Genomic DNA, 54,861 nt, shown 5'->3' on the forward strand with positions numbered 1-54,861 from the left:
CAAAGGGCCGAAACTGATGGCTGAACACCGGAATCGTGCTAATCGGCCAGTTGGTGGCCGCGACAAAATTTACAGGAATCAGGCGGTGGGAACAGCTCGAAATCGGGTTTTTCTACAGCCTCGTTAGCTATAATAGGCGACTCTATGCTAATTTTTCTAGATATCGCTACCCGCTTGTTGATGAGTATTGTTCTTTTGCCGCTGACCGCGGACAAGGTTGTCTTGGGACGGGTAATTAAATCTGAAACGCCTAGACTGGCAGGCGAAAAATACAACACGCTGGTGAAGAAGGCTTTTTGGCATCCTGTTGCATTTGATTTATCAGCCATTGTTTTGATGGCATTAATTGCCGCGATCACACCGTCTAGCGAGCACCCGAAAACCCTTATGATGCTTCTCGCTTTTTTGTTATTCGTTTACTCAAGCATAGCTGGGCATAACAATACCTTCAGGCGAACATACATTAACTCGAAAATTCGTCTATTTTCCGTCACGTTCACAAACTATATCTTTCCCTATTGGTTATTTCCATTGCTTTCGTTTCTAACGGCTCTTATGGTTGGACCAGATCGCATGAATGATATCCTGCAAGATTTCAATGCCAGGATCATATTGGTGATTACCTGCTATTCGGGCGTGGCCACCTTATCTTGCTATTGCTACTTGATAAAACTTTTCAACTCCTATTTCATGGAAGCGAATAAGGTGGAGAAGATTGACTTGACACTCGTGGACGCTTTTCGCAAAGACCGTATGGAGTACATGGGTCCAGAACTTCGGGTTCTTCTGCGAGCATGCAATTTCTTTTCTATCCGAAATATATTCTATTTTTGGACAGTTTATTTTTTTCTCGTTCTAAATTTGTCCGTTTTTATGTCGCTGCTATCACACTGGATGAGCGCGCCTTTCACAAATGCAAATGATTTTCTCGCCGCACTCGGGCTCGTCTTCGTGAATATACTAGAGACCTTGGCGGGATTTTCCTTTGTGATCGACGAGGTTGGCGGGTTGCGATGGACTTCGGGTCATGAGCTTGCAAGAACGATTCTTGCGATTGTTTTTGTGGCTTATCCCATTGCATGTTTGCTTGAGCTGAGCTTTCTTCGAAAGAAGCTAGAGACAATAAAATGCAAGTATTGGGAGAAAGCATGAATGAAAGCGCGGCTAACAATCACAGGCACGGCGACGGCTACTACATTTCGGCTTCGCCTTCATTCCGCAGCCGCGCGTGCTGCGGGCGTTATGTAAAACCAAGCCTATGAGCTCATCTCGTCATGCATTGATCGGTTTATTTATTCTGTTGATGGTGCTTGCCAATGTTCTTGCGGCTGATGCGACGCTAGGCCAAAGAGTATTAACCGTTATCGTCGCCGCAATGGGGTTCCACTTTTTTTACGGCTTTTTGTTCGATGCAGATATCCATATGACCGGTTATACCGTCCCAAAAGGTGAGCGGCCGTTGCTCAGGTTTATGCTTGGTGTTACAGGTCTAGGTATCGTCGTAGGAGTTGTCGGTGCGCTTATTTAGTTTCAGTATTTTTGGGGGAATACCATTCCGGCCTTAGGCCTACACCGGACGCCCCTGTCGGGGGCGCGGCTAAGCTAAGCGTTAAAGTCCTCACCAACCTATTGCCTGCCTTTCATCGGGGATATATGATTCATATACATATCGTATATCAAGGGCTTGCTATGGGAATTGTTAAGATTGACGACGAACTACATGCGGAGATTCGTAAGGCGAGCTCAGTTATGGTCCGCTCTATCAATGCTCAGGCGGAGTATTGGATAAAAGTTGGCATGCTCGCCGAGGCGAACCCCAATATGTCTTTTTCTGACATCATGCGCGACCAAATGAAGCGAGCCAACGTAGATCTAAGGAAGGCTGTCGGTGGGTAGTGTAAAACTGAAAAGCGCTGAAGAATTGAGTGTAATGCGGGAGTCTGGTCGGCTTTTGGCAATGGTTTTTGATTACCTCGATAGCGTTATCAAGATTGGGGTCTCAACGATGGATATCAACGATTTGACGGAGAGGTATATAACCGATCAACTGCGCGCTCGACCAGCGAGTAAAGGTCAGTATGGATATCAGTATGTTCTGAACAGTTCTGTAAACCGCGTCGTATGCCACGGCGTTCCTTCAGCCACTCAGAAGCTGAAATCTGGTGATATCGTGAACGTTGACATTACACTGGAGCAGGGCGGGTTTATCGCTGACTCCAGCAAAATGTACATGATTGGCGATGTGTCTCCGGTCGCTAGTCGGTTGGTTGGCAAAACCTATGAGGCCATGTGGGAGGGGATACGAAGTGTAAAACCTGGCGCGACTCTTGGTGATGTTGGTTATGCCATTCAAAGCCACGCCCAGAAGCATGGCTATTCTGTTGTTCGCGAATATTGCGGCCATGGAATTGGGCGAGAAATGCATGAAGAGCCACAGGTCCTGCATTATGGTCAAGCAGGTAAAGGCTTAGTTCTCCAGGAAGGGATGGTTTTTACCATCGAGCCAATGATCAACCAAGGTAAGGCCAAGGTTAAGTTGAAGAAGGATGGGTGGACTGTTGTCACCAGCGATAAGAAATTATCTGCTCAGTGGGAGCATACAATCGCTGTTACCTCCGATGGTTACGAGGTGCTGACGCTCCGGACCGAAGAGCTAATTTAACAATGGAAGGGATTCTGGCGACTGATTATTCCGGTTCTTGTCTGTGCGGCACCGTGAGTTTTGAGATAAAGGGTGACTTCGATAGCTTTTACCTGTGCCATTGCCAGCATTGCCAAAAAGATACGGGTTCGGCCCATGCGGCAAATCTATTCTCACAGTCAGCTAAATTGGTCTGGCGGTCGGGTGCAGATGCTGTGACGTCCTTTACGCTTACAGGTACTCGCCATAATAAAAGCTTTTGTAAGTTGTGTGGCTCAGCATTGCCAAGCACTCAGATCGCAGGTTTGCTCGTTGTTCCCGCTGGGTGCTTGGACACTGAAATATCGATGGCGCCAACAGCGCACATCTTTTCATCCAGCAAAGCTGCCTGGGATGGGGAGTTAGGGGAAGTGCCAGAGTTCGAGGGGCTGCCAGATTGAGCTACCATCACATAATCAGTACCGGCCAGGCAGGGGTTAAAGATCGAGACCGTTTAATATACACCACCTGATATGGACTGCTTATGGAAACGTTTCAAATTCTGATTCTGGTAGTTGCATCCGGATTAATACTTTTTGGGTATTTTCGTTTGCTTTCTGATGAAAACGGACATGTGGATTTGAACGGCTACAGGTTCACAGGCGGTTTAGGGCGCGTTATTAGCGGGGTAATTGAGGGTACTTGGGATATATTTTCACGCCAAATGACTTCCAACAGTTATTCAGCCTTGGCCATATATACCGGGGCATTACTGTTCTATATTTTCTTTAAGCAATAAGCCCCGCATATTCACTCCATGTTTGAAAATCGCGCGGTGAGCGGCACTGAGCGCGCCGTACAGGCTTGGAGCTCGACCAGGTTTCGAGGAGTCTTTGAAAGCATGAACCAACCTATTGCCGGGTTCCACAAGGATGAACTCAACGATTGGGTAGCGGAACTGGCGTGTGGCCATTTTCAACACGTCAGGCATAACCCACCCTGGCAAAATCGACCCTGGGTGGAATCAGCCGAGGGTCGGGACAGCATGTTGGGGCATCGTCTCGTTTGCAAAAAATGTACGTCGGGCGCTCCCGCTGATGTACGGGCCTAATTATCTGGCTAACGGGCTGTTTTGGCCCCGGAATACGAAGCTTCCCTGGCGTATTTTTTCATGGCCCACAACACTCCCGACACCAACAAGGTGATTGCCACTGCCTCTACTGGCCGTGGCAGACGACCGGCATAGACAAAACCGTACAGCAACGCAAACACGGGTTCGAACACGAACACCTGCCCCGTCAAAAACAGAGGCAAGCGCCGCGATGCACCATTCCACAACATGTTGGCAATGAGCGAGCCAACCACTCCGATTCCAAGGCTGATGGCCCAAAACAGACGCCAGTCTTTGCCATCCGGCACGGCATCAGCTGACAGCGCGAGCGAGCTTGGCAACCACAGAACGGCGGCTAGCCCAAGAGCCCAGACACCCGCACTCACGCCCGTCATATAAGCCCACAAACCACACGAAATATCGGTTCGGCGCTTCAATGCCTGCGCATTCAAAACCGTATAGAGGCTCCAGCTGATGAGAGCACCGAACGCCATCAGCAGGCCCTTCACGGACTGGCTGATCGGCTGCGACTGCTCGTCCCACATTTGCAAAGCGTCGGCGTTGATAAACAGAATCCCGAGGACAATGAATAACAGTGGTCCGATAAGGGCCGAGAGTGACAGGGTGTCTTTATCAGACTGGCCGAGCAGGGTGACCACAACCGGAGCCATACCCACTACCAGTGACGCAGGGCCAATGCCCACATCTTGAATCGACCCGGCCAGCAAGGCGAAAAAAAGGACATTTCCCAAAGCGCCGAGCACCATGAGAACCCCGACATCTGAGAGCGATAGCCGTTGCCATAGAGTCGAAAACGATGGTGCAATCAGTAACAGTGACACCCCGCCGTACACCAGAAACCGGCCGGTGGCGATCTCCAGCGCCGAGAACGATGTCAGCACCAGCGGACTAAGGAAAACCAGCCCCCAGAACGCGCCAGCGGCAGCGCCGAGTAACACCCCCGTACGAATCATAAAACGCCCCTTCGGCACATCAACATTGAGGCACGCACTCTAGGGCAATCGTGGCTGCTCCAGTAGAGACATATCCGACTTGAGGCATGCCAATACGGCATGGCTATTAATTCCTGGAAGGTTTGCGCAAAATGACCTTCAAACAGCCCCTGACTCAGACATCAGAACCTATGAACAAACTGAAACGGCTTCCCCCCATTCATGCGATTTCTGCTTTTGAGTCTGTTGCACGGCTCGGGAGTTTTACGGCCGCCGCTGGTGAACTTGATTTGGGGCAAAGCGCAATCAGCAAGCAGATCAAGACTCTCGAAGAGCAAACCGGAACCCCACTCTTTATGCGGCATGCTCGTGGTGTGGAGCTAACGGATGCCGGGAAGGAATTACTCAATACTGTTCAGCCAGCGTTGCATCAGCTATCGGCCGGTATCGAGCAAGTCCGTCAGCGTCACGATGCCGACATTGTCACCGTTATCGCAACTCATGCTGTCGCTCATTACTGGCTGTTTCCTCGAGTGATCGAGTTCAATCGGATACATCCGGAGATTACTGTCAGTATCCGCTCAGACAACGCTATTGATGCATCAAAGGTGACGGAATACGATTTTGGCATTCTGTACGGTGAGGGCCGCTGGCCCTTCCTCGACAAGGCATCGCTGTTTGCAGAATCGGTGTATCCGGTTTGCCATCCAGCACTGGACCTGAAAGAGCCTCAACAGCCCGAGGATCTGGCACACCTGCCGCTGATAGAACTGGATTCCACCGAGTGGGACTGTATCGGCTGGGGTGATTGGTTCCGTAGCTTCGATTTGGAGCACCAACCGGCAGAGAATTCGCCGACCTTCAATCAGGTCACCCTTGCTTACGAAGCCGCTCGTCAGGGCCTGGGAGTTGCTCTTGGCTGGCACTTCATGGTCGCTGAAGACCTTCGATCCAACACGCTGAAGCGTGTGGGTTCATTTACGTTTGAATCTGGCAAACAGGACTATTTGGTTCACAGCACCCTTTCGTCCTTGAAGCCGTCGGCGTCTACCTTCAGGGATTGGCTCCTTCAGTCTTTATAAACCCGGAACCGATGGGACTATGGCAGGATTAATTGAGTTTGAGACCGAGCGGCTACAATTGCGGCAATGGCAAGAAAGCGATTTCGAGTCGTTCGCTGCCCTGAACGCAGACCCACGGGTTATGGAGTTTTTTCCGGAACCGCTGAGTTGCCAGGCGAGCAATGAGATGGCGGAGAAAATTCGTTCGCTCATCAAGCAGCGCGGTTGGGGTTTCTGGGCGGTAGAGATTAAGGGTGCCGAATCCTGTATTGGCTTTTGCGGGCTACACGTTCCCATTGCGACGCTGCCTTTTTCTCCGTGTGTGGAGATTGGTTGGCGGTTATCGTTCGCCCACTGGGGGAATGGCTATGCGTCAGAAGCTGCTCGCGGCGCCTTACGTGTCGGGTTTGAACAGCTGGGTTTTTCTGAAATTGTCTCCTTTGCCACCGTTGGTAATCAGCGATCGCACCGTGTCATGGAGCGAATCGGCATGACGTACAGTGGCGAGTTTGAACATCCCGGTTTGCCCGAGAATAGCCTGTTGCGGCCACATGTACTTTACCGGTTGCAACGAGAGCAGTGGGAAGTAGAACAACGCAACAATTAGCCCCAGTTTGTACTGGGCTCACCCTGGAGCACGCCATGTCAGAAATCGCCAACACCCCCACTCCCCCCTACTACGCCGTCATCTTCAGTAGCCACCGCACCGAGGACGACAAGGGCTACGACGAAATGGCCGCGCGAATGGCGGAATTAGCGGCACAACAACCCGGCTACCTGGGTATGGAATCCGCCCGGGAGGGTCTGGGTATTACGGTGTCCTACTGGGAGAGTCTTGAGGCCATTCGCAACTGGAAGCAGAACGCGGAGCACCAGGAGGCCCAACGGCTTGGCCATCAGCAATGGTATTCGAGCTTTCGGGTGCGGATTGCGAAGGTGGAGCGGGAATACGGGATTTAACCCGACCGTACCGTAGGAGCGGCTTTTTGATAGACTGCCAAATACGACACCGTTGGAAATGCGCCCCGGAGGCTGAACGATGGACAGAAAGCGAGCTCTTGAATTGCTCACTCGCAGTAAACCTGAGCTGGAGACCCGTTTTGGCGTAACCCAGTTGGCGTTATTTGGCTCCACTGCCCGCGATACTGCAACTAGCAGCAGCGATATTGATGTCCTGGTGGCTTTCGACGGCCCGGCCACCTCCAAGCGTTATTTTGGCGTGCAATTTTATCTGGAAGATCTGCTTGGCAGCCCCGTCGACCTGGTTACCGAGAAAGCCTTACGCCCAGAGCTACGTCCGCATGTTGAAAGGGAGCAAGTACGTGTCTGATGACTTCCAGCGTGAATGGCACTTTTACCTGAACGACATGATCGAGTTTGCCGAAAAGGTGCTGACATACACCAAGGGGCTCGATCAAGCCGGATTCCTGGAAAGTGAACTGACCTATGACGCCACACTTCGAAACCTGGAACTGATCGGAGAAGCTGCCACACACATTCCTGACGAAGTACGGAATGCCCACCCAGAAATCCCATGGCGGATGATTATTGCGACCAGAAGTCGTCTTATCCATGGTTATCTTGGAATAGACGACGACACTCTTTGGAGCATCATCCAGGACGACGTTCCCGCATTACTTCCAGTACTTGAGGCATTGAGAACTGAGGCAGGGAAATCCGGGGCTGATTTGTAGTGTCTGAATGGCCGTCAGGGGTCTAATCCATCTTCCCCGTAGTCGTTAGGCAGCGTCAGATTCATTTTCCTATCAAATCAAAAAATCGCACGACTCTGTCGAAAACCGCGGTGCCCAGTCGACTACCCGATAAGCCTATCAAAGGCTTTTGATGAAACGACAATCGGGAGAAACACCATGAAATACATGCTGCTGGCCTACGGAAACGAAGAAAAATTCAACCAGATGAGCAAAGACGAACTGGCCGAGGTTGGAGAGAAATGCGAGCGCTTCGACGCCGAGATGCAGGCGGCGGGCGAGGTCACCTGGGCCGGAAGCCTGGACTGGAGCTCGAAGTCGATGCGCCTCAAGGATGGCAAACTGATAGTCACCGACGGGCCATTCGCGGAAACCAAGGAGGTTGTGGGCGGCGTGGTGATCATCGAAGCGCCGGACTTCGACGCAGCGGTTAAGCTCGCCTCGCTACACCCGGCAGCGCGTATGGGCGAGGAACTGGGCTGGGGCATCGAGCTCCGCCCGATGGACTACTGCCCCGCGAGGCGGAGGCTGCTGGCGAACACGGGAAACCGCTATGACCGTTGAACTTGACCACATGATCGTTCCAGCCCGGGATAGAAAGGCTGCAGCCGAATTGCTTGCCTTCATTCTGGGGGTGCCTTGGGCAGAGTCGGGAGTGGGCCCGTTTTGTCCAGTCTTTGTAAACGAGGGGTTAACCCTCGACTTTGATCAAGCCGATGGACACTTTCCCGTGCAGCACTACTGTTTTCGTGTGAGCGCGTCCGAGTTCGACGACATCTTAGCGAGAATCAGGGACAAAGGAATCGAGTACAGAAGTACCCCACACGGTCCAGTCGATATGCAGATCAATACACAACACGGCGGTCGTATCGTTTATTGGAACGAACCTGATGGCCACGTATGGGAGATCTTGACGGTCAGCTATGCGCGCCAACCGCAGAACAAACCAACAAGTGCCTAACTAGGCGCACGGAGTCAGGCTGGTTATCCGCCACTCTCAATCGCCACACTAGACCGCATCACGGCCTTGTCCCGCCCCGGTGGCGCGCCAAACAGCTTGCGGTAATCGCGGCTGAACTGGGACGGGCTTTCATAGCCGACTTGGTAGCCAACACTCGCCACGTCCTGATCGCTTAACAGCAGCCGCCGTGCTTCCTGCAGACGCACCAACTTTTGGAACTGCACAGGCGTTAAACGGGTGATGCTTTTGAAATGCCGGTGGAAGGTCGCCGGGCTCATACTCGCCATTGCAGCCAGTTCAGCCACCCGGAAGGGCTGTTGGTAGTTCGCCTGCATCCAGGCCGTTACCCGGCCAATGCGGGCGGTGTCGCTGTCCTTCAGGCCGATCTGCTGCACGGCCGCCCCCAGCGGCGAACGCAATATACGCCAACAGATTTCCCGACGGACAAGCGGCTCCAGAACTTCACAGTCATCCTGTTGATCAAGCAACCGGAGCAGGCGGATGACAGGATCGTACAGTTCATCCGGCATCCCGGCCGTGACCAGTGCCGGTTGTTTTGGGCCCCGATACGCCATTTCCGGATGGGTCACCAGCAGCTCGGAAATCATCGCCGGATCAATCGACAGGCTCAGCGCCAGATACGGCTTATCGGGGGAGGCCTGCACGATCCGGGAGTTCACTGGCACATTGACGGACGCCAGCAGGCACTCGCCCTGGCGATAATGAAAAGCCGACTCCCCAACCGCCGTTACCTTGGCCCCCTGCAATACGATGCAGAACGAGGTCTGGTAAAGGGCCCGGATGGTGCCGCTGGGTTCCAGGGCGTGGGTCAGGCGTAAACCGTCGATCGCGCTCTCCGGGCCATGGGTCTGCCATTGCTGCTCGACAAGATCACGGAGCCGGCTCAGGGATAGGTTGTCCGGTTGCATTGGAATCACGTTGGACTGGGCGGTCATGGTGGTCTCCTGTTCTGATGAGATCATAGACCGTCCGGCGCCGCACTTCAGCAGGAGCCTCACCGGGTTGAGATCAGGTTGCGAGGATTGTGCAATCCTCTGAGAGTTTCCGCCAGCTCGATTGGCCGTGCGTCGCCTAGTATGAACCCACGGCCCTGCTCCGGCAGGTTCATCCATAACGAAAAGGTGATCGGCTATGACAACGCCCAACTTACCCCAATCCACCCATGACGCACCCCTGCGCCTGCGGACGCTGGGCAACTCGGGGCTGTTTGTATCGGAACTGTGCCTGGGCACCATGACCTTCGGCGGCGGGGACGACATGTGGGGGCTGATCGGCCAGTTGCAGCAGGAACAGGCTGATGAGCTGGTGAAGACGGCCCTGGACGCGGGCATCAACTTTATCGATACCGCCAACGTGTACGGTGGTGGTGCCAGTGAACGCATCGTGGGGCAGTCCCTAAAGAATCTGGACGTTCGCCGCGAAGATGTCGTACTGGCCACCAAGGTGCTAGGCCCAATGGGTGAAGGCCCCAACGCCCGTGGTGCCTCCCGTGGCCACATCATGAGCGAGTGCAAGGCCAGCCTTCAGCGACTGCAAACCGACTACATCGACCTGTATCAGATCCACGGCTTCGACCCGGCCACGCCGATAGAGGAGACCCTGGAGGCGCTGAATAATCTGGTGCAGCACGGCCATGTCCGTTACGTCGGCCTGTCGAACTGGGCCGCCTGGCAGGTGATGAAAGCCGTGGGCATTACCCGCGCCCGCAGACTGTGCCCGATTCTGTCACTGCAGGCTTACTACACTCTCGTAGGCCGGGACCTCGAACGGGAAGTGATCCCCATGCTGGAGTCCGAAAACATCGGCTTGATGGTGTGGAGCCCGCTGGCAGGCGGCTACCTATCCGGCAAGTACGAAGGGCCGGACGTCTCCGAGGAGAACCGGCGCGCCAAGTTTGATTTCCCGCCCGTCAACCGGGAGCGTGGCAGTGCTGTCATCGCCGTCATGCGGGAGATCGCCACCGGCAAGAAGGTCGACGGCCAGCCCGTCAGCGTGGCTCAGATTGCGCTTGCCTGGCTTCTGCACCAGAACACTGTGACCAGTGTGATTGTCGGGGCCAAGCGGGTAGACCAGTTGCGGGACAATCTCCTGGCGGCACAGGTCCGGTTCTCAGCCGACGAATTGGCGGCCCTGGATGAGATCAGCCGCCTGCCGGCGGAGTATCCAGGCTGGATGCTGGAGCGACAGGGGGCTTATCGGGCACATATGAAGGCCTGATATTCGACCTGGGAGTATTGGCGGTATTCACTGAACGTGTCCGTGGCAGCTTGTCAGTAGGCCGCCATCATGCTTCACTTTCCGGATTCGTACCTATACCCCAACCGGAGACGACCCTATGCCCACCCCAGTCACTGCCAGTTCAATAATGCCACCCATGTCCCGGCGGCTTTGGCTGGTATTACTCAGTGCGGTGCTGCTGGGCGGTTGCTCCTCGCTGTACTACAACACCATGGAAAAGCTCGGCTTTGAAAAGCGCGACATTCTGGTGGACCGGGTGGAAAATGCCCGAGACAGCCAGAACGATGCCCAGGAGACGTTCCGCTCGTCCCTTGAACGTTTCCAGAGCGTGGTGGACACGCCGGATACCGATCTCAAAGATCGCTACGCCGAGATCAGCGATGCCTATGAAGACAGCAAGTCCAGCGCGGAAGATGTCCGCGACCGCATCAACAAGGTGGAAGACGTTGCAGTAGCCCTCTTCGATGAATGGGAGGACGAACTCGGTGAATACGAAAGTGACTCCCTGCGCCGCAGCAGCGAACAACAGCTTGATGAAACCCGTGCCCAGTACAGCCAGCTGATCAGCCGCATGCATGACGCCGAGGAGCGTATGGACCCGGTACTGGAGGCATTTCAGGATCAGGTGCTGTATCTCAAGCATAACCTGAACGCCCAGGCGATCGGCTCGCTGGAAAATGAGCTGGTGGGTATCCGCCAGGACGTGGATGCGCTGATTCGCAATATGGAACAGTCGATTGAGGAGTCCGAGGCGTTTATTCGGCGTTTTCGTAACGGTGGGTGACGGCGTCCCATGAAAAGCTCACAAGAGTTCTGGGACAAGAGCGCACGCCGCTACGCCAAGAGCCCGGTGCGGGACGAGGAAGCCTACCGTAAGAAACTGGAGATCACTCAAGGGTATTTCCGGCCAGACTGGTCGGTGCTTGAATTTGGCTGCGGAACCGGCAGTACCGCCCTGGCTCATGCGCCCTATGTGAAGGAAATTCTTGCCACCGACATATCCGGCAAGATGCTGGACATCGCCACGCAGAAGGCCCTCGATGCTGGTATTGAAAATGTGCGCTTTCAACAAGGCACGCTGGAAACCCTGGCGCTGGAGGCGGAAAGTTTTGATGCGGTGCTGGGGCTCAACATTCTCCATCTGTTGGAAAACCCCGAAACGGCGATTGCCCGGGTTCATGAACTGCTGAAACCCGGTGGTGTCTTTGTTTCCAGCACCGCTCTGATGGGCGAACTGATGGTGCTCTGGCGGCTGTTGATTCCTGCCATGCAGGCGGTGGGCCTGGCGCCGTTTGTGCATCGCTTTACCCGGCAGTCACTGGTGACGATGCTGGCCAATGCAGGGTTCAGCCTCAATTATGAGTGGCAACCGGATAAAGCATCGGTTTTTCTAATCGCCCGGAAGTAACTCGTTAACTTCAATCATCGCCCAAAGGTAAAATTATAATGTGATGTCGATTTCACATGCTCCGGTTCGACTTAATTAAGAACCCATCGAACAAACGGTGCCCACGCACCGGAGGAGCAGGAAATGCTGAAGTTATATGGAACACCCCCAAGGTGCCAGTGCTGTTCGATTGCAATCTGGTTGTAACCACGTCAGCTGCAATCCAGATTTACCTCGCCGCGAAATTCCGTTCAATTGCCCTCAGGAAGTTCTCTTAGGGTTTATCGGGCGCACCATGCCTAACTTCACTGATCAGCTCCCACTGTTTCGCCAGCGCGAGCATGCGGTAGTCGCTGTGCCTTGGGCCGGCAAAGCTGACACCGAATGGCAGGCCGTCGGACCGAATTTCCCCCGGCACCGACACAACGGACAGGTCGAGTAGATTGCCAAAATTGGTGTAGTACGCCATGTTTCGGTTAAGCACTAAGGGGTTCGCTTTCACCTCGTCACACCGGTAAAGCGTACCGGCCGTTGGCATCAGCAAGCAGTCAAAGGGTGCCAACCGCTGATAGACCTCAGCTTTGAGCTGGTTCAACCGAGCCAGATCCGACCATATCTGGTGATGGGTTACCGTTTCGCCTTTCAGGATACTTTCTGCGACCACTCCATTCACGGCGTCCGCGTTCTCTTTGATGAATTCACCCACCGAATCAAACCGCTCACTAATGAACGCCCCATCGAACAGCATAGCGCCGGCCTCTGCAAACGGACTGAAATCGATCGGCTGAATACGGGCACCCTGTTTTTCAAGAGTCTTCAACAATCCTTTGAAACACGCCTCAGCTTCGGCATCGTCGAAGAACATTAAACCGTCAGCATCCGGAACTGCGAACACTATGTTCTTTAGATCCAGTTCCAGATCTTCCAGCAGGCAAGCGGCTTTGTTATTCGCCATGAGTCTACGAAAAACATAGTCAGCCTCGGAGGCAGTTCGGGCAAAGATGGGGATGCAGTCGATGCTCTTGTTTGCGTACACCATACCCTCATTGCTGAGCAGGTGCGGCGTCGGCTTGAAGCCAACAATATTGCACATGGCAGCGGGCAATCGCCCTGAACCACCGGTATCACTGCCTAGCGAGAAGGTTACGCAGCCGTTGGAAACCACAACACCGGACCCCGAACTGGAACCGCCCGGAATATAATCCGGATTGAAGGGACTAACTGGATGTGGATCACTGCGCACCCCCACCACGCCAGTGGCAAACTCATCCATGGTGTTTTTACCGACCAACATCGCACCCAGATCGAGCAAGCGCTGAACCACCGGCGAGGTAGTTGTGGATAGCCTTTTGTAATCCGGGCAGCCTGCACACAGCGGCAACCCTTCAACGTGAATATTATCCTTGACCGCAAACGGAATGCCGTAAAGCGGCAGATTGGTGTCCAGACTTGCGAGATAATCGGCACGAGCCAACACCTCTTCCTCTGGCACCAGGAAAATCCATTCGGAACACGAGCTTCTCTCTCTGATTCGGCGCAGTACCTCCTCAGCAACCTGTCTAGGGACAAACCGTCCCGCTCTGTAACCTTCCTGTAGGTGAAATAGATCCAGGCCTTGGTATGACGTTAAAGAAGCTCGCATGTCCGAATGTTCCCATTGGTTATGGATTAATGGCGTTCAGCCTGTTACTCAACAACGGTTTCCAGGTACTCCGGCACCAGGAAGTTTTCAAAGGTTTCCCTCGAGGGCACCATAGGCAGGCGCTTTTGATCATGGAGGAAGGTGGAGGTTGACAGCAGGGTGTCTACAAACTGGCCGCGCTTTTCGCTGTCGCCGATGTATTCCGCAGTCAGCTGCTCGTCGCAAGGAACCATTTTCGTGCCCTTCATCATCCGCTCAGCGTCTCGCAGGTCCAGTTGGAGCTCTTTGGCGATGATCTCCGCCGTTTCCGCCGGGTTATTCAGCCAGAACTCGATACCTTTGCATTCTGCGCGGACAAACTTCTCGACGTAATCCGGATGCTGTTCAGCAAATTCGTTCATCACAACGCCCACGTCCCAGGTGGGATAGCCGCGCTCCGCCATGATGCCGGAGGTCATGAAAAGGTTCGCATCGCCTTCCAGAACCCGTCCAAGAGCCGGTTCCCAGAACCATGCCGCGTCGATATCGCCACGGAACCACGCCTGGGCGATGTCGTTGGGCCGGAGGTCAATGATTTTCATTGAGGCGGGATCTATTCCTTCGTCATTCAGGGCGTTGAGCAACAGGTAGTGGGTGGTGGAACCAAAGGGTGCGGCAATGGTTTTTCCCTTGAGATCTTCCAGGCTCTTGATATCCGCTGAAGTGCGAACGGCCATGGCCTCAACATAGTCGAGCATGTTCAGTACCATGATCCCCTGAATGGGCAAACCTCGGGTAACACCGATCGCTGTGGGTGGATTACCCAGGCCGCCAAAGTCCACCTGATCCGCCGCGATGGCACGCAGCATATCGCCACCACCACCGACATTAATGTAGTTAATCTCTACTCCGGGCATTTCCTCCTGCACAAGACCCAATGACTTGGTCACTAGTTGCGCGTTAACCAGGTTCAGGTAACCGATGGTCACCTCTTCGGGCGCATCTGCGTGGGCCGGAACGGCCCCGATACTGAGGCCAAGAGCTGTTACGGCTGAGCATAGAAAAGTCTTCATGTCGTTCTCCTTACGGGTTTTTGAGGTTCACTTAATGGGTTTTGAGCTTGGTCCAGGGCATGATGATCTGGCCTGTCAATTTGAGAATCAGATCCAGTGCCATACCGGTAATTCCCAACACAATCAGGCCCATGATGACGATGTCGCCCAACAGGAACTTGGCAGCATCCCAGATCATCCAACCGATACCCGCGGTGGCTGCGACGATCTCAGCCGCAACCAGAACGGTGTATATAAATCCGAGGGAAATCCGCATTCCAGTGAGTATGGTAGGGCCCGAACCCGGCAGGTAGACTTCCCGGATCAAGTCCCAACGGCTGGCACCCACCGAGCGCGCAGCGCGGATATAATTCGGGTTAATGTCCGACACCGCAGAAATGGTGGCGATGATGATGCCGGGCAGACCCGACAGGAAAAGCAGGGCCAGCTTTGAGGATTCACCAATCCCGAGCCACATCACCAGTAGGGTGTAGAGCCCCAGTGGCGGCAACGGTCGGTAGAATTCGATAATCGGATTGAACACCCGGTGGGCAGACCGCGAGGTTCCCATCATCACACCCAGCGGTATACCAACCAGGCAGGCCGCCGCAAAGGCCGTCAGAATGCGGTACAGACTGGTGGCAACGTGCTCCAGTAGCGTTGACCCCTGGTAGCCTACGGTCGCCACTTCAATGAATGACTGCCACACGCTCACTGGCGATGGCAAAAACAGCGGGTTTGCCCAACCCATCGCAGTCACCAGAAACCAGGTACTGATCACCACCACAACCGTCAGAAATGACAGGTATTTTCCGTTTTCAATATTCTTGCGAATGAACGGCGGCATTCGCATCTGCCGCTGTGGTATTCCGTCGTCAAAGGAAATTGCTCGCGGAGTGACTTCATTATGAATACCCATGGTGTTCACCTACTCTGCCACGCCGAGAATGTTGGGTATGGCCAACGCCAGTACTTTCATGGCGGCGACCGATTTGGTAATCGAAATGCTTTCATTCACTGGTGACCATCCGTCTTCGCCCGGCCCGAAAGTCACCGCGTTCATGCCCGCCTCACGGAAGCGTATGGTGTCGTTAAAGGCGTTCTTGCGGTTGGGGATGGGCGCGTCACCAAGAACCTCGCGATAGGCCGCTGTGAGTGAGGCGTTTGGCTCTTCCTTCATCGGAACGGGCTCCGTTCCACTCACGAATAACGAACCGTGCAACTGGGCCACCTCAAACTCAGTGCTCTCATGGCCGGTAAGGGCCTCGGCAACGGTTGCGGAAATATCGTCCACCACGGATTCAATGGTCATTCCTGGAAGAATGCCGACCACGGCCAGCGTCAATTCGCAGGAATCGGGAGTAAACTGCATTTCGCCGGGAAGACCGCCCGCCATCCTGACCACGCAGGCACAGGGCGGTGTATGACCCGGAAACTCCGAGGGCGTATGACGGAAGGCCATCTTGTTGATCACGGGTACCAGTTCTGACGCTTCGCTGATGGCATTCACGCCGGTGTCTGGCCGCCAGATGTGAGATTTGATTCCCCGCACCACCAGCCGAACCAGACAATGCCCGGAGTTGGCGACCGACAGGTTCATGCCCCAGTCGTCTGAGCCTTTACCCCACGCGGTTGGCTCGATGGTTATGGAATGGTCCGCCTTGATGCCGATGGTTTTGGTGAGATAGATGGAGCCATGTACCCCGTCTTTTTCCTCGTCCACCGTGTAACAGCAGATCAGGTCGCCCTTAAACTTCACGCCGCTTTCCAGCACTGCTTTAACCGCCAGCAACGAGGCCGCCAGATTGGCCCGGGTATCCGAAGTCCCCCGGCCGTATATCCAGTCACCATGACGGGTGGCCTTGAAGGGGTTACCGTCACATTTGTCCCACCGCTCGGGCTCAACCGCTGGGTAGGTATCAAGGTGATCGTTGATCATCAGAGACGGGCCATCACCCTCCCCCTTCAGCACTCCGACGATGTTCGGGCGCTTGGCCTGGGAGTAGTATTTGCTGACTTCAAAGCCCATGGCCTCCAGTTTTCCGGCCACAAACAGAGCGTAGGCTTCTTCCTCACCGGCCGGAATATCCGGGTCCAGCGGATTAGTGGAATTGGGCTGGCCAATAGCGACCATTTCAGTCGTCAAGTCGATCCATTCCTGTTCGTCAATCCGGCTGATCAGGTTGGTTTTCTGGGTCTCATTCAGGGTCATGCTTGATCCTCGTAGTGTCAGAAATGGGTGTTCACAATTTTCAGACCCAGGACTATCAACGTTGACAGCATCAACAGGGTCGTCATCACATCAAAAAAGAGGTCCGGCAGCCGGCGAGACACCAATTGGCCAATCAACACGCCCGCCAGTGTGGGAAGCAGGTAAAGCTTCACGTCGCTCAATACGGTGTCCGAGAGTCCACTGAGTGCCACAGATATAATCAGCATCCCGCTGTATGAACCGACCATTAGTGCAAAAACTGTGGCACGCACCCGTGAGGGATCCAGTCCCTTGCCCCGCAGAAACACCAGTGCCAAAGGACCGGGCATGGCGAGGGTTGCGCCCATCACCCCGGACGCCATGCCGTATAACATGCTGGTCCGGTTTTCGGCCTGCACCGTCAGGTTGGTCTCTGCCCGGTCTACCACCTCCGGGCCGGTGCCCTGTGTCTGCGCGCAGACATATCGGACAAAGCAATAACCCAGAGCCATGAGCGCAGCGATACGTATCGAGGTCATCGAAACCAACAGCAGCAATCCGCTGCCGATCACCAAACCCACAAGAGTTCCAGCTGCCAGTTGACTGAGCTCTCGGAGCATTACTCGCCTCCGCAAAAAAGGCGCGATGATCGTCACAATGACCAACGTCAGCACCCCGGTAATCTGTATCGCATCCACAGGGTCGTAAAAGGCCAACAACATAGGGGCGACAATCAAGCCAAACCCGAGCCCTGCGGTGATCTGCACCAAAGCCCCTAGAAAGCAGACGACCAGAATTAGCAATTCCATCGACATAATTGGCCTTAGAAGGTGCTCATGCTTTCAGCACGAATGATTTCCATGCACTCTCTCTTAATGGCCAGGAACTCTGCTTCAGATGAGATCATCTGGGTTCTGGGCCTAGGGAGCGGGTTGGTAATGTCTTTAACGATCCGTCCTGGCGATGCACTCATCACCAGAATGCGATCAGATAGAAAGATGGCTTCGTCCACGTCATGGGTGACGAACACCACCGTGGTTCCGAACTCTTCCCACAGGTTCAGCAGGTTTTCCTGCATCATTAGACGGGTCTGATAGTCCAGAGCGGCAAAAGGCTCATCCATCAACAAAACCCTGGGAAAAGTCGCCAAGGCGCGCGCGATGCCCACCCGCTGCTGCATGCCTCCTGATAGCTGATCCGGATAGTGATGCTCGTACTTCTTCAGGCCCACCATTTCGATGAAGTGGTTAACGGTGCTGTTCGCCTCCACGTCCCGAATAAGCTTCGGCCCCAAGCCAATATTTGCTCTCACGGTTTTCCAGGGCAGCAGTGAGTGCTGCTGGAATACCATGCTGCGATCCGCTCCCGGCTGTTCGATGACTTTGTCATCCAGTAACGCCTTGCCACCGGTGGGTTTTACAAACCCGGCGATCACGTTTAACAGGGTGGACTTGCCGCATCCGGAAGGCCCCAGAACACAAACGAATTCACCGGGATTAATCGTCAAATCGGTTCTGGATAAGGCCACCGTTTTACCGACATCCGAGTCATAAATAACTTCCAGATCATCGGTCCGAAGCTCGCCTCTGTCGGTCGCTTTTCGGGAGCTGATTCTCGCGTTTTGCATTGCTGTGTTCATGATCAAAAACCTTTTGTTGGATCAACCCAGGTGAGCTCGATCGATTTCCATGCCGAATCGGAACCGGTCACCGCGATAAAAGAGGTTTTCATAGAGCAGGGGTTCGCCAGAGCCATTCAGAATCGTGCGCTCAATGTGCAGCGCAGCACTCCCGGGCTCCATATTCAGGAAGCCTGCAAGCTCGCTATCACAGATCATGGATTCGAGATTGACCCGGGCCGAAGCGATGGCAATTCCACAGTCGTTTTCAATCACATCGAACAGGTCTCTGTGTTCGAGGTCCGCGTTGCCAAAGCCATCGCTGACGTGGGTGGGTGCGTAGGTGATATCAAAGGCAAGTGGTTCTCGGTTCAGATATCGCAACCGTTGAATCCTTGTGACATGAGCGCCCGTGGAGAGCGCAAGGCAACTGGCCACGTTATCCTTAGGTGTTTCTGTGATGATCGAAATCAACTTGGAAAACGCTTCCTGGCCAATGCTGGCTGCGCTTTCGCCAAAACCTTTCAGTGTCGACACGTCAAACTGGGCCTTGGGCATGGACACAAACGTGCCCTTGCCATTGATCTTGAATATCAGACCGTCCCGCTGGAGTTGGCTTAGCGCCTGACGAATGGTGATGCGGCTGACCGAGAACACTTCAATCATCTGTCGTTCACTGGGCAACTTCTGGTGCGGCGCGTAGGTTCCGTCCAGAATTTTCCGCCGAATGCTTTCTTTCACCTGCTGAAAAAGAGGCATCGGTAGTACATTTACATCGCTAAATTGGTTTTCCATACCTGTCTCGTCACAACCTGTTATAACCAGTTACGTCAGGTTTTGCATAGGCTGTGCCAGACTAAAAAACTTTTTCCTTTTCAAATATCTATAGTCTTCCGGAAAAGAACATGCTGATGGGGAAATGCGCTGCTGTGACACATAAATCGAGAGTAAGCACTTTTTGTGTGCATTATTCAGTGAGGAACGCAGTCCGGAGGGGTAACCTATCCTAATCCATAACCAGTCGAGCCATAGAAAAGTGGGCCCGGCGATTTTCAACACTGTTTGCCCACGAGGATCTATATGAAACAAGTACCCCAAAAACAGTCCGGAACCAGCGGCTACTCATGGAAACTGTCCGCCGTTGCGGCCGTGGCTTCCGTCATTGGAGCGGTAGTCACCTTCGGAGAGGTGTCACCGATCATCACGGGTCTTATTCTTTTGACCGCCGTCGGTTGGGGGTTTACCGCACGGGACAACAAACGGGGTGCGGAACAGGCAGAAGACTCACAGTGAAACTGAGGAATTGAGCCGCTTACTGTCGAATATTTTTCCTTTCCCCTGTCGATTTCCGCCAGCACCATGCGACTAACCAGTGATAACCACCAACAAGCACTGGAGAACGACGATATGAAATACATGTTGATGCGCAAGGCCGATGCCGACACCGAGAACGGCGTATTACCCTCTGAAGACATCCTGCAAGCCATGGCGGACTATAACGACCGTATGACGCAAGCCGGAGTGTTTACCGATGGCGACGGCCTGCGGCCAACCCGGGAAGGTTGCCGCATTCAGTTTCACAACGGTGAACCTACCGTTATCAAAGGCCCCTTCGAGCAGACCAGCGAGCTGCTGGCCGGCTACAGTGTGCTTGAGGTGGAGTCCCTGGAAGACGCCATCGCCTGGGCAAAACAATGGCCAAAAGAAGATGCCGGCGGCAATGTCACCCTTGAATTACGCCGTTACTTCACGCTGGAGGATTTCGCGCCCAGCCCCGCGCTTGAGAAGCATCGTTCGCAGGAAAAGCTTCCCCGGGAGATAAATGTGCACATGGCTTTTGGCGGCAACTGCCGGGAAGCCATGGAATTCTATGCCGAAGTGACCGCCGGCACTCTGGAAGCTGTGATTACCTATGGCGAAACGCCTGCGGCAGAAGATGTGCCGGAGGAAATGCATGATCACGTTGTCCATTCCTCCCTCAATATCCGCGGCCGCCGGCTGATGGGGGCGGATATGTCGGGAGAATTCTATCAGCCACCCCAGGGCACCCATATCCACCTTGAATACGATGATACCGACCAGGCGGAGCGGGTTTTCCGGGCCCTGTCCGAAGGGGGCACAGAGATCATGCCGTTCGAACAGACCTTCTGGGCACATCGTTTCGGAATGACCAGGGACCGTTTTGGTGTCCAATGGATGATCAGCAGCCAGCTTGAGCAGTGCCAATAAGCGACAACAACAGGGAGTCGTGCGATGAGCAAGCGAGCAAAAAATACCATATGTCTCTGGTACAACGGCGATGCTGAGGAGGCGGCAAATTTCTACGCCAGGACCTTCCCCGATTCGTCGGTGGATGCCGTAAATCATGCGCCGGGAGACTATCCATCAGGGTCGGCAGGGGATGTACTGACGGTGGAGTTCACCGTGCTGGGCATTCCCTGTCTCGGGCTCAATGGTGGCCCCATCTTCACGCACAGCGAAGCGTTTTCATTCCAGGTGGCCACCATGGATCAGGAGGAAACCGATCGCTACTGGAACGCGATTGTGGGCAACGGCGGCGAGGAAAGTGCCTGCGGCTGGTGCCGGGACAAGTGGGGTATTTCCTGGCAGATTACGCCGCAGGTGCTGTCAGACGCCATGACCGACCCAGACCGCGCAACCGCGAAACGGGTGTTCGAGGCCATGATGACGATGGGTAAGATCGATGTCGCGGCTATTGAGGCGGCGCGTCGAGGTTAGACACAACCGCTCCTACACAATCTCCGGAAACGCCGACACCAGGAAATCCACCAGCGCCCTCACCTTGGGCGTGACAAATTTACGAGTGGGATAGACTGCGTACACACCCAGTTCGCCGGAGCGGTAATCCTGCATCAGCTCCACCAGCCGCCCGGTTTCCAGGTCGTCCTGCACCAGGAAGCTGGGCTGATGGATCACCCCCTGACCGGCCAGGGCGGCGGCACAGCAGGTTTCACCGTTGTTGGCATGCATCCAGGGCCGTATCCGCGTGCTCAATGGTCCGTCTGGACCATCAAAGTGCCAGTCGTTACCCGTGGCCAGGTTGCTGTAGGCGATGATCTTGTGATGAATCAGGTCCTCAGGATGTTCTGGCGTGCCGTGGGTGCTGAGGTATTCGGGGGAAGCGCAGACCACAAGCCGCGTGGTGGTGAGACGCCGGCTGACCAGGGTGGAATTCCTCAAGCTGGCAATTCGAATTGCCAGATCAAAACCTTCTTCAACGATATCCACAATGCGGTCGGACAGGTCGATGTTGAGCTCCACATCCGGATATTCGGCATGAAACTGCCCCCATAGCGGCGCCAGGTGGCGAATGCCAAAACTCACCGGGGTATTAATGCGCAACACACCCTTGGCGACGCCGCTGCGTGAGGTCAGTTCTGCCTCGGCCTCTTCCACCCCTGCCAACAACTCTCGGCAACGCACGTAGAACACTTCCCCTTCCGCCGTCAGCGACAGTCGCCGGGTGGTGCGGTGAAGAAGTCGCACCCCAAGCCGGGATTCGAGTTCACCAACGTAGCGGGATACGGCGGCTTTCGACATCCCCATTGCCTCCGAGGCGGCTACAAAGCTGCTCTCATCCACAACGGCGCAGAAGGTCTGCATCTCCAGCAATCTATCCATTCTATTGTTCCGATTTTCGAGACAGTTAATCCAATAAAAGCATGTTTATCCCAAAATAAGATATTCGTAAAGTATCCTCATGCTCAACACACATCTCATACACAAGGAAACCGGATCATGGACAATACATTCCTCAACAAACTGCTCGACACCAACGCTGGCTGGGGCGCGCTTGCCCTGCGCATTCCCGTCGGCATCATCTTCGTGGCTCACGGCGCCCAGAAGCTGTTTGGCTGGTTCGGTGGCTACGGCCTGGAAGGCACCGGACAATGGATGGATTCCATCGGCCTGAGCCCGGGTTACCTCATGGCTCTTCTGGCCGGTGGCACCGAGTTCCTGGGCGGCTTGGCGCTGATCATCGGGTTACTGGTTCGCCCCGCCAGTGCAGCGCTGGCCTTCGCCATGTTGATTGCCATTTTCAGCGTGCATTTCCAGAATGGCCTGTTCATGAGCAACAACGGCTATGAATTCGGTCTGGCATTACTGGCGGCTTCAGTTTCCCTGCTGTTTAGCGGTGCCGGGCGTGCCTCCGTGGACCGTTTGGTCACTCAATAAAAAGGAGTATCGCGCCATGACCAGCTTGTTCGTATCCCACGGCGCTCCCACCTTCGCACTGGAGCCGGGCCTGGCAGGCCCGGCCCTCTCGCAGCTTGGAACGGAACTGCCTCGACCGACTGCGGTGCTGGTGGTGTCACCTCATTGGATGACGCAAGACGTGCGAGTGGGGCTGTCAGAAGCACCGGCTACCATTCATGATTTTCGGGGCTTCGAACCCGCCATGTACGAACTGGAATACCCAGCGCATGGTCATCCGTCGCTCGCGAAAAAGGCACTGACGCTGCTGGAAAACGCCGGGTGGCAGCCAGGCGCAGACGCCCATCGCGGCCTGGACCATGGTGCCTGGGTGCCACTAACGTACCTGTACCCGGACGCCTCGGTGCCGGTGTTTCAGGTGTCTCTTCCAGCAAACCTCGACAGCCAGTCCGCCTACCAACTGGGCCAGGTGCTGTCGCCGTTACAGAAGGAGGGTGTACTGATCGTCGGTTCGGGCAGTCTGACCCATAACCTGTACGAAGTACGCTGGAGAGACAACAACGGTGCAGAATACGCAAGGGCCTTTAGCCAGTGGATTCGCGAAGCCGTTCTGGAAAACGATCATGTACGCCTGGTTAACGCTCTGGCTCTCGCGCCGCATGCCCAGCGCGCTCACCCCACCACGGAGCACTTCCTGCCTTTGCTGTTTGCATTGGGGGCTGGTGGCTCAGATGCCCAGAGTTCCGTCATTGAGGGCGGCATAGAACACGGCGTGCTGTCGATGGATTCCTTTATCTTTCGGAATGCCTGAAACCCGGTACATTTGCGGACGTATCTAATTCCATTGCCCTGAACTGACCGATAACGGTAAAGTTCCAGCAGCAAAACGGACGCGAGGATTGCGAGCCTCATGGATACGGGTGCAATGTGACGTTAAAACGGCATAATCGGTGGCCTGCATGGATAGCCCTGCTATCCATGCTACTCATCTATCTGGGGCCGTTGCTGACTAAAGCCCAGCTGCGACAGCACGCGGAACCAACGCATCATGCAGTTGAGCCCTCCCATCACGCCGACCACAAGCATCACGACCACTCACCAGAGCAGGCTCCAGGCAAGCATTCAAACCCCTTCGAGCACCTGGCCCATGGGGACTGCGGCTACTGCGTTCTGCTCACCAAACTGCCTGCCCTGTCACCGCAGGGCACACTGGGTGCGCCTTCAGACCACCCTGGTACCCGTAGCCAAGCGTCGCTCGACTTTATTTCCGCCCCACGGGGTATTCCAAGCTTTCCCAATGCGCCTGTTCGCGCCCCGCCGCTCATCGTCTGACCTCCACACTTTCCCTTTAAATCCTTAGTGAGGAAGACCATGAACGAATCACACTCCACCGGCGCGCCGCGTTGGGGATACGCTCTGCTTATGCGTTTGCATTTCTACGCAGGACTTCTTGTTGGCCCCTTTATCTTTGTGGCGGCGCTCTCAGGCGCACTATTTGCCCTGACGCCACAGATTGAAAACTGGCTTTACCAAACCGAACTGACCTCTGAGTTCACCGGCGATGCTTACCCACTGGCAGACCAGATCGGGGCTGCACGAAACCACATTGGCAACGACGCCAGTCTTGCTGCCGTCCGCCCAGCACCAGAAGCGGGCCAGACCACTCGAGTGATGTTCACCGTGGATGGCCTGCAACCCTATGAGCATCAGGCGGTGTTCGTAGACCCCATTTCCCTGGCTATACGTGGTGACCTGGTGGTTTACGGCACCAGCGGCACCCTGCCATTCCGCATCTGGATCGACTACGTACACCGGCACTTGCACTTGGGTGAGGTTGGTCGCTACTACAGCGAGTTGGCCGCCTCCTGGCTCTGGCTGGTGGCCCTGGGCGGTTTATTTCTTTGGTGGCGGCGCCGTTCCATCAGTCAAAGCAGAAAAGAGACAGACCGAAGCACACTTCGCAAATGGCATAGTCGTATTGGCGTAGTGTTGTTGATGGCCTTTCTGTTCTTCTCGGTGACGGGCCTGACCTGGTCCAAGTGGGCCGGTGCCAACATTGCCGAACTGCGTGCCCAAATGGATTGGGGCACACCGGGGCTGAATACACAAATCGCCGATTCAGCCCCCGGTCAGGCTCACAGCCATGGTGAACACGCCGATCATGAAGTGGCCATGCCAGTGGCTGCGAGTAAGGACAACGCCGCCACCTACGATGCTGTACTGGAGCGAGCCCGAGCAGCGGGCATTGATGCCGGCATGGTGGAAATCAAACCCGCAGCAGACGCCAACCGCGCCTGGGTGGTTCGCGAAATCGACCGCAGCTGGCCAACACAGGTGGACATGGTGGCTGTTGACCCCAGTTCTATGACAATAACCGACCGGGTGGATTTCAACACATTCCCCATCGCCGCCAAACTCACACGCTGGGGCATCGACGCCCACATGGGCATTCTGTTCGGCCTGCCCAACCAGCTCTTCGTGGCTGCCTGCGCATTGGGACTGTGCGTAATGATCCTGCTGGGTTACCGCATGTGGTGGCTGCGGCGCCCGACGCAAGGGGTGTCCAATCAGCGATCCGCCCAGCGGGTGTGGACGGAACTGCTCAAAGCACCGCCCCTGGCACTGCTGGCCATGGCACTGATTGCAGTCGGATTAGGATGGTTTGCACCCGTGATGGGCGTCAGTCTTGGGGTGTTTCTTGTTGTGGATGGGTTGCTGGCCTTACGGAGCTACAAGCAGAGCGAATCGGCAGCTTCCGAATACAGTTGACAATCGCCTTAACCCTATGATGTTATCACTGGTAACAATGTTACCGGTGATAACTTATGCCCATCAGCCCCACCTCTCTCAAAACCAATTACCACCACGGCGACCTGCCCCAGCAGGCCCATGAGCTGGCACTGGAAATCCTGCGGGAACACGGCGATGCCGCTATCAGCCTGAGGGCCCTGGCCAAGCAGATCGGTGTAAGTGCGCCGGCCCTGTACCGCCACTTCATTGACCGGGAGAGCCTGCTCGCGGAACTGGCCGTGACCGGATTCGAGGCCCTGCGAGCACGGCTGCTGGCCGTGGATCAAAGCAAACCCCGGCAAGCATTGATTGATATAGGCCTAGTGTACGTATCTTTTGCACAGGACGAACCCAACCTATACCGGCTGATGTTTGGCGGTCGAGTGCTGCCCAAAGGCGTTCACCCGCGCCTGGACATCGCCGGCAAGGGGGCTTTTCAGGTCCTGGAAGACACCATTGCACAAGCCCAGACGGCGGGTTACGTCAAACCCATTCCGTTGTCACTGATGACAGCCGCTGCTTGGTCCCTGGTGCACGGCCTGTCCCAACTGTCTATCGACGGACATCTGCCCAGTACGGAGGTGGAACCTCATTTGACCGAAGGCGTCGTCACACTGTTGCTCGATGGCTCAATTGCCGTAAACAAACAACACAAAAAGGACACCACATCATGAGTAGCCCCAAACCCAGTACTATCCGAGTCGGGCGCCGCTATCGCGCCAATCGCCTTGATGGTCCTTACGACGCCATTGTTATTGGTTCGGGCATTGGCGGGCTGACCACCGCCGCCTGCATGAGCAAACTGGGCAAGAAAGTGGTGGTGTTCGAGCAGCACTACACCGCCGGGGGCTTTACACACAGCTATGATCGCAACGGCTACGAATGGGATGTGGGCGTGCATTACATCGGCGATGTGGGCGCAGACCACACCCTGAGCAAGCGCCTGTTCGACCACATTACCGACGGCCAGTTGAAGTGGGCACCCATGGACAGCCACTTTGACCGCATCTTTATTGGCAACCGCCACGTAGACCTTGTCGCCGGCCCGGGCGCCTTCAAAGCTGAGTTGAAGAAGGAATTTCCCGGCGAGGAGCTGGCCATAGACACCTATCTGGGTTATCTACGGCAAGTGGCCAAGGCCATGCCGGGGCTGGTGATTGGCAAAGTACTTCCTGACCTGGCCGCCGGGCCATTGCGCAAAATCGTCGACCGCACTGCACCGGCATTCCTCAACAAGCCCACACGGGAGGTACTGGAGAGCCTGACCAACAACCAGGAACTGATCGCGGTGCTCACCGGCCAGTGGGGCGACAACGGCCTGCCGCCAGCGGAATCCAGTTTCATCATTCATGCACTGATTGCCCGCCACTACCTGTACGGCGGCTACTACCCCATCGGCGGTGCCTCGGAAATGGCGAAGACCATTATTCCAGTCATCCAGCAGAGCGGCGGGGAAGTGTTCACCTACGCCGACGTGAAAGAAATCCTGATCGAGAAAGGCAAGGCCGTGGGTGTGCGCATGGCAGACGGGGAGGACGTTCGCGCCCCGCTGGTGATCAGCAACGCCGGCGTGTTCAACACGTTCGACAAACTGCTTCCTGAAACAGCACCCCACCGGGACTATTACCAGGAAAAGCTGACAACCGTGGAACGCTCCATGGCCAGCAACTGCCTGTACATCGGTCTGGAGGATACCGCTGAAAACCTGAAACTGCCGAAAACCAACTACTGGATCTACCCGGGTACCCACTACGAGAAGCAGGTCAGCGATTTCATGGCCGCGCCGGATGAACACGACATCCCGTTGACGTACATCTCGTTCCCATCCGCCAAAGACCCAAGCTTTGCCGAGCGCTACCCCGGCCGCGCCACCATCGAGATCGTCGCCCCCGGGCCTTACGACTGGTACGAAGACTGGGCTGATGAAACCTGGGGCAAACGCGGCGATGAGTACGAAGCCAAGAAAGAAGCCTACGCCCAGCGGCTGCTGGCCAAGCTGTACGAGAAGTTCCCGCATCTGGAAGGCAAGGTGGATTACTACGAGCTGTCCACGCCGCTGTCTACCGATTACTTCTGCCGCTACAGCAAGGGCGAGATCTACGGCCTGAACCATTCGCCCAGCCGCTTTGAACAGGACTGGCTGAAACCCAAAACCCGCATTCCCGGCCTGTACCTGACTGGCCAGGATGTGATGACCTGCGGTGTAGCCGGGGCGATGATCGGCGGCTTACTGGCGACCGTGGCGGTCAGTGGCCTGAAGGGGTTGCCGTTGGCAAAGAGGATGTTTGTGGGGTAAACCTTCACTCACAACAGGCCAGCAACCGCGTGGCATGCTCCCGTAACGCATCCTTGAGCCTGTCCGGCTTGAGTATGGTAAAGCGGAACGGGAGCTGTGCCAGCCACCAGGCAAACCACTCGAAACTGTCGGTTTGGGTGGTTAGCAGTAAGCCGTCATCACGCTGCTCGAATCCCTCCGCACAGGAAGAATGAAAACCAAACACGGCTGAGGCGGACTCACGGTCCGTATGAAACACCAGCGACACCTCGTGGGTGCGCCCCCAGGACAGGAAGCTCTCACTCAGGAAATCCGCTGCATCAAAATCCGATGGCCGCTGAAAGGTGCCTGCCAGCATATGAACGTTGCTGATACGATCCAGCCGGAACGAACGCATGGCCTGGCGGAGTTGGCAAAAGCCGGTGAGGTACCAGCGGCCCTGTCGAAACACCAGCCCGTAGGGATCAACGCTACGGTCGATCCCGCCGTGATCGGGTGAGTGGTAGGTAAACCCCACCGAGCGCATCGCTTCCGTAGCAACGGTCAGGGTTTGCAGGGCGCGGTCGTCCAGGCTGGGCTCGCCCCGGGGCAGGATCACCCGGGTGGTGTCGCTGACACCGCGTACCCGCTTTTTGAGGTTGGCCGGCATCACCCGTTCCAGCTTCGCCTGCACGCTGGCAATGGCCGGCGCCGCATCCGCCAGCCCAAGCTGTCGGGCAGCCAGCAGCCCAAGGGAGACTGCCAGGGTTTCCTCGTCGGTGAACATCATCGGTGGCAACTTGAAGCCTGCCACCAGCCGGTAGCCGCCGTAGCGCCCCTGCTCAGTCATCACCGGAATGCCCAGATCCTCGAGCACCGTGATATAGCGACGGATGGTTCGCCGATCCACACCCAGCCGCTCCGCCAGTTCGGCACCGCCAATCTGGCCATGGGTCTGCAACAGTTCCAGAACAGTCAACACGCGCGTCGTGGGACCAGACATTGTCGCCTTCCTCCTGGCAGCTTTTCCGGTTTTTACATTAAAAATACATCTTCCCATTTATCTAGGACAGATATTCACCTATTTCCACATTAATCTATTCTCGCAGTAACCCATACCCTTGAAAAAACAGGCTTGAAAAGGAGATCAGCATGTCGGAACTCACCTTTTACACCCACCCCATGTCACGAGGCCGTGTTGTACGCTGGATGCTGGAAGAAGTCGGTATTCCCTACACAGTAGAGACGATGGATTTCGGCCCGGACATGAAAACCCCGGAATACCTGGCCATCAATCCCATGGGCAAGGTGCCCGCCATCAAACATGGCGACACCATTGTGACCGAGGTCGCGGCCATCTGCGCTTACCTGGCAGACCAGTTCCCGGACAAGAAGCTTGCCCCGCCTTTCGACTCTCCGGAGCGCGGCGCCTACTATCGTTGGCTGTTTTTCATGGCCGGCCCCTTTGAAATGGCCACCAGTGCCCTCGCCTATGGCTGGAAGATCGATAGCAGCAATGCCCAGTCTGTCGGTTGCGGCCGAGTGGAAGACAGTATCAACACGCTAGAGAAAGTGTTGGGCAAGAGCCCCTACATTTGCGGTGACACGTTTACCGCAGCGGATGTGCTGGTCAGCAGTTATCTGTGGTGGGAAACCATGCAGAAGAACATTCCGCCAAACACGGTGTTCCAGGAGTACATCCAACGCACGGAAAGCCGGCCAGCGGCCAAGCGCGCCAATGAACTGGATGATGCGTTGGCTGAAACGCTGAAAGCGGTCGAGGCCTGAGGTTTCAGCCAGCGGTAGCCGGCGATACTGGGCACAATCCGCCAGGTACGTTCAGTACCCAATCGCGAATGGCCAGTATCGTCGGGTCCTGCCGGCGGCTTTCCGGGTACACCAGATAGAAAGGCTTGCCTTCCAACTCCGGGCCGAAGGGCTGCACCAGCCGACCTTCGGCCAACTCATCCTCGATCAACGGCCGGCTCATCAGTGCCACACCCTGGCCACCCACGGCAGCGGAGATGGCATGGGTCTCGTCCGAAAACACCAATCCGGCACTGACATCCAGCCCCGATATTCCCGCCCGCTTTTGCCAACCGGCCCAGTCCACCGGGCTCACCGATACTCGCTGCGGCCGGAAGTGAATCAGCGAATGATCCGGCAAATCCTCCACCCGCGTCAGCCCAAGATGAGGACTGCAGGCCGGAATAAAGGTGTTGTCGAACAGCTTCTCGGCAACCAGGCCCGGCCAGTGGCCATCCCCATAGCGAATGGCAAGGTCTGCCGTCACCCCATCCAGGGCCACGGCTTCGTGTGAGGCGTGGATACGCAGATCAATGTCCGGATGGCTGTCCCGCAAAATGCACACCCAGGACAACAGCCAACGCACCGCGACCGCTGGCGTAGTCGACAAGGTCACCGCCTGGCGCGACGGCACGGTTTTCAACCGTTCAATGGCGTTACCAATGTTATCGAAGGCGGTTCCCAACACTTCCTGAAAATCCCGCCCCTTAGGCGTTAGCACCAATTGCCGGGGCTTACGAACGAACAGCTCCACCCCAAGCGCTTCCTCAAGCCCGCGAATCTGGTGGCTGATGGCCGTGGCGGTCACTGACAGTTCCTGGGCAGCCTGTTTGGCGCTTTCATGGCGGGCGGCAGCCTCAAAGGCACGCAGTGCAGACAGCGATGGTAGGCGGCGGGGATTCATGAATGAATTCACCTCATCTATAAATGCAGAAAATCATCGTTTGTGGGTCTTAAATTATGGATTTAGGCTTAATTAACTGTCAACAACAGATGAATTGATTTCACACCTTATTGGAGCCCGACATGACTCACATCCTGCAACTCGACACCTCTGCCCGCCCCGGCCGCGCCGGTATCCAGGAACACGGTTCCCACAGCCGCAGCCTGACACAGAGGTTTGTTTCCCGGTGGCAGGCCCGACGCCCCGGCGATACGGTGACCTATCGCGATATCGGCGGCACACCGCCATCTTTCATTGATCAACAGTGGATACAGGCAGCCTTCACTCCACCCGAAAAGCACGAGCCCTGGATGGACGACACACTGGCAGAGAGTGACCAACTGATCGATGAACTGGTCGCCGCGGACATCCTCATCATCGGTGCGCCCCTCTACAATTTCGGTATGCCGGCAGCCCTCAAGGCATGGGTGGACCTGATCGTTCGCATGGGCAGAACCGTGGAGTACGACCCATCCACTCCCGAAGCCCCCTTCACAGCACTGCTCGCAGACCGCCCCCGCCATGCGGTTATCCTGTCTTCCCGCGGCGGGGTTGGATTCGAGCCGGGAGGCGAACTGGCGCATATGAATCATCTTGAACCGAGCCTGACCACAGTGCTTGAGTTTATCGGCATCACCAATGTACATAGCATTGCCATTGAAAATCAGGAGGAAGGCGGCGAGGTGTTGGCGCAATCCGTTGCTGAGGCGGAACGGCGGGTGGATGAACTGGCGCTGGCGTTGCAGGGAACACTCACCAAGGCTACACCTGCAATGACGTCGTCATCACTGGTAGGCTCGGTGTAATCGCCAACAAGGACATTGCATGCTCTGCTTCAGCTATGGCTCCAACATGTCGCAACGACGACTCCAGGCCCGGGTTCCATCAGCCCGATTCATAGCTGTCGCAGAGCTTACAGCCCATCGACTCCGCTTCCACAAATCCGCCAGCGACGGCTCCGCCAAATGCGACGCGGAAGAGACCGGCAACCCGGGGGACCGGGTGACCGGCGTGGTTTACGAAATTGATGATTCAGAGAAACCAGACCTGGACCGGCATGAGGCATTGGGGTTTGGCTACGATGAGAAGCAGGTTGAGCTGAAAACCGAACAAGGCACACTGCACGCCTGGATATACTATGCCACCCGCATCAACCACTCACTTAAACCCTTCCACTGGTACAAGGACCACGTGCTCATCGGCGCCCGGGAAAACGGCCTGCCGGCGGACTACATTGCGCAGATTGAAGCCGTGGAGTCCATTGATGACCCCAAACCAGAGCGGCACGCCCGGGAGCTGTCGATTTACAGCAACACATAAGTTGCCAAAGACAAAAAAGGAAACTAATATGTTTCTTACACCATAAAAAGCAACTTATAAGCTTCCAAATGACCTCACTACTGGACCAGATCAAACAGCGCAGGTTGAGCATCGGGCTGAAACAGCACGATATGATGATGCGTGTCGGCATGTCCCGCCAGCAATACCAGCGCCTGGAAACCAAGGGAAACCCCAGGCTCGATACGCTTGAACTGATTGCCATGGGACTGAAAAGCGAGTTGGTACTGGTCCCCCAGGAAAAGCAGGAAGCGGTTATGGCTATCCTGGAAGACAAAGCAACCAATCAACCCACTCACGATAGCTCAAAGCCACTCTCGGATGATCCCTGGCGAGGCTTGCTGGAGGACAACGAATGAACGATTCAGCAAGCGAGGACGTCAATATCCTTCAATTGACGCTTCACGGACGAGTGGTGGGCCATCTGGCCGGTTTCAGAAACGGTCGCAATGTTCTGAGCTTTGCTGATGAATTCCGAGGAGACAGAGAGCGGCCGACTTTCAGCCTGATCACTCACCCCCAATTTCCGAGCTCCGAAAAGCTTCTCAGAGAATCCTGGGCCCGCAACCAAAGGCTTCATCCCTCGCTATCCAACCTCTTGCCGGAAGGATCGCTCAGGGAGCTGCTTGCTCAGAGTCTGAAAGTTCATATCGATAACGAATTTCACCTGTTTTCCTATCTCGGAAGGGATCTGCCTGGCGCATTGATTGCCACACCTATGGCCCCCGAAGACGTTCCAGACAGCGTTTTATCTACCCACGGCAAAGCAAAGGCTGTGGAGTTCGAGACCCCCAATATGGAAAACAGGTTCTCGCTGGCAGGTGTCCAGATGAAATTTTCCATGAAGGAAAAGGAAGGTCGCTACAACCTGACAAAGGGAGACGAACTCGGCGACTGGATTATCAAAACACCGTCGACAAAACACAGCCATGTGCCGCTGAACGAATACACGGCCATGAGCCTGGCATCCCTGGCAGGAATCGATATCCCGGACATCAAGCTGGTCGATCTGGATAAGCTTGATAACCTTCCGCCCATTAATCTACCAAAGGAGAGGCAAGCGTTCGCAATCAAGCGGTTTGATCGGGACGGACGCACGCGTACTCACATGGAGGACTTTGCCCAGATACTGGTTAAGTACCCCCATGAAAAATACAACTCGGCGAACTACGAGCAGATCGGCAGGGTGATTTACGAATTTTCCGGCGATGGTCTGGCAGACGCCCAACAGTTTGCGCGCCGGCTGTTAGTGAACATCCTGCTCGCCAATGGCGATGCCCACCTGAAGAACTGGAGCCTGATCTACCCAGATCAGGTTACGCCCCGGCTGTCCCCGGCCTACGACATCGTCACAACCCGCGTTTATATCGAGAACGAAAGTGAGTTTGCCCTCAATCTGGGAAAAAACAAACGCTGGAATACCACGACCATGAATCACTTCCAGGCCTGGGCTGAGAAATCCAGGATACCCTGGCGGGCCATCAAGCCTCACCTGGACGACACCCTGGAAAAAGCCCGGACCTTGTGGCCAAAAGCCCTTCAAGAACTACCCATGGCGGACGCCCACAAAGATATCCTGAAAGCCCACTGGCAGACGCTGGAAGACGATTTCAGGATTGAGCTCCCTAAAAATCAGGCCCCCAACCGATCCCGCAACGCGTAGTACCAGGCCCCTATTGCCGTCAACGGTATCCGAAACGCCCGCCCCCCCGGAAACGGGTAATGCGGCAGGCTGGCGAAGGCGTCGAAACGCTCGGCCTGGCCCTGGATAGCCATTGCCAGGGCTTTTCCAGCTACGTGGGTAAAGGTAACTCCGTGGCCAGAGCAGCCCTGTGAGTAGAATACGTTGTCCTGCAGCCGGCCCATCTGCGGCAGGCGTGACAGGGTGAGCAGGAAGTTGCCGGTCCAGGCGTAGTCGATCTTCACATCGGCCAGCTGGGGGAACGTTTTCAGCATGTGGGGGCGAATCAGCCGCTCGATGTTGGCCGGGTCGCGGGCGCCATATACCACCCCACCGCCGTAGATCAGACGCTTGTCGCCAGACAGGCGAAAGTAATCCAGCAGATAGTTGCAGTCTTCCACGCAGTTGTCCTGCGGCAGGAGTTGTCTGGCGACGGCATCGTCCAACGGTTCGGTGGCGATAATCTGCGAGCCGCAGGGCATGGACCTGGCGCCCAGCTCCGGTACCAGGCCGCCGAGATAGGCATTGCCCGCCAGCACCACAAACGCTGCCCGCACTTCGCCTTGATCGGTTTTCACCGTGGCAGGTTGGCCATGAACAATGTCAGTAACGGCTGACTGTTCGTGGATCACGCCACCGAGAGATTCCAGGGCAGCCGCCTCGCCCAGGGCCAGGTTCAGGGGATGGATGTGGCCACCGGTGTGATCAACCGCGCCGCCGAGATAGCACTCGGTGCCAACTCGGGCACGAATTCCTTCCCGGTCCAGCAGTTCCAGATCCCCGTACCCGAACCGCCGCCAGAGTGCCTGTTGATCCTCCAGATGGCCGAGCTGCCGTGCGTTCAGGGCCGCGAAAATGCCGCCCTCTTTCAGGTCGCAATGGATGCCGTAGTCCCGTACCCGTTGACGAATGATCTGGCTGCCCTCAAACGCCATGGACGCCAAGTGGGTCAGATGATCCGCCGTGGTCTGGCGTTCGATTGCGTCGAGGTCACGGCTGAAACTGTTGACGATCTGTCCGCCATTGCGACCGGAGGCACCCCAGCCCACGGTAACGGCTTCGAGCACCACTACCTTGAAACCGGCTTCGGTCAGGAACAATGCGGTGGATAACCCGGTGTAACCGGCACCAACCACACACACATCGGCCTCGCAAACGTCCTGAAGCGCCGGCCGTCTCGGGGACGGATTCGCCGATGCTGCGTAATTGGATGGAACCGCGGAATACTGGGTCATGGAGTTGCGCCAAATGGGTCATCAAAAAGGTTCATGGGTTGTGGATGACCGCGAACTGGCCCCCGCGCCCCACAACCAGATTGCGGGAGGCAATCAAACCGTATGCAGGTACCAGAGATATTCCAGATCCGAGATGGTCATCTCGAACTCGTTCAGTTCATGCTCCTTGCACGCGACAAACACATCCAAGAATTCCCTGCCCAGATAGTCCGCCATCACCGGAGACTGGCCAAGCTCCCGCAGCGCATCCCGCAGGTTATTCACCAGACTGGCTTCATGCTGCTCGTGGGCATTGCCAACCGTTACCGGCGGCGGCTCAATGCGGTTGGAAATACCGTAATGAATACCCGCCAGCACCGCCGCCATCAGCAGGTATGGGTTAGCATCGGCACCCGCAACACGGTGCTCGATTCTCAGTGCCTCGGGGGCTCCGCCCGGAAGGCGCAGGCTGGCCGTGCGGTTATCCACGCCCCAGGTCGCCGCACTGGGCACGTAATACTCCGGGCTGAACCGACGGTAGGAGTTGATATTGGGGCAGAACAGCGCCATGGCGTCGTTCATGGTTTCCACCAGACCTCCCACGGCCCAGCGCAGCATATCGTTGGGTTGCTCGGCATCGCCGGCAAATACATTGCGCCCTTGCCGGTCCAGTAAACTGACATGCAGGTGCATGCCGCTGCCGGCCTGATTGTGGTAAGGCTTGGCCATGAAGGTGGTATCCATCTCATGGTCGTAAGCCATGTTTTTGATCAGGCGTTTGAGCAGGGTGGCGTGGTCGCAGGCCTGCACGGCATCGTCCACATAATGCAGGTTTACCTCAAACTGGCCAGGGGCGGATTCCGCCACCAGGGCGTCCGCCGGCAGCTCCTGCTCATGGGCTGCATCCAGCACATCCGCCAGGAATTCCGCGTATTCATCGAGGTCGTCAATGGAATAGGCCTGGGTGCCCGCCGGACGCTTGCCGGAAACGGGTGACTTGGGAGGCTGTGGGCGGCCGGCCAGGTTCTCCTGGTCGATCAGGTAGAATTCCAGCTCATAGGCCGCGACCGGGGTCAGCCCCAGTTCGTCGAACCGCTTGACGATGTTCTGAAGCACCACGCGCGGGTCCGCGAAAAACGGGGTTTCACGATCCAGTTCGACCATGGTCAACAGCAACTGGCCGGTTGGCCGCTTCTGCCATGGCTCCAGGGTAAGCGTACCGTCGATGGGTAGGCACACTCTGTCGGCCTCGCCAATATCCAGGCCCAGACCAGTCTCTTCCACGGTGGTGCCCTGAATGTTCAGGGCAAAGATGGATGCCGGCATCGCGATGCCCCGCTCAAACACCTTCGGCAAAGTTGAAGGGGCCACGCGCTTACCGCGAACAATACCGTTCATATCCGGGATCAGCAGATCAATAAACTGCAGCTCGGGGTGCGCCTGAAGGAATGCGTCAGCGCTCGCAAAACCAGAACCCATAAGGTCAGCCTTCCAAAACTCAAACAGGCCTGTGGCGAGGGGCCGGCACAGGGAGTGTCAATGCTCCTTTATCCTGCTTTCCAGGCTATTTGACAAGATACGCAAATACCGCATCAGGTTTTTGAGGCTTCGTTTCTGGGGTAAGGGCGACTACACTGGCTGGTATCACCCCTCGCAACACACCGTTACAGCGTTCGTTACCGGGTAGCGGGTATGGCGGAACATGGGAAAAGGAGTTAACCATTGGATCTTGCCCAGGCTTCATTGCAACTCGATGCCGCCCTGGCAGACTTTGCCCGCGCCCGCAGCGCGTCTCCTCAAGCCTCCAGCCTGGGGTTGCTGGAACGTGCACGTCTTCTGATGACACTGCCGGGGGGCTTCGATGTCCTGTACCGGCGAGTTCGCGCTCTGGAATCAGCCGGTGTTTTCGGCACCAGTGACTGGTCTAAACCCGCCATCCTACAACCTGCCCTCGCCAAGCATTCATTGCGAGAAGCCGGAGCTGTCACCACCGTTGTTGAGGCCATCAGCGAAATCCGCCTGCTAGCAGTGGTGCGTGGCGACTATTTTCACCCTGGCATTTCCTCCGAGCAGGCCCGGCACTTCCTCACCCAGGTGATGGCCCTGAACCTGGACCTGTTGTCTGGCACGCTCAATGAAGCGGACCGCGAACGCCCCAAACAACTCGGCCCCCTCGTTCTGGGGCTTTACCAATACCTGATATCCCACCTTGGCTACGAAAACCTGCTGGACAGCCTGGTGACTGAGGTGTGGCGGCTACTGGAACAGGGGCCCGTGCAGGTGGACAGCATCTGCGACATGATCGGCCAGATCGCCAAATGCCTGTATGACCCGGAACTGAAAACCACCGGCACCGCCGACGCCACCCGGCTGGTAAGAGCCCTGTTCGCACCCACGCCCGGCAGCCGGGAAGACCCCGGCCTGGATGTTTACCAGTTGCGCCTGGTAAAAATGGATGACGTGGATCTGTCTGCGGAAGCCACCCATTTCGCCCGCAACATGCACGATACCGGACTGGCCTCGCCTTACCACGCCGTATTTCTCCGCTTTCTGCGCACCAGTAACGAGGACGAACTCATCCCCACCGCACTGGGGCTGACAATGACCGGGCTGGATGACTACTATTGTTACAATCAGCTTGTGGATGCGTTGATTGATGAAGCCATTTATCCGGAAACCTGTCAGGCGGTCTACGGCCTGACCATGATGCTGGAGCGGGGCTCGCTGTTCACGCCACCGGTTGCCCAGGCCCTGTGGCGACAGATCAAGCTCAAGTTATCGGTGGAAACCGAACAGGCTCTGTTAGAGGCGTTCGGTGATGAGGTATCACCAAGAGTGTTCCTGCTGGCCGGCGTTCTCAATCTGCTGGGTCAGCCGCTGGGCGTGGGCCAAGGCAACAACCCCAGTTGCCAGTCTGCAATCGGGCTGTCCATGTGGGCTGCCAACGAGGCGGATTATCTGCTGCAAGTGCTGACCTGGGCCGCCCGCGACAACGAAGTGTTAAGCCGGTTCGAGGGCTGGGAAGTGTCCTCCAAGAACCTTGAGCCCGGGCTGGTCGAAGACGCACCGGTGGATGTGGACCCGGTATCGCTGATCCTGATCCCTCACCTGGACCGGATATACGGTGAGATGTGGCGCCGCTGTGAAGACCGTGACGACGACGCCCACCGCTGGATCAACCCGGAGTTCTATGGCTGGTGGGTCAGCCACGGCTTCAAGGTAGTGGCGGACATTCACACTGGGGAAGTCACGGACTACGATGATTTCACCCGGCACTTCTACGCCAGTTATCACCCCTACTACAACGGCAACATTCCGGTGATTCACCACCAACCTGCCGGGATCGCGGTTACTGACAGCGCCGCCCGCTTCGTCGGTCGCCATGCGATCACAATTCTGCGGGTCGCATTGAGCCCGAGCAATGAAATGCGGGTGTATTTCTTCAACCCCAACAACGACAGCGGTCAGGACTGGGGCCAGGGCATCACCTGCTCAACACGGGGAAACGGGGAGATTCGGGGTGAGGCATCCTTGCCCGTGGCGGAATTCACTTCCCGCCTCTATGCGTTTCACTACGACACCCTCGAACTGGGTGACCTGACAGCCATACCCGAGGCCGAAGTGGCCCGGGTCATGGAGTTGGGGTATGGCAGTTGGGCGGCGAGCGACGATTAGCTCATGTTTTTGCGCATAAAGTTCTGGATCTCCCCCACGATCCCCGAGCGGAAGGCCATCACCGTCAACACGAAGATGCCACCAAGGATCGGGTCTACCCAGTCACCCAGCGGCCCTTGGGCCAACTGATATTCCAGGTTCACCACGAAGGTGGCACCGACCACCGGGCCCAACAACGTGCCAGTACCACCCAGAAGCGTCATCAGGATGACTTCGCCGGACATGTGCCAGTGGGCGTCGTTGAGGGATGCCAACTGGAACACCACCGTTTTCACTGACCCGGCCAGGCCGGCCAGGCTTGCTGAAATCACGAAGGCGAGCAACTTGTAGCGATCCACGTTGTAGCCAAGGGACACCGCCCTTGGTTCGTTCTGCTTGATCGCCTTGAGCACCTGCCCGAAGGGCGAACCGACAATGCGCTGCACCACCAGATAGCCTCCCAGGAAAACCGCCAGCACGAAATAGTACATGGCGTAGTTGTTACTCAGGTCAATGAAGCCAAACAAATAGCCACGTGGCACGCCGTGCATACCGTCCTCACCGCCGGTGAACGGAGCCTGCACGAAGAAGAAGTAGACCAGCTGCGCCAGCGCCAGGGTGATCATTGCGAAATAGATACCCTGGCGGCGGATGGCCACAATCCCGAAGCCGAGGCCCAACACCGTCGCCGCCGCTGTGCCCACGATTATCCCCATTTCAGTCGTCAGACCGGAGAAATTCGAAAGCAGGTAACCGGTGGTGTATGAGCCCGCCGCCAGGAAAGCTGCGTGCCCGAAAGACAGCAGGCCGGTGTAGCCCAGCAGGAGGTTGAACGCCACTGCGAACAGGGCGAAGCACAGAATTTTCATCAGGAACACGGGGTACATCACCGCCGGCGCCAGCAGGAGCAGAACCAGCAACACCAGGTTCAGTATCTGCTTCTTGCGTTGCTCGGATTTCTGCTGCTGAACGATACTTTGCTGGATATCTGTCTGCGTGGTTGTATTCGCCATGACTATGCCTCCTTACCAAACAGGCCCGACGGGCGAATCAACAGGACAACCACCATCACCAGGAAGATCACGGCTGCCGAGCCTTCCGGATAGAACACCTTGGTAAACCCTTCTACAACGCCCATCATCAGGCCGGTAATCACCGCGCCGGCGATGGAACCCATACCGCCGATGACGACCACGGCGAATACCACGATGAGAATGTTGGAGCCCATTACTGGCGACACCGAATAGATGGGCGCGGCGAGCGCACCGGCGAAGGCGGCGAGCATGACACCAAAGCCATAGGTGAGGCTGATCAGCAGTGGCACATTAATGCCGAAGCCCTGCATCAGCTGGGAATCTTCCGTGCCTGCCCTCAGGTAAGAGCCAAGCCGGGTTTTCTCGATCATGAACCAGGTTGCGAAACACACCAGCAAGGCTGCTACGATTACCCAGGCACGATAATAGGGAAGGAACATGAACCCGAGGTTCATACCACCTCTGAACACCTCCGGCATGGAATAACGCAGGCCGGAAACGCCGTAAATATTGGTCAGAACACCTTGAAGGATCAGCGCAATCCCGAAGGTCAACAACAGGCTGTAGATGTGATCCTGGCCCGCGATGCGGCGCAACAGGAAGTACTCCAGCAGAATGCCGAAACAGCCCACTATCACTGGTGCGACGAAGAGCGCTACCCAGTAGTTGACTCCGAAGGCATCAAAAATCAGTACGGTGCACATGGCACCGAGCATGTACATGGCACCGTGGGCGAAGTTGATGATTTTCAGCAGGCCGAAGATAACCGCCAGCCCCAGACTCAACAGGGCGTAAAAGGCACCATTGATCACCCCGAGCATTAGCTGGCCGGACAGCACGGCCACGGGGACTCCCAAAATCTCGGTCATGTTACAAACTCCAAAAGCAGCGCAACGTACAGCGTCAAATTGCGTGTCTGCAGGTCAGTGGCCGCCCCGCCCGAACAGCAGGTGGGGCGGGACGGCCCAGTCGGTCAGAACATCAGTTTTGGGTTACGAGCTTGCACTTGCTCTCGGACAGCGGGCGATATGCCTCGTCTCCCGGGATGGTGCGCACGATGTCGTACAGGTCCCACTCGCTCTTGGACTCTTCAGGTGTTTTCACTTCCGCCAGGTACATGTCGTGAACCATGCGGCCGTCCTCACGAATGACGCCGTTCTTGGCAAACATATCGTTGATGGGCGTATCCATCATCTGCTTGCGTACCGTCTGGGAATCATCCGAGCCGGTTGCCTTGACGGCGTTCAGGTACTGGATAGCGCTGGAGTAGATACCAGCGTGCACCATGGTGGGACGAACACCGGTTTTTTCCATGAAACGGTCAGACCAGGCACGGGTTTCGTCGTTCATGTCCCAGTACCAGCCGGTGGTGAGCTGGATGCCCTGGGCAGACTGAGCACCCAGTGCGTGAACGTCGGTCAGGAACAACAGCAGCGCCGCCAGGGTCTGGCCGGACTGGGTCAGGCCGAATTCACCGGCGGTGGTGATGGCGTTGGTGGTGTCTGCACCGGCGTTTGCCAGGGCCACCACATCAGCGCCTGAGGACTGGGCCTGCAGGATAAAGGACGAGAAGTCAGAGGTCGGGAACGGATGACGCACCGCCTGCATGACTTCACCGCCATTCTCTTCCACCACCCGGGTGACGTCGCCTTCCAGCGCGTGACCGAAGGCGTAGTCAGCCGTCAGGATAAACCAGCTTTTGCCACCTTCTTTCACCACGGCACTGGCGGTACCGTTGGCCAGCGGATAGGTATCGTACACGTAGTGGATATGGTTCGGCGTGCAGTGTTCATTGGTGATGCTGGACGCGGCAGAACCTGAGACGATACCCAGCTTGTTGTTCTCTTCCAGAATGTTGCTGACGGCGATGGTGACCGAAGAGGCAACCAGGCCGGCAATCAAATCAACGTTCTCGTTCTCCACCCAGCGCCGGGCGGTACTGGAGGCGGAATCCGGGCTATTCCGATCATCCGCGCTAACCACTTCAATCTTGGCGCCATTAACCGTGCCACCGAAGTCCGCGATGGCCATTTCCAGAGCAGTCTGGCCATTCGGTCCGGCCAGGTCACGGTAGGTGCCGGACATGTCGGCCAGGTAACCGATTTTAACGGTGTTGTCGGATATCTCAGCCTGGGCAGCACCCACTAACATGGCTGATGCAATCGCTGATGTCAGAAGCTTTTTGGTGATTGTCATTGTTGTTTCTCCGCTACTGTCTTTGCGTTGGTTTTCGGGTTTCGTTCTTATTGCTCTTGTTGCACTCTTTATTTCACTCTCATCCCCGGGCCTTACACACCCAGGTACTTGTCCAGCATCGACTGCTTGGACTCAAGCTCGTCGGCGCTGATCTCCTCCACAATCTGGCCGTGTTCCATCACGTAGTGACGGTCCGCCAGGGGTGCGGCGAAATGGAAATTCTGCTCAACTAGGACAATGGTCAGGCCTTTTTCCTTTAGCTTGACCAACACTTCGCCCAGTGTTTCGACGATGACGGGAGCCAGGCCTTCGGTGATTTCATCCAGCAACAGCATGTTGGCACCGGTTCTCAGGATTCGTGCCATGGCCAGCATTTGCTGTTCACCACCGGAAAGCTTGGTGCCAGGGCTGGTTCGGCGCTCATACAGGTTGGGGAACATGGAGAAAATTTCCTCCAACCCCATGCCACCACTTCGGACGACTGGCGGAAGCGTCAGGTTTTCCATGACATTGAGCCCGGAAAAAATGCCCCGGTGTTCGGGGCAATACCCTACTCCCAACCTTGCAATGTGGTGAGGCGCGCAAGTCATCGTCTCCTCACCGTTAATCATGATCGAGCCGGTACGTCGACCCACCATATTCATAATGGCTTTCAGGGTTGTGCTGCGGCCAGCCCCGTTGCGGCCCAGAAGTGTGACCAGTTCCCCGCGCTGAACCTCCAGGTCAATGCCATGGAGAATGTGCGACTCACCGTAAAACGCGTGCAGGCCGGAGATTCGAAGCTGTTCGTACTCTTTCGAGTGCGCCTGTGTCATTCCGTCGCCTCCTGCTTTTTGGTGGCGGTGCCACCCATATACACTTCACGCACCCGTGGGTCATCGGAAACCTGCTGGTAGTCGCCTTCAGTCAACACAGAACCCTGAGCCAGAACCGTTACCCGGTCACATAGCTTGCTGACCACACCCAGGTTGTGCTCCACCATTAACACCGTGCGGCCGTGGGCAGCCTTTCGCACCAGCTCAACAACCCGATCCACGTCTTCACTGCCCATCCCCTGAGTGGGCTCATCCAGCAACAGCAGCTCCGGCTCCATGGCCAGGGTAGTGGCCAGTTCCAGGGCGCGTTTACGGCCATAGGCAAGTTCAACGGTGGTGGTATTGGCGAATTCCGTCAGCCCCACGCTGTCCAGCAATTCCATGCAGCGTTCATTAAGCTTGTTCAGGGAGCCGCCGGATTTCCAGAAGCGGAAGGAGTTTCCTTCAAAGCTCTGCAGGGCGACGCGAATATTCTCGAGCGCCGTCATATGGGGGAAAACCGCGGAAATCTGAAAGGAACGGACGACGCCTTTGCGGGCAATGGCCGCCGATTTCATCGAGGTGATGTCCTCACCCTTGAACAGAATCCTGCCACGAGTAGGAATCAGAAACTTGGTAAGCAGGTTGAATACCGTGGTCTTGCCCGCGCCATTGGGGCCGATCAGGGCATGTATGTGGCCACGCTGCACCTTCAGGTTAACGTCGTCGACCGCCACAAAGCCTTTGAACTCTTTGACGAGGCTTTGGGTTTCCAGAACGAACGGGTCACTCATGAGCCATTCTACCTTTGTTATTGTTGTGCGTTTATACTGTCTACAGAGTAGATTGACGTCTACGTAAACGTCAACTGAAAATCGTACTTTTTTGACCAATCTCCATTCGCAAAAAATCACTGATTAGCGCCAGCACCCGGGCAGGCTGCTGCAAGTGGGGCGAATGCCCCGTGTCAGCCATGAACACCGGTTCAGCCCGATGGCCGATGCCCTCTACAATCCGGGTCACCTGTTCCGGAACGCCGTATTCATCATCATCCCCCTGAATGATCATAGAAGGGCAATGAATAGCGTCCAGCCAGGGGCCAAAATCCATAGACTGGTGGAAACCTTCATCCAGCCAGACGTCCTGCCAGGCGTAGAACAACGCATCGGTACGTTCGCCGTGGTGGCGCAGCAACTTCTCGCGAATGCCCTCTTCCTGGTAACGCCGGCGCATGTCACGGATGCCTGCCAGGGTCAGGTGATCAGCCCAGGTATGAGCGGCCATGGTGATCAATCCTTTTACCCGCTTTTCCAGCGCTGCCGCGGCAATCAGGGCAATGGAACCGCCATCGCTGTGGCCCACCAGAATAACCTCGTCAATCGCCAGCGCATCCAGCAACCGGGGTAACCACACAGTGCCTTCCTGCTCCAGGTAATCGTAGGGACGGGGCAACGGCTCATCACTGGAGACACCGTAACCACGGCGCTCATAGATCAGCGCATCAAGGCCAGTGGCCTCCGCCAACTGGCGCGGGAACTGCTTCCACAAGGCAATGTTGCCAAGGGATTCATGCAGGAATACCAACACCGGCCCGGTACTGTCACCGTGGCTCAGGCGCTGGGCCTGAACCCTGACGCCCTCCCCCAGGGAAACCGAAATATTGCTGACGTTCATGCCGTCACCGCTGTGCCGGAATCGCATAGGTGATGGTGGCGTGGGCAACCGGATCTTCCAGGCCATCGGAGAGAATATAGACTTCACCCACCCCGCTGGTCTTGCCGATTCTCAGCATGCTGGCCCGCGCCCGGATCGGGCTGTGGGCCACCGGCTTGCGCAGGAAGTTGATGTTGAGGTTGCTGGTCACCGCCAGCGGCACCAGGCCGATTTTTCCCAGCAGGGCGGCGTACAGGGCCACGTCCGCCAGCGCCATCATGGCAGGGCCGGACACCGTGCCGCCAGGGCGAAGATGCTCTTCCGCAACCTCCAGCTTCATTTCAGCCCAGCCATCGCCCAGTTCCTGCAAGGTGCCGTAGCGGGCACCCTGGGGAAACTGCTCGGCGAGGAAAGCTTGAAGTTCCTCGAAGGTGACAATCATCCCTGCTTCTCTTCCTTCGCCTGGTTACGCAGAACAAAGCGCTGGATCTTGCCACTGGGGGTCTTAGGCAGCTCATCCACGAATTCGATTTCACGCGGATAGGCGTGGGCCGAAAGCCGATGACGCACCAGTTCCTGCAATTCGTCCTTCAGGGCATCTTCGCTTTCAGGCTCCTGATCGCCCTTGATGACCACATAAGCCTTGATGATAGAGCCCCGCTTTTCGTCGGGCTTCGCTACCACACCGGATTCGGCCACTGCCTTGTGCTCCAGCAGGGTACTCTCCACATCGGCAGGGCCCACGCGGTAACCAGCGGTGGTAATGATATCGTCGTCACGACCGCTGAAGGAGAAGCAACCACCACCATGATTCACCACCATATCGCCCGTGAGGTAGTAGCCATTCACAAACGGGTCTTTCTCGCCCCAGGTGTAGCCGTCAAAGTGGAACAACGGTGAGGCTTTCACATCCACCGCCAACTGGCCGATTTCACCTTCGCCCACGACTTCGTTCTTTTCGTTGAGGGCAACGACTTTATGGCCTGGAGAGGAATAGCCCATAGAGCCCTGGCGTACCGAGTGCTCAAGGCCGTGGAAGTTACAGCAGGTCATACCCGTTTCGGTTTGGCCATAGTGGTCCTTGACCGGGCAGAAGTGGCGCCTTTCGATCCAGCTCACCACTTCCGGGTTCAGCGGTTCGCCGGCACTGCTGGCCACCCGCAGCCCCAGGTTCTCGCCTTCCGGAAGAACGTGGTCATTGGCTTTCAGCAATCGGTAGGCGGTCGGGGCCGCTGCCAGATTGGTGATCTTGTATTTGCGGATCATGTCGTAGGTGGTTTCCGGGGTGAACGCACCCGGATTGAAGTGGGTGGCATGCCCCATCAGCAATGGCCCCACCACAGCATAGTAAAGGCCGTAGGCCCAGCCTGGATCAGCCACGTTCCAGAACACGTCATCATCCCGCAGGTCAATGGCATACTTCATGTACACGTAGAACGCCAGCAAGGCTTTGGCAGGAACCGCAACGCCCTTGGATTTACCAACCGTACCCGAGGTAAACATCTGCAGGAACGGATCACCACCCTTGATCAGAACCGGCTCGAACTGGCCAGATTGATCTGCCAGCGTGTTGTCGAAGTCCGGGATATCACCACTGACCTCTGCGGCATTCACACACACCACCGGCGCGCAGCCCTTAACCTCGGTAAGCTTCGGATAGTTGACGGGGTCAGTAACCACCAGCTTGGTGCTGGCACGCTCGAATCGATACTCAATGGCACCGGGGCCGAAGGCGGTGAACAACGGTTGGTAAACGGCACCAGCGCGCAGGGCACCGGCAATCACAATCAACAACTCAGGACTGCGGGGTAACAAAGCGGCAACCCGGTCGCCCTTGCCGATACCCTGGGAGGTCAGGTAGTTCGCAAAACGGGCGGACTGCTCTTTAAGCTCGGCAAAGGTCAGCTTGCCGGAACCGCCATCAGCTTTTTCGTAATAAAGCGCAACACGTTGAGGGTCGTCCGCCCATTTGTCACAGATTTCCGTACAGACGTTCAGGCCATCGTGCAGGTTACCCTCCAGAATCTCGGCTTCGAGGCTGGCGGGATCGAAATTGTCATAGACCGATTGGTAATCCGGGAGGCTCATAATCCAGTCCTTTTATTGTTGTGGCAAATTCTGAACTCAATGTGTATCACAGGCTATAGTTTACGTAAAGGTAAACTTTAAGCTAAAAATAAGCGCCTTCAAAACCCATTGGTATGAACGAAAAGCTCACCCCAGATGGCCGTGAAGGCGCTGCCTGTTCAGCCCTGCTCGCGGTAATAGAACTTCTGTATGCTGGAAAAATCCAGCCCGCCATTGCCCTCGTTGGCATGGAGCGAAAACAGATTACGGGCCAGTGACCCCATGGGAATGGGCGCCTGATTCTTGACGGCATTATCGAAGGCCAGCCCCAGGTCCTTGTTCATCAGGTTCACCAGGAAGCCGCCTTCGTAGTCACGGGACGCCGGCACGCCCTCCATGACACCCGGCCAGGGGTTGTAGACGTTCAGCGCCCAGTTGCCGCCAGAACTCTGCTTCATGATTTCCGACAGCACCGCAGGGTCCAGGCCGTTCTTCACGCCCAGTGCCAATGCTTCGCTGGTACCACTCATCAGGATGGCCAGCAGCATGTTGTTGCAGATTTTGGCAACCTGACCTGAACCGTGGGGGCCGGCGTGGAAGATGTTCTTGCCCATGCACTCAAGAACGGGTTTAGCGCGCTCGAAAGCGTCCGCTTCACCACCGCAGATAAAGGTCAGGGTGCCCGCCTTGGCGCCACCGACACCACCAGAGACCGGCGCATCCATAAAGGTAATACCGGCAGCAACTGCGGCGTCGGCCACACCTTTTGCGGTTTCCGGCGCAATGGTGGAGGAGTCGATCACCAGCGTTGTGGATGACAGGTTCTTCAACAGGCCGTTGTCGCCCAGGTAGACCGCTTCCACGTGCTGGCCCGCAGGCAGCATGGAAATCACCACCTCGGCACCTTCCACCGCCTCCTGGATCGTCGCCGCAGATTTCGCGCCTTCGTTGGTCAGTGTCTTGACGGCCTCGGAAGAAAGGTCAAACACCGTCAGGTCGTGGCCTGCCTTGACGAGGTTGGAGGCCATCGGGCCACCCATGTTGCCAAGACCGATAAATGTGATAGTCGCCATATTGTTGTTCTCCATTTTTGATCAGCTTTGGTCTGTTCGGTTTTGTTCAGGGCTCGATAAAGAACCGGTCGATCCACTCCGGGTCCACACTCTTCAGTGTTGGAAAGTGCCAGCGAGGTTTCAGGTCCTTGTCGATCAACAATGCCCGGACACCCTCGGCAAATTCACCCATCTTCAGGCAGCGTTTCGATATTTGAAGTTCCTTGTCGAAAACCTGGGACAGGCTGTCTTGCAGGGTGTCGTGATAGTGTTGCCAGGTCAGGGTCAGGGACGCTGGCGACGCCGCCGCAACCGTCTTGACCGCCTTGATCAGCCAGGGATCTTCGCCGGCGTACTGGCTCAGGTTCTCCACTACTTCCATCAGCGAATCGCCGTCGGTAAGGGCCTGAATCACATCGAAGTGCTCGCGCACCACGGCTTGCGGCATTGCCTCGCGGGAACCTGCTTCAAACCGGCGCAACACCTTGCTGACAGCCGCATGGGCGCCACCCTCAAGGCCGGCAAAGCCGGACTGTTGCAGGGCCTGCTTGACCTCGTCACGCATGTCGTGGCGAACAAACCGGTCCGCCACCCCGGTAAACAACGCATCGGCGCCGTTCATGCGCGCACCTGTCAGTCCCAGGAACAAACCGATTCGGCCCGGCATTTTGTTCAGAAACCAGCCAGCACCCACGTCCGGATAAAGGCCGATACTCACTTCCGGCATAGCGACACGTGAATGCTCCGTCACAACACGATGGGAGCCTCCGGACATCAGGCCGATGCCGCCGCCCATCACCACGCCATTGCCCCAGACAATAAAAGGCTTGGGATAGGTGTGAATCTGGTAGTCCAGTTCGTATTCGTCGGTGAAGAATCTATCGCCTTCACTGACGGCACGACTGTCAGAGCGCGGCTCTGTCATGTCGCGATACAGCGCCACAATGTCTCCGCCGGCGCACAAGGCCTTGTCGCCCTCGCCTTCCAGCCACACGGCGCCGATCGTGTCGTCCGCAGCCCACTGGTCCAGCTTTGCTTTCAACAGGTGGATCATCTCCAGCGACAATGCGTTCATGGCGCGCGGAGCGTTCAGCCGTGCCACACCAATGCGGCTGCCGCCAGCGGCTTCCAGTTCCTCAAAAATGACTACTTGATCTCTCATACCATTCACTCAGTAATCCGGCCCGGTGTATCGATGTTTTTCATAGGTGCTATTTATCGGTGCTTTCTACCGGTTCTTCCATTCCGGGGTGCGCTTTTCAAGAAACGCATTCACCCCTTCGCGCTGGTCTTCGGTGCTGAACAGTTCGATAAACAGTTCCCGCTCCATTCTCCAGCCATCATCGTGGCTGCGGCCATCGCGGGCACTCATCACCAGGGTCTTGCAACGGGCAACGGACGACGGGCTCTGTTTTCCGGCCATCTCCGCCAGTTCCAGCGCCTTGTCGAGTGCCGCGCCCTGCGGCACCACTTCTTCCACCAGCCCGATGCTCAGAGCCTTGTCGGCCTTGATACGCTCACCACAGAGAATCATGCGCTTGGCCCAGCCTTCGCCGACCAGCCAGGGCAGATTTTGGGTCCCACCGGCGCAGGGCAGCAGGCCAACGGTGGCCTCCGGCAAGGCCATCTGGGCGTGTTCCTCGGCAATGCGGATATCGCAAGCCAGGGCGCACTCCAGACCACCCCCCATGGCATAGCCGTTCACCGCAGCGATGGACACGCCACGGAACCGCACCAGAGCATCGAAAGCCTGACCAAACGCCTGAGCCATAACACTGGCATTACCAATGTCGCCGTCGGCGAAGGCCTTGAGGTCGGCGCCGGCGGAGAAAAACTTCCCGCCCTGGCCAGTCACCACCAGCGCAAAAATATTGCGATCGGCATTCAGCGCTTCGATGGTTTCTTCCAGCGCTTTCAGGGAAGCCTTGGTCCAGGTATTGGCCGGAGGATTGTTAATGGTGATGATCGCGGTGTGGCCGCGCTTTTCCAGCTGAATCAATTCGCTCATGTGAAGTCTCGCCTTTTGTTAGTTGGCAGAAGCATTTATTGGATCGCTTCAGCGACACCGGGCTCCAGTAGCCGGCGGGCTACAATCAGCCGCATGATTTCGTTGGTGCCTTCCAGAATCTGATGCACCCGTAGGTCACGTACGTAGCGCTCAAGCGGGTACTCGCGGATATAGCCGTAACCACCGTGGAGCTGAAGTGCCTCGTTGCAGACCTCGAAGCACGCATCGGTGGCGAAGCGTTTGGCCATGGCGCAATGCAGCGTGGCTTCGGTATCACCCTGATCCAGCCGGTAAGCTGCCAGGCGAACCATCTGCCGTGCGGCTACCAGGTTGGTCGCCATATCCGCCAGCTTGAACTGCAGCGCCTGGAAGCCCGCCAGGGCCTGGCCGAACTGCTCACGTTCGTGCATGTAGTTGCGGGCACGCAGCAGCGCCGCCTGGGCACCACCCATGGAGCAGGTGGCGATGTTCAGGCGCCCACCATCCAGGCCTTTCATGGCGATCATGAAACCCTGACCTTCTTCACCCAGCCGGTTATTGGCCGGCACGCGAACGTTCTCGAAGGTAATCTGGCGGGTGGGCTGGCTGTTCCAACCCATCTTTTCCTCGGCCTTACCGTAGTGGATACCATCACTGTCAGCAGGGACCACAAAGGCGCTGATCCCTTTGGGACCACTGTCCGGCGCGCCGGTTCGGGCCATCACCACCAACATCTGGGTGGCACCGGCGCCGGAGATAAACACCTTGCTGCCATTGAGCAGATAGCTGTCGCCGTCCCGGGTGGCCTTGGTGCGCAGGTTACCGGCATCGGAACCGGCACCCGGCTCGGTGAGGCAGTATGAGCCCAGCCATTCACCGCTGGCCATTTTTGGGGCGATCTGCTTCTGGATGTCGGCATTGCCGAACTTCGCCACCATCCAGGTCGCCATGTTGTGGATGGTGATATAGGCCGCCGTGGACGGGCAGGCAGCCGCCAGCTCTTCCACGATCACACTGGTATCCAGCCGCGACAGCCCCATGCCACCCTGGGCTTCCGGCGTATAGATGCCGCAAAAGCCCATCTCGCCGGCTTCGCGAATCACTTCCACCGGGAACACATGCTCGGCATCCCACTTGGCGGCATGAGGCGCCATGGCTTTCTCCGCGAAGGCCTTCGCGGCCTCGCGGAAGGCCAGCTGATCTTCGGTCAGATCAAAGTTCATGGGCTCCCCTTACCGCATGCGGATGGAGAAGTTGGTTTCAGCCACCGCATCGCTGCTGAACCAGCGACAGGTAATGGTCTTGGTCTCGGTGTAGAACTTCACCGCCTGCTTGCCGTAGGCGTGCTGGTCACCGTAGAAGGAGCCTTTCCAGCCAGTGAAGGAGAAGAACGGCAGGGGCACCGGAATAGGCACGTTGATACCCACCTGACCCACTTCGATCTCATGCTGGTAGCGGCGTGCCGCACCACCGGAGCTGGTGAAGATGGAGGTACCGTTGCCATAGGGGCTGTCGTTCACCAGGTTGATGGCATCTTCCAGGGTGTCCACCTCCATGCAGGCCAGCACCGGGCCGAAAATCTCTTCTTTGTAGACATCCATATCCGGCTTGACCCCGGCGAACAGCGTCGGCCCTACCCAGTTGCCATCGGGCAGGCCATCAACGGTGCAGTTGCGGCCATCCAGCAGTAGCTTGGCGCCTTCTTCCTCACCGCGGGTAATCAGCGATTCCACGCGCTGCTTCGCCTGCTTGCTGATGATGGGGCCGTAGCTGGCTTCCTTGTCGTTCCAGGCACCGGGCCTGACAGCAGCCAGGGCTTCCTTCACTTCCGGAATCCACTCCTGGGCCTCGCCCACGAACACCGCCACGGAAATCGCCATGCAACGCTGGCCGGCAGCACCAACCGATGCGCCTATCAGAGCCTTGACCACCTGATTCTTATCCGCGTCCGGCAGGATCACCATGTGGTTCTTGGCACCGGCGAAACTCTGTACACGCTTCATGTTACGGGTACCGGTTTCGTAGATGTAACGGCCCACCGGTACGGAGCCGACGAAGGATACGGCTTTGATAGCCGGATCGGTCAGCAGCACGTCTACCTGTTCTTTACCGCCGTGGACAACCTGCAACACCCCCTTGGGGGCGCCTGCTTCTTCAAACAGTTCCGCCAGACGCATCGGGGTCAGCGGGTCCTGCTCGGACGGCTTGAGGATGAAGGCGTTACCGGAAGCAATGGCCATCGGGAACATCCACAGCGGAATCATGGCCGGGAAGTTGAACGGCGTGATGCCGGCACAGACGCCCAGCGGCTGAGTGTAGGAATAGGTGTCGATTTCACGGGCCACGTTCTCAACGGTTTCACCCATCATCAGGGAGGGGATGTTAGCTGCGTGCTCCACAACTTCGATACCGCGCCAGACGTCGCCTTTGGCGTCCTCGAAGGTTTTGCCGGTTTCACTGGACAGGATCTCGGCAATCTCATCATGGTGTTCTTTCAGCAGCGCCTGATAGCGCATCATCACCCGGGCACGCTCGGACACCGGAACCTCTTTCCAGCTCTTGAATACTTCGCCAGCGGTGTCGATAGCGCGACGCATCTCGTCGTCTGTCGTGCAGGGCGCACGGGCAATGACTTCGTTGGTGGCAGGATCGGTGACGTCAATCCACTGGTCGGTCTGGCTCTGGACGAACTCACCGGCAAGATAAAGGGGTACGTTTTTCATAGCAGTGTTCCCTGTCATTGTTGTAGGTCGTTGGGCCTGTGCCCTATGGTTGTCATCGATCCTAGCACAGCCTTCTACCGCTCAATGATTGACTAAGTTTCGACCATGATGGATTATCTTTCGAAACCATCGTGAAACAGGCTCCTACGATGACCAAAACATCACAGTGGCCCGTACCGCCGGACAGCATTCGTTATGTCATCCCTGATCCGGTCATACGCGGCCTGTCACGACACCCGCTGACCCGCGACCTGTACCCGCTCGCCTTCGGCCACTACCGCCGCGCTGCGGGCCACCACATGCACCGGGAGCACCACAACGACGATCTTTTGATCCATTGCACGGAGGGGGAAGCCTACCTGAATGTCGAGGACGAACCCTGCCTGATACGGGCGGGCGACCTGGTGCTGATATCGGCCGGCGCCGCCCACCGATACACCGCCGCGCCGGAGAACCCATGGACAATCCATTGGGTGCACTATGCAGGCCCGTTGGCGGAACACTTTCGGGAACACATGGGATTTACCGACGGCATCCGCGTTCAGCACATCGGTCGGCAACCCCGATTGCTGGTGGATTTCAACGGCCTGCTTTCGGTACGGCAAACAGGTTTCCGCACCCCCGGCCTGGTGCATGTGGCCAACCGGCTACGCCAGCTGCTGGCGGCCGTTCCGCTGAGTGTCGGTGAGGCCGGCCAGGCGCAGCAGCCAGACCTGGACATTATTCATAGCTTCATGCGCGAGCATCTGGATGAGCGCATCACCCTCAATCAACTGGCGGACCTGACGGGGCTCTCACCCGCGCACTTTGCCACCCGCTACCGGGCGCTGACCGGCGTCTCCCCGATCCAGCATTTCCTGCACCTGAAAGTGGAACAGGCCTGCCAGTTACTGGACACCACGGACCACTCCTTTACCCAGATCAGCAGCCTTCTGGGTTATGACGACAACTACTATTTCTCACGACTGTTCAAGAAGGTGATGGGCCTATCCCCCACCGACTACCGCCACACCCATCGCCATTAACCCTTGATGATATTCCTTTCATAAATAGCACTTGCGGTTGAAAAAACTGACTCACATCCGAACTTATTGCGTATAAGTTTGAACATTTACCGACACAGAAGGAACACGGATCATGGCGAATGCAAAAGGCTATGCAGCCGAATCAGCCGACTCAAAGTTGGCCCCCATCAGCTTCGAGCGGCGTAAACCTCGTCCGGACGATGTCTCCATCGAGATTGACTACTGTGGGGTCTGCCACACCGATATCCACTTCGCCCAGAATGATTGGGGCGTTACGCAGTTCCCGGTAATTCCCGGCCATGAAATCATTGGCCGCGTTACCGCTGTCGGCTCCGACGTGACAGACTATAAAGTGGGCGATACGGTGGGCGTAGGCTGCATGGTGGACTCCTGCCGTAGCTGTTCCGCTTGCGAATCCGGCCTCGAACAGTATTGCCTGGAGGGCATGACTGGCACCTATAACGGCGAAGACCGTCACGACGGCTCCGTCACCTATGGCGGTTATTCCGACAGGGTTGTGGTCAGCGAGCGCTTTGTGGTGAAAGTTCCGGAAAAGCTGGACCCGGCCTCCGCCGCCCCCATCCTCTGCGCAGGCATTACCACGTACTCCCCTCTACGCCACTACGGCGTGCGAGCAGGCGACAAGGTGGGCGTGATCGGCATGGGCGGCCTCGGCCACATGGGCGTGAAATTTGCCAAGGCCCTGGGCGCGGAAGTGACGATCTTCACGCGGTCCGAAAACAAGGTGGCCGAGGCGAAGAAGCAGGGCGCGGATCACGTCGTCGTCTCCACCGACAAACAGCAGATGAAAGCGGCCCGGGAGAGCTTCGACTTCATGCTGGACACGGTTCCGGTTCAGCATGATCTCAACCCCTACCTGAACTGCCTCCGTTTCGATGGCACCCATATTCTGGTAGGCCTGCTTGACCCCATCGAGCCGGCATTGATGGCAGGCGCCCTGGTGGGCAAGCGCCGCGTACTGGCCGGCTCCCTCATCGGCGGCATGCCTGAAACCCAGGAAGTGCTGGATTTCTGCGCCGATCATGGCATCACCTGTGACGTGGAAATGCTCGACATCAAAAACATCAACGAAGCCTACGAACGCATGAAGAAAGGCGATGTGAAGTACCGTTTCGTGATCGACATGAAAACGCTGAAAGCCGCGTAACCGAAAGCCCAGCCGCCAGCCACGTTCAAACTGCGCTGGTGGCTGTGTCTTGTTTGTTTCTGCACGATTGTTTATGCACCAAGAAACGACACATAAAGCTTACTGACCGTAACGTCCCTGGGGCGTAATCTGTGATACTGCGAAAATCCGTCACCAGGGATGACTATGGGATTTACCGTTCACCTGCCGACTTTGCTGCTGCTATCTGTCGCGATCAATCTACTGATCGGCGGGTTGTTATGGGCCGTTTTCCGACTCCGTTCGCGCCAGCATTGTTTCCGGCTATGGGCGCTGGCCTGTGCGGCCTTCGCCACGGGCACCCTGATTGCAGGCGCACGCACCTTCATCGATGCGCCCTGGATCACCGTTTTCCTGGCCCACGTGTTTCTCGGCCTTTCGCCGTTGTTGGTATTGGCCGGCCTACAACGTTTCTCCGGCAAAGCATCGCGTAGAACCCGCCGGTTCCGCCATGCTCTACGCTTATCCGCGGCCTGTTATGTGCTGATCCTGCTGTTCACCTTCCAAGGCGATCCGCTGAATGCCCGCCTGCTAACGGCCCTGTTCTCGGCCGCCATTTTCAGCTTTGCGGTCTACAACCTGTCGAAACTGGATACCACACCGTCACTGCCCGTCAGGATTCTGAAAGTGCTGTTTACCATGCATGGGGTACTGATGATGTCCCAGACTCTGGTGATCGGTGCGGACTGGCTGGACCTGAACCAGACCAATACCGGTTTCGTGCTTCGGCTGATCCTCGTGA

At 56.7% G+C, this 54,861-nt stretch carries 62 protein-coding genes (1 of these 62 only partly in view); 35 read left to right on the forward strand and 27 right to left on the reverse strand.

Annotated elements, in window-relative coordinates:
• The first annotated feature begins 144 nt into the window (after window positions 1-144).
• The 7 genes from AC0B60_RS17400 (at window position 145) to AC0B60_RS17430 (ending at window position 3,731) form a co-directional block, all read left to right on the forward strand.
• On the forward strand, window positions 145-1,152 hold the full coding sequence (locus AC0B60_RS17400; RefSeq protein WP_465087171.1) for a hypothetical protein: 1,008 nt from the start codon (window positions 145-147) through the stop codon (window positions 1,150-1,152).
• 106 nt (window positions 1,153-1,258) lie between these two features.
• Window positions 1,259-1,528, forward strand: coding sequence for a hypothetical protein (locus AC0B60_RS17405; protein ID WP_465087172.1), 270 nt, complete (start codon window positions 1,259-1,261; stop codon window positions 1,526-1,528).
• Between the two features lie 161 nt (window positions 1,529-1,689).
• Window positions 1,690-1,896 (forward strand): ParD-like family protein, encoded by a 207-nt coding sequence (locus AC0B60_RS17410; protein ID WP_465087277.1) that lies wholly within the window; start codon window positions 1,690-1,692, stop codon window positions 1,894-1,896.
• Window positions 1,889-2,662 carry a type I methionyl aminopeptidase gene (map, locus tag AC0B60_RS17415; protein WP_465087173.1) on the forward strand — a complete coding sequence of 258 codons (774 nt, stop codon included), beginning with the start codon at window positions 1,889-1,891 and terminating at the stop codon, window positions 2,660-2,662. Before AC0B60_RS17410 ends, map begins: the two co-directional genes overlap by 8 nt.
• Window positions 2,663-2,664: 2 nt before the next feature.
• Window positions 2,665-3,081: a GFA family protein gene (locus AC0B60_RS17420; protein WP_465087174.1), complete on the forward strand. Its 417-nt coding sequence runs from the start codon at window positions 2,665-2,667 to the stop codon at window positions 3,079-3,081.
• Window positions 3,082-3,164: 83 nt separating this feature from the next.
• Complete coding sequence (locus AC0B60_RS17425; protein ID WP_465087175.1) at window positions 3,165-3,419, forward strand: hypothetical protein; 255 nt, start codon at window positions 3,165-3,167, stop codon at window positions 3,417-3,419.
• Window positions 3,420-3,521: 102 nt separating this feature from the next.
• On the forward strand, window positions 3,522-3,731 hold the full coding sequence (locus AC0B60_RS17430) for a DUF3565 domain-containing protein (RefSeq protein ID WP_465087176.1): 210 nt from the start codon (window positions 3,522-3,524) through the stop codon (window positions 3,729-3,731).
• An 8-nt stretch (window positions 3,732-3,739) separates the two neighbouring features.
• On the opposite strand, the gene AC0B60_RS17435 is transcribed toward AC0B60_RS17430, so the two are convergent.
• Window positions 3,740-4,705 (reverse strand): DMT family transporter, encoded by a 966-nt coding sequence (locus tag AC0B60_RS17435; RefSeq protein WP_465087177.1) that lies wholly within the window; start codon window positions 4,703-4,705, stop codon window positions 3,740-3,742.
• 170 nt (window positions 4,706-4,875) lie between these two features.
• Between AC0B60_RS17435 and AC0B60_RS17440 the strand changes: the two genes are divergently transcribed.
• From AC0B60_RS17440 to AC0B60_RS17470, 7 genes are all read left to right on the forward strand, one after another.
• Complete coding sequence (locus AC0B60_RS17440) at window positions 4,876-5,766, forward strand: LysR substrate-binding domain-containing protein (RefSeq protein ID WP_465087178.1); 891 nt, start codon at window positions 4,876-4,878, stop codon at window positions 5,764-5,766.
• Between the two features lie 19 nt (window positions 5,767-5,785).
• Window positions 5,786-6,352 (forward strand): GNAT family N-acetyltransferase, encoded by a 567-nt coding sequence (locus tag AC0B60_RS17445; RefSeq protein ID WP_465087179.1) that lies wholly within the window; start codon window positions 5,786-5,788, stop codon window positions 6,350-6,352.
• A 35-nt stretch (window positions 6,353-6,387) separates the two neighbouring features.
• The gene (locus tag AC0B60_RS17450; protein WP_465087180.1) at window positions 6,388-6,705 is read left to right on the forward strand and encodes an antibiotic biosynthesis monooxygenase family protein; all 318 of its coding nucleotides are present in this window, start codon (window positions 6,388-6,390) and stop codon (window positions 6,703-6,705) included.
• Window positions 6,706-6,784: 79 nt separating this feature from the next.
• Window positions 6,785-7,075, forward strand: a complete 291-nt coding sequence (locus AC0B60_RS17455) for a nucleotidyltransferase family protein (RefSeq protein WP_465087181.1) — start codon at window positions 6,785-6,787, stop codon at window positions 7,073-7,075.
• A complete protein-coding gene (locus AC0B60_RS17460; RefSeq protein WP_465087182.1) occupies window positions 7,068-7,439 on the forward strand; it encodes a HepT-like ribonuclease domain-containing protein in 372 nt (123 codons plus the stop codon). The genes AC0B60_RS17455 and AC0B60_RS17460 overlap by 8 nt, the downstream gene beginning before the upstream one ends.
• Window positions 7,440-7,616: 177 nt before the next feature.
• Window positions 7,617-8,021 (forward strand): YciI family protein, encoded by a 405-nt coding sequence (locus AC0B60_RS17465; RefSeq protein ID WP_465087183.1) that lies wholly within the window; start codon window positions 7,617-7,619, stop codon window positions 8,019-8,021.
• Complete coding sequence (locus AC0B60_RS17470) at window positions 8,011-8,418, forward strand: VOC family protein (protein WP_465087184.1); 408 nt, start codon at window positions 8,011-8,013, stop codon at window positions 8,416-8,418. Before AC0B60_RS17465 ends, AC0B60_RS17470 begins: the two co-directional genes overlap by 11 nt.
• Window positions 8,419-8,441: 23 nt before the next feature.
• Here the strand turns inward: AC0B60_RS17470 and AC0B60_RS17475 are convergent, their stop codons facing one another.
• Window positions 8,442-9,401, reverse strand: coding sequence for an AraC family transcriptional regulator (locus AC0B60_RS17475; RefSeq protein ID WP_465087185.1), 960 nt, complete (start codon window positions 9,399-9,401; stop codon window positions 8,442-8,444).
• A gap of 169 nt (window positions 9,402-9,570) precedes the next feature.
• On the opposite strand from AC0B60_RS17475, the gene AC0B60_RS17480 reads away from it, so the two are divergent.
• From AC0B60_RS17480 to AC0B60_RS17490, 3 genes are all read left to right on the forward strand, one after another.
• Window positions 9,571-10,656: an aldo/keto reductase gene (locus tag AC0B60_RS17480; RefSeq protein WP_465087186.1), complete on the forward strand. Its 1,086-nt coding sequence runs from the start codon at window positions 9,571-9,573 to the stop codon at window positions 10,654-10,656.
• Between the two features lie 157 nt (window positions 10,657-10,813).
• Window positions 10,814-11,461, forward strand: a complete 648-nt coding sequence (locus AC0B60_RS17485; protein ID WP_465087278.1) for a DUF2959 domain-containing protein — start codon at window positions 10,814-10,816, stop codon at window positions 11,459-11,461.
• Between the two features lie 9 nt (window positions 11,462-11,470).
• A complete protein-coding gene (locus AC0B60_RS17490) occupies window positions 11,471-12,085 on the forward strand; it encodes a class I SAM-dependent methyltransferase (RefSeq protein ID WP_465087187.1) in 615 nt (204 codons plus the stop codon).
• A gap of 253 nt (window positions 12,086-12,338) precedes the next feature.
• On the opposite strand, the gene AC0B60_RS17495 is transcribed toward AC0B60_RS17490, so the two are convergent.
• Genes AC0B60_RS17495 through AC0B60_RS17525 form a run of 7 tightly spaced genes read right to left on the reverse strand, consistent with a single transcriptional unit; the run spans window position 12,339 to window position 19,341 of the window.
• On the reverse strand, window positions 12,339-13,706 hold the full coding sequence (locus AC0B60_RS17495) for an amidase family protein (RefSeq protein ID WP_465087188.1): 1,368 nt from the start codon (window positions 13,704-13,706) through the stop codon (window positions 12,339-12,341).
• Window positions 13,707-13,750: 44 nt separating this feature from the next.
• The gene (locus tag AC0B60_RS17500; RefSeq protein ID WP_465087189.1) at window positions 13,751-14,758 is read right to left on the reverse strand and encodes a taurine ABC transporter substrate-binding protein; all 1,008 of its coding nucleotides are present in this window, start codon (window positions 14,756-14,758) and stop codon (window positions 13,751-13,753) included.
• 31 nt (window positions 14,759-14,789) lie between these two features.
• Window positions 14,790-15,656 (reverse strand): ABC transporter permease, encoded by an 867-nt coding sequence (locus AC0B60_RS17505; protein ID WP_465087190.1) that lies wholly within the window; start codon window positions 15,654-15,656, stop codon window positions 14,790-14,792.
• A gap of 9 nt (window positions 15,657-15,665) precedes the next feature.
• A complete protein-coding gene (locus tag AC0B60_RS17510; protein ID WP_465087191.1) occupies window positions 15,666-16,949 on the reverse strand; it encodes a M20 family metallopeptidase in 1,284 nt (427 codons plus the stop codon).
• A gap of 17 nt (window positions 16,950-16,966) precedes the next feature.
• Window positions 16,967-17,743: a sulfite exporter TauE/SafE family protein gene (locus tag AC0B60_RS17515; RefSeq protein WP_465087192.1), complete on the reverse strand. Its 777-nt coding sequence runs from the start codon at window positions 17,741-17,743 to the stop codon at window positions 16,967-16,969.
• 8 nt (window positions 17,744-17,751) lie between these two features.
• The gene (locus tag AC0B60_RS17520; protein WP_465087193.1) at window positions 17,752-18,567 is read right to left on the reverse strand and encodes an ABC transporter ATP-binding protein; all 816 of its coding nucleotides are present in this window, start codon (window positions 18,565-18,567) and stop codon (window positions 17,752-17,754) included.
• Between the two features lie 21 nt (window positions 18,568-18,588).
• The gene (locus AC0B60_RS17525; protein ID WP_465087194.1) at window positions 18,589-19,341 is read right to left on the reverse strand and encodes a GntR family transcriptional regulator; all 753 of its coding nucleotides are present in this window, start codon (window positions 19,339-19,341) and stop codon (window positions 18,589-18,591) included.
• 285 nt (window positions 19,342-19,626) lie between these two features.
• Between AC0B60_RS17525 and AC0B60_RS17530 the strand changes: the two genes are divergently transcribed.
• The 3 genes from AC0B60_RS17530 (at window position 19,627) to AC0B60_RS17540 (ending at window position 21,285) form a co-directional block, all read left to right on the forward strand.
• Window positions 19,627-19,839 (forward strand): hypothetical protein, encoded by a 213-nt coding sequence (locus AC0B60_RS17530; RefSeq protein WP_465087195.1) that lies wholly within the window; start codon window positions 19,627-19,629, stop codon window positions 19,837-19,839.
• A 114-nt stretch (window positions 19,840-19,953) separates the two neighbouring features.
• The gene (locus AC0B60_RS17535; protein WP_465087196.1) at window positions 19,954-20,775 is read left to right on the forward strand and encodes a YciI family protein; all 822 of its coding nucleotides are present in this window, start codon (window positions 19,954-19,956) and stop codon (window positions 20,773-20,775) included.
• 24 nt (window positions 20,776-20,799) lie between these two features.
• Complete coding sequence (locus AC0B60_RS17540) at window positions 20,800-21,285, forward strand: VOC family protein (protein ID WP_465087197.1); 486 nt, start codon at window positions 20,800-20,802, stop codon at window positions 21,283-21,285.
• Between the two features lie 12 nt (window positions 21,286-21,297).
• On the opposite strand, the gene AC0B60_RS17545 is transcribed toward AC0B60_RS17540, so the two are convergent.
• A complete protein-coding gene (locus tag AC0B60_RS17545; RefSeq protein ID WP_465087198.1) occupies window positions 21,298-22,188 on the reverse strand; it encodes a LysR family transcriptional regulator in 891 nt (296 codons plus the stop codon).
• Window positions 22,189-22,305: 117 nt separating this feature from the next.
• On the opposite strand from AC0B60_RS17545, the gene AC0B60_RS17550 reads away from it, so the two are divergent.
• The 6 genes from AC0B60_RS17550 (at window position 22,306) to AC0B60_RS17575 (ending at window position 27,808) form a co-directional block, all read left to right on the forward strand.
• The gene (locus tag AC0B60_RS17550) at window positions 22,306-22,743 is read left to right on the forward strand and encodes a DoxX family protein (RefSeq protein WP_465087199.1); all 438 of its coding nucleotides are present in this window, start codon (window positions 22,306-22,308) and stop codon (window positions 22,741-22,743) included.
• 16 nt (window positions 22,744-22,759) lie between these two features.
• Complete coding sequence (locus AC0B60_RS17555; RefSeq protein WP_465087200.1) at window positions 22,760-23,533, forward strand: DODA-type extradiol aromatic ring-opening family dioxygenase; 774 nt, start codon at window positions 22,760-22,762, stop codon at window positions 23,531-23,533.
• A gap of 116 nt (window positions 23,534-23,649) precedes the next feature.
• Window positions 23,650-24,054, forward strand: coding sequence for a DUF2946 domain-containing protein (locus tag AC0B60_RS17560; protein ID WP_465087201.1), 405 nt, complete (start codon window positions 23,650-23,652; stop codon window positions 24,052-24,054).
• Window positions 24,055-24,093: 39 nt separating this feature from the next.
• On the forward strand, window positions 24,094-25,491 hold the full coding sequence (locus tag AC0B60_RS17565) for a PepSY-associated TM helix domain-containing protein (protein ID WP_465087202.1): 1,398 nt from the start codon (window positions 24,094-24,096) through the stop codon (window positions 25,489-25,491).
• A 56-nt stretch (window positions 25,492-25,547) separates the two neighbouring features.
• Window positions 25,548-26,186: a TetR/AcrR family transcriptional regulator gene (locus AC0B60_RS17570; RefSeq protein WP_465087203.1), complete on the forward strand. Its 639-nt coding sequence runs from the start codon at window positions 25,548-25,550 to the stop codon at window positions 26,184-26,186.
• Window positions 26,183-27,808, forward strand: a complete 1,626-nt coding sequence (locus AC0B60_RS17575; RefSeq protein ID WP_465087204.1) for a phytoene desaturase family protein — start codon at window positions 26,183-26,185, stop codon at window positions 27,806-27,808. The genes AC0B60_RS17570 and AC0B60_RS17575 overlap by 4 nt, the downstream gene beginning before the upstream one ends.
• Before the next feature lie 4 nt (window positions 27,809-27,812).
• Here AC0B60_RS17575 and AC0B60_RS17580 read toward each other — a convergent pair whose 3' ends face one another.
• On the reverse strand, window positions 27,813-28,769 hold the full coding sequence (locus AC0B60_RS17580) for a helix-turn-helix transcriptional regulator (RefSeq protein WP_465087205.1): 957 nt from the start codon (window positions 28,767-28,769) through the stop codon (window positions 27,813-27,815).
• Between the two features lie 149 nt (window positions 28,770-28,918).
• Here AC0B60_RS17580 and AC0B60_RS17585 point away from each other — a divergent pair, with 149 nt between their 5' ends.
• Window positions 28,919-29,554, forward strand: coding sequence for a glutathione S-transferase family protein (locus tag AC0B60_RS17585; protein WP_465087206.1), 636 nt, complete (start codon window positions 28,919-28,921; stop codon window positions 29,552-29,554).
• Window positions 29,555-29,558: 4 nt separating this feature from the next.
• On the opposite strand, the gene AC0B60_RS17590 is transcribed toward AC0B60_RS17585, so the two are convergent.
• Window positions 29,559-30,476: a LysR substrate-binding domain-containing protein gene (locus AC0B60_RS17590; protein ID WP_465087207.1), complete on the reverse strand. Its 918-nt coding sequence runs from the start codon at window positions 30,474-30,476 to the stop codon at window positions 29,559-29,561.
• A 122-nt stretch (window positions 30,477-30,598) separates the two neighbouring features.
• Between AC0B60_RS17590 and AC0B60_RS17595 the strand changes: the two genes are divergently transcribed.
• From AC0B60_RS17595 to AC0B60_RS17610, 4 genes are all read left to right on the forward strand, one after another.
• Window positions 30,599-31,321 carry an FMN-dependent NADH-azoreductase gene (locus AC0B60_RS17595; protein ID WP_465087208.1) on the forward strand — a complete coding sequence of 241 codons (723 nt, stop codon included), beginning with the start codon at window positions 30,599-30,601 and terminating at the stop codon, window positions 31,319-31,321.
• 19 nt (window positions 31,322-31,340) lie between these two features.
• A complete protein-coding gene (locus AC0B60_RS17600) occupies window positions 31,341-31,835 on the forward strand; it encodes a gamma-glutamylcyclotransferase family protein (protein WP_465087209.1) in 495 nt (164 codons plus the stop codon).
• Between the two features lie 68 nt (window positions 31,836-31,903).
• Window positions 31,904-32,212 (forward strand): helix-turn-helix domain-containing protein, encoded by a 309-nt coding sequence (locus tag AC0B60_RS17605; protein WP_465087210.1) that lies wholly within the window; start codon window positions 31,904-31,906, stop codon window positions 32,210-32,212.
• Window positions 32,209-33,516, forward strand: a complete 1,308-nt coding sequence (locus tag AC0B60_RS17610; protein WP_465087211.1) for a type II toxin-antitoxin system HipA family toxin — start codon at window positions 32,209-32,211, stop codon at window positions 33,514-33,516. Before AC0B60_RS17605 ends, AC0B60_RS17610 begins: the two co-directional genes overlap by 4 nt.
• Here AC0B60_RS17610 and AC0B60_RS17615 read toward each other — a convergent pair.
• Both AC0B60_RS17615 and AC0B60_RS17620 read right to left on the reverse strand, forming a co-directional pair.
• Window positions 33,486-34,769, reverse strand: coding sequence for an NAD(P)/FAD-dependent oxidoreductase (locus AC0B60_RS17615; protein ID WP_465087212.1), 1,284 nt, complete (start codon window positions 34,767-34,769; stop codon window positions 33,486-33,488). The two genes, AC0B60_RS17610 and AC0B60_RS17615, sit on opposite strands and share 31 nt — an antisense overlap.
• 93 nt (window positions 34,770-34,862) lie before the next feature.
• Window positions 34,863-36,227 carry a glutamine synthetase family protein gene (locus tag AC0B60_RS17620; protein WP_465087213.1) on the reverse strand — a complete coding sequence of 455 codons (1,365 nt, stop codon included), beginning with the start codon at window positions 36,225-36,227 and terminating at the stop codon, window positions 34,863-34,865.
• A 243-nt stretch (window positions 36,228-36,470) separates the two neighbouring features.
• Between AC0B60_RS17620 and AC0B60_RS17625 the strand changes: the two genes are divergently transcribed.
• A complete protein-coding gene (locus AC0B60_RS17625; protein ID WP_465087214.1) occupies window positions 36,471-38,423 on the forward strand; it encodes a hypothetical protein in 1,953 nt (650 codons plus the stop codon).
• Here the strand turns inward: AC0B60_RS17625 and AC0B60_RS17630 are convergent.
• The 13 genes from AC0B60_RS17630 to AC0B60_RS17690 form a co-directional block, all read right to left on the reverse strand.
• A complete protein-coding gene (locus AC0B60_RS17630) occupies window positions 38,420-39,415 on the reverse strand; it encodes a branched-chain amino acid ABC transporter permease (RefSeq protein WP_465087215.1) in 996 nt (331 codons plus the stop codon). The two genes, AC0B60_RS17625 and AC0B60_RS17630, sit on opposite strands and share 4 nt — an antisense overlap.
• A 2-nt stretch (window positions 39,416-39,417) precedes the next feature.
• A complete protein-coding gene (locus AC0B60_RS17635) occupies window positions 39,418-40,305 on the reverse strand; it encodes a branched-chain amino acid ABC transporter permease (RefSeq protein WP_465087216.1) in 888 nt (295 codons plus the stop codon).
• A gap of 112 nt (window positions 40,306-40,417) precedes the next feature.
• Entirely contained in the window at window positions 40,418-41,632 is a 1,215-nt protein-coding gene (locus AC0B60_RS17640; protein ID WP_465087217.1) for an ABC transporter substrate-binding protein, read from the reverse strand.
• A 92-nt stretch (window positions 41,633-41,724) separates the two neighbouring features.
• Window positions 41,725-42,447 carry an ABC transporter ATP-binding protein gene (locus tag AC0B60_RS17645; protein WP_465087218.1) on the reverse strand — a complete coding sequence of 241 codons (723 nt, stop codon included), beginning with the start codon at window positions 42,445-42,447 and terminating at the stop codon, window positions 41,725-41,727.
• The gene (locus AC0B60_RS17650; protein WP_465087219.1) at window positions 42,444-43,220 is read right to left on the reverse strand and encodes an ABC transporter ATP-binding protein; all 777 of its coding nucleotides are present in this window, start codon (window positions 43,218-43,220) and stop codon (window positions 42,444-42,446) included. Before AC0B60_RS17650 ends, AC0B60_RS17645 begins: the two co-directional genes overlap by 4 nt.
• 70 nt (window positions 43,221-43,290) lie before the next feature.
• Entirely contained in the window at window positions 43,291-44,100 is an 810-nt protein-coding gene (locus AC0B60_RS17655; protein ID WP_465087220.1) for an alpha/beta fold hydrolase, read from the reverse strand.
• A 4-nt stretch (window positions 44,101-44,104) separates the two neighbouring features.
• Window positions 44,105-44,521 carry a PaaI family thioesterase gene (locus AC0B60_RS17660; RefSeq protein ID WP_075195410.1) on the reverse strand — a complete coding sequence of 139 codons (417 nt, stop codon included), beginning with the start codon at window positions 44,519-44,521 and terminating at the stop codon, window positions 44,105-44,107.
• Window positions 44,518-46,167, reverse strand: a complete 1,650-nt coding sequence (locus AC0B60_RS17665; RefSeq protein ID WP_465087221.1) for an AMP-binding protein — start codon at window positions 46,165-46,167, stop codon at window positions 44,518-44,520. Before AC0B60_RS17665 ends, AC0B60_RS17660 begins: the two co-directional genes overlap by 4 nt.
• 158 nt (window positions 46,168-46,325) lie before the next feature.
• On the reverse strand, window positions 46,326-47,219 hold the full coding sequence (mmsB, locus tag AC0B60_RS17670; RefSeq protein ID WP_465087222.1) for a 3-hydroxyisobutyrate dehydrogenase: 894 nt from the start codon (window positions 47,217-47,219) through the stop codon (window positions 46,326-46,328).
• 46 nt (window positions 47,220-47,265) lie between these two features.
• A complete protein-coding gene (locus tag AC0B60_RS17675; RefSeq protein ID WP_465087223.1) occupies window positions 47,266-48,360 on the reverse strand; it encodes an enoyl-CoA hydratase/isomerase family protein in 1,095 nt (364 codons plus the stop codon).
• A gap of 66 nt (window positions 48,361-48,426) precedes the next feature.
• The gene (locus AC0B60_RS17680) at window positions 48,427-49,206 is read right to left on the reverse strand and encodes an enoyl-CoA hydratase (protein WP_465087224.1); all 780 of its coding nucleotides are present in this window, start codon (window positions 49,204-49,206) and stop codon (window positions 48,427-48,429) included.
• A gap of 35 nt (window positions 49,207-49,241) precedes the next feature.
• Window positions 49,242-50,408: an acyl-CoA dehydrogenase family protein gene (locus AC0B60_RS17685; RefSeq protein ID WP_465087225.1), complete on the reverse strand. Its 1,167-nt coding sequence runs from the start codon at window positions 50,406-50,408 to the stop codon at window positions 49,242-49,244.
• Window positions 50,409-50,417: 9 nt separating this feature from the next.
• Window positions 50,418-51,908, reverse strand: a complete 1,491-nt coding sequence (locus AC0B60_RS17690; RefSeq protein WP_465087226.1) for a CoA-acylating methylmalonate-semialdehyde dehydrogenase — start codon at window positions 51,906-51,908, stop codon at window positions 50,418-50,420.
• A 149-nt stretch (window positions 51,909-52,057) separates the two neighbouring features.
• On the opposite strand from AC0B60_RS17690, the gene AC0B60_RS17695 reads away from it, so the two are divergent.
• The 3 genes from AC0B60_RS17695 to AC0B60_RS17705 form a co-directional block, all read left to right on the forward strand.
• The gene (locus tag AC0B60_RS17695) at window positions 52,058-52,933 is read left to right on the forward strand and encodes a helix-turn-helix domain-containing protein (protein WP_465087227.1); all 876 of its coding nucleotides are present in this window, start codon (window positions 52,058-52,060) and stop codon (window positions 52,931-52,933) included.
• A 112-nt stretch (window positions 52,934-53,045) separates the two neighbouring features.
• Window positions 53,046-54,101 (forward strand): NAD(P)-dependent alcohol dehydrogenase, encoded by a 1,056-nt coding sequence (locus AC0B60_RS17700; RefSeq protein ID WP_465087228.1) that lies wholly within the window; start codon window positions 53,046-53,048, stop codon window positions 54,099-54,101.
• A 165-nt stretch (window positions 54,102-54,266) separates the two neighbouring features.
• Window positions 54,267-54,861: the 5' end (the start) of a GGDEF domain-containing protein gene (locus tag AC0B60_RS17705; protein WP_465087229.1), read on the forward strand. 599 nt of this gene lie beyond the right edge of the window; the window shows 595 of its 1,194 coding nt (coding positions 1-595); its start codon is at window positions 54,267-54,269; its stop codon lies beyond the right edge, outside the window.

It is taken from the genome of Marinobacter sp. V34, from assembly GCF_055524115.1.

What these genes read in the sequence shown, in the direction of transcription:
- AC0B60_RS17400 (WP_465087171.1), top strand. Translation starts at nt 145, where the DNA reads ATGCTAATTTTTCTAGATATCGCTACCCGCTTGTTGATGAGTATTGTT.
- AC0B60_RS17405 (WP_465087172.1), top strand. Translation starts at nt 1,259, where the DNA reads ATGAGCTCATCTCGTCATGCATTGATCGGTTTATTTATTCTGTTGATG.
- AC0B60_RS17410 (WP_465087277.1), top strand. Translation starts at nt 1,690, where the DNA reads ATGGGAATTGTTAAGATTGACGACGAACTACATGCGGAGATTCGTAAG.
- AC0B60_RS17420 (WP_465087174.1), top strand. Translation starts at nt 2,665, where the DNA reads ATGGAAGGGATTCTGGCGACTGATTATTCCGGTTCTTGTCTGTGCGGC.
- AC0B60_RS17425 (WP_465087175.1), top strand. Translation starts at nt 3,165, where the DNA reads ATGGAAACGTTTCAAATTCTGATTCTGGTAGTTGCATCCGGATTAATA.
- AC0B60_RS17430 (WP_465087176.1), top strand. Translation starts at nt 3,522, where the DNA reads ATGAACCAACCTATTGCCGGGTTCCACAAGGATGAACTCAACGATTGG.
- AC0B60_RS17435 (WP_465087177.1), bottom strand. Translation starts at nt 4,705, where the DNA reads ATGATTCGTACGGGGGTGTTACTCGGCGCTGCCGCTGGCGCGTTCTGG.
- AC0B60_RS17440 (WP_465087178.1), top strand. Translation starts at nt 4,876, where the DNA reads ATGAACAAACTGAAACGGCTTCCCCCCATTCATGCGATTTCTGCTTTT.
- AC0B60_RS17445 (WP_465087179.1), top strand. Translation starts at nt 5,786, where the DNA reads ATGGCAGGATTAATTGAGTTTGAGACCGAGCGGCTACAATTGCGGCAA.
- AC0B60_RS17450 (WP_465087180.1), top strand. Translation starts at nt 6,388, where the DNA reads ATGTCAGAAATCGCCAACACCCCCACTCCCCCCTACTACGCCGTCATC.
- AC0B60_RS17455 (WP_465087181.1), top strand. Translation starts at nt 6,785, where the DNA reads ATGGACAGAAAGCGAGCTCTTGAATTGCTCACTCGCAGTAAACCTGAG.
- AC0B60_RS17465 (WP_465087183.1), top strand. Translation starts at nt 7,617, where the DNA reads ATGAAATACATGCTGCTGGCCTACGGAAACGAAGAAAAATTCAACCAG.
- AC0B60_RS17470 (WP_465087184.1), top strand. Translation starts at nt 8,011, where the DNA reads ATGACCGTTGAACTTGACCACATGATCGTTCCAGCCCGGGATAGAAAG.
- AC0B60_RS17475 (WP_465087185.1), bottom strand. Translation starts at nt 9,401, where the DNA reads ATGATCTCATCAGAACAGGAGACCACCATGACCGCCCAGTCCAACGTG.
- AC0B60_RS17480 (WP_465087186.1), top strand. Translation starts at nt 9,571, where the DNA reads ATGACAACGCCCAACTTACCCCAATCCACCCATGACGCACCCCTGCGC.
- AC0B60_RS17485 (WP_465087278.1), top strand. Translation starts at nt 10,814, where the DNA reads ATGTCCCGGCGGCTTTGGCTGGTATTACTCAGTGCGGTGCTGCTGGGC.
- AC0B60_RS17490 (WP_465087187.1), top strand. Translation starts at nt 11,471, where the DNA reads ATGAAAAGCTCACAAGAGTTCTGGGACAAGAGCGCACGCCGCTACGCC.
- AC0B60_RS17495 (WP_465087188.1), bottom strand. Translation starts at nt 13,706, where the DNA reads ATGCGAGCTTCTTTAACGTCATACCAAGGCCTGGATCTATTTCACCTA.
- AC0B60_RS17500 (WP_465087189.1), bottom strand. Translation starts at nt 14,758, where the DNA reads ATGAAGACTTTTCTATGCTCAGCCGTAACAGCTCTTGGCCTCAGTATC.
- AC0B60_RS17505 (WP_465087190.1), bottom strand. Translation starts at nt 15,656, where the DNA reads ATGGGTATTCATAATGAAGTCACTCCGCGAGCAATTTCCTTTGACGAC.
- AC0B60_RS17510 (WP_465087191.1), bottom strand. Translation starts at nt 16,949, where the DNA reads ATGACCCTGAATGAGACCCAGAAAACCAACCTGATCAGCCGGATTGAC.
- AC0B60_RS17515 (WP_465087192.1), bottom strand. Translation starts at nt 17,743, where the DNA reads ATGTCGATGGAATTGCTAATTCTGGTCGTCTGCTTTCTAGGGGCTTTG.
- AC0B60_RS17520 (WP_465087193.1), bottom strand. Translation starts at nt 18,567, where the DNA reads ATGAACACAGCAATGCAAAACGCGAGAATCAGCTCCCGAAAAGCGACC.
- AC0B60_RS17525 (WP_465087194.1), bottom strand. Translation starts at nt 19,341, where the DNA reads ATGGAAAACCAATTTAGCGATGTAAATGTACTACCGATGCCTCTTTTT.
- AC0B60_RS17530 (WP_465087195.1), top strand. Translation starts at nt 19,627, where the DNA reads ATGAAACAAGTACCCCAAAAACAGTCCGGAACCAGCGGCTACTCATGG.
- AC0B60_RS17535 (WP_465087196.1), top strand. Translation starts at nt 19,954, where the DNA reads ATGAAATACATGTTGATGCGCAAGGCCGATGCCGACACCGAGAACGGC.
- AC0B60_RS17540 (WP_465087197.1), top strand. Translation starts at nt 20,800, where the DNA reads ATGAGCAAGCGAGCAAAAAATACCATATGTCTCTGGTACAACGGCGAT.
- AC0B60_RS17545 (WP_465087198.1), bottom strand. Translation starts at nt 22,188, where the DNA reads ATGGATAGATTGCTGGAGATGCAGACCTTCTGCGCCGTTGTGGATGAG.
- AC0B60_RS17550 (WP_465087199.1), top strand. Translation starts at nt 22,306, where the DNA reads ATGGACAATACATTCCTCAACAAACTGCTCGACACCAACGCTGGCTGG.
- AC0B60_RS17555 (WP_465087200.1), top strand. Translation starts at nt 22,760, where the DNA reads ATGACCAGCTTGTTCGTATCCCACGGCGCTCCCACCTTCGCACTGGAG.
- AC0B60_RS17565 (WP_465087202.1), top strand. Translation starts at nt 24,094, where the DNA reads ATGAACGAATCACACTCCACCGGCGCGCCGCGTTGGGGATACGCTCTG.
- AC0B60_RS17570 (WP_465087203.1), top strand. Translation starts at nt 25,548, where the DNA reads ATGCCCATCAGCCCCACCTCTCTCAAAACCAATTACCACCACGGCGAC.
- AC0B60_RS17575 (WP_465087204.1), top strand. Translation starts at nt 26,183, where the DNA reads ATGAGTAGCCCCAAACCCAGTACTATCCGAGTCGGGCGCCGCTATCGC.
- AC0B60_RS17580 (WP_465087205.1), bottom strand. Translation starts at nt 28,769, where the DNA reads ATGTCTGGTCCCACGACGCGCGTGTTGACTGTTCTGGAACTGTTGCAG.
- AC0B60_RS17585 (WP_465087206.1), top strand. Translation starts at nt 28,919, where the DNA reads ATGTCGGAACTCACCTTTTACACCCACCCCATGTCACGAGGCCGTGTT.
- AC0B60_RS17590 (WP_465087207.1), bottom strand. Translation starts at nt 30,476, where the DNA reads ATGAATCCCCGCCGCCTACCATCGCTGTCTGCACTGCGTGCCTTTGAG.
- AC0B60_RS17595 (WP_465087208.1), top strand. Translation starts at nt 30,599, where the DNA reads ATGACTCACATCCTGCAACTCGACACCTCTGCCCGCCCCGGCCGCGCC.
- AC0B60_RS17600 (WP_465087209.1), top strand. Translation starts at nt 31,341, where the DNA reads ATGCTCTGCTTCAGCTATGGCTCCAACATGTCGCAACGACGACTCCAG.
- AC0B60_RS17605 (WP_465087210.1), top strand. Translation starts at nt 31,904, where the DNA reads ATGACCTCACTACTGGACCAGATCAAACAGCGCAGGTTGAGCATCGGG.
- AC0B60_RS17610 (WP_465087211.1), top strand. Translation starts at nt 32,209, where the DNA reads ATGAACGATTCAGCAAGCGAGGACGTCAATATCCTTCAATTGACGCTT.
- AC0B60_RS17615 (WP_465087212.1), bottom strand. Translation starts at nt 34,769, where the DNA reads ATGACCCAGTATTCCGCGGTTCCATCCAATTACGCAGCATCGGCGAAT.
- AC0B60_RS17620 (WP_465087213.1), bottom strand. Translation starts at nt 36,227, where the DNA reads ATGGGTTCTGGTTTTGCGAGCGCTGACGCATTCCTTCAGGCGCACCCC.
- AC0B60_RS17630 (WP_465087215.1), bottom strand. Translation starts at nt 39,415, where the DNA reads ATGGCGAATACAACCACGCAGACAGATATCCAGCAAAGTATCGTTCAG.
- AC0B60_RS17635 (WP_465087216.1), bottom strand. Translation starts at nt 40,305, where the DNA reads ATGACCGAGATTTTGGGAGTCCCCGTGGCCGTGCTGTCCGGCCAGCTA.
- AC0B60_RS17640 (WP_465087217.1), bottom strand. Translation starts at nt 41,632, where the DNA reads ATGACAATCACCAAAAAGCTTCTGACATCAGCGATTGCATCAGCCATG.
- AC0B60_RS17645 (WP_465087218.1), bottom strand. Translation starts at nt 42,447, where the DNA reads ATGACACAGGCGCACTCGAAAGAGTACGAACAGCTTCGAATCTCCGGC.
- AC0B60_RS17650 (WP_465087219.1), bottom strand. Translation starts at nt 43,220, where the DNA reads ATGAGTGACCCGTTCGTTCTGGAAACCCAAAGCCTCGTCAAAGAGTTC.
- AC0B60_RS17655 (WP_465087220.1), bottom strand. Translation starts at nt 44,100, where the DNA reads ATGAACGTCAGCAATATTTCGGTTTCCCTGGGGGAGGGCGTCAGGGTT.
- AC0B60_RS17660 (WP_075195410.1), bottom strand. Translation starts at nt 44,521, where the DNA reads ATGATTGTCACCTTCGAGGAACTTCAAGCTTTCCTCGCCGAGCAGTTT.
- AC0B60_RS17665 (WP_465087221.1), bottom strand. Translation starts at nt 46,167, where the DNA reads ATGAGCCTCCCGGATTACCAATCGGTCTATGACAATTTCGATCCCGCC.
- mmsB (WP_465087222.1), bottom strand. Translation starts at nt 47,219, where the DNA reads ATGGCGACTATCACATTTATCGGTCTTGGCAACATGGGTGGCCCGATG.
- AC0B60_RS17675 (WP_465087223.1), bottom strand. Translation starts at nt 48,360, where the DNA reads ATGAGAGATCAAGTAGTCATTTTTGAGGAACTGGAAGCCGCTGGCGGC.
- AC0B60_RS17680 (WP_465087224.1), bottom strand. Translation starts at nt 49,206, where the DNA reads ATGAGCGAATTGATTCAGCTGGAAAAGCGCGGCCACACCGCGATCATC.
- AC0B60_RS17685 (WP_465087225.1), bottom strand. Translation starts at nt 50,408, where the DNA reads ATGAACTTTGATCTGACCGAAGATCAGCTGGCCTTCCGCGAGGCCGCG.
- AC0B60_RS17690 (WP_465087226.1), bottom strand. Translation starts at nt 51,908, where the DNA reads ATGAAAAACGTACCCCTTTATCTTGCCGGTGAGTTCGTCCAGAGCCAG.
- AC0B60_RS17695 (WP_465087227.1), top strand. Translation starts at nt 52,058, where the DNA reads ATGACCAAAACATCACAGTGGCCCGTACCGCCGGACAGCATTCGTTAT.
- AC0B60_RS17700 (WP_465087228.1), top strand. Translation starts at nt 53,046, where the DNA reads ATGGCGAATGCAAAAGGCTATGCAGCCGAATCAGCCGACTCAAAGTTG.